This window comes from Amycolatopsis sp. lyj-23, assembly GCF_046549135.1.
Taxonomy (GTDB): domain Bacteria; phylum Actinomycetota; class Actinomycetes; order Mycobacteriales; family Pseudonocardiaceae; genus Amycolatopsis.
Genome location: NZ_JAJPWN010000034.1, coordinates 1 through 54076, shown reverse-complemented (window position 1 = coordinate 54076; position 54076 = coordinate 1). Strand labels below are relative to the sequence as shown.

The following is a 54076-nucleotide window of genomic DNA, read 5'->3' as shown; positions in this document are numbered from 1 at the left end:
CGGTGTTCAGGTTTTTCTTGGTCGACGAACCAAATACCGGAGACCTCACCCATTTCGGCCGACGACACGCCCAGCACCGCCAACTCCAGCTCAACCCGCCGGAGACAACTTCGATACAGGCCCTAGTAGCCCGAGCGCCTTCGCTTCGTCCCGGGGGCTGCCAGGGCCCGGAGGCCGGAGGTGGTAAGCGGCGCCCTCCGCGGCGGCCTCGGCGGTCGTGAGCAGGAAAAAGGTGGGGCGATCCTGGCTGGCTGCAGACTCGGCCCAACCGGTGGCCCAGATCCGCAGGCTCTTCCACAGGTCAGTGGCCTTGTCAGTCATCTTGGTCCCCGGGGCGCGGTGCTTGAGCTGGTAGAGGCCCGGTCCCGCGTCCTCGTGGACCTCGATGTCGTCGCCCGCTTCGATGGCTACGGACCAGTCGGGACCGGCTCCTGTCTGTTCGACGCAGAAGTAGAGCGCCTTGCGAAGCTGATAGAGGTAGCCGACCGCCGAAGCCGATGCCTCGAACAAGTCGATCTGCTCACCCATCTCGAACCTCCCCGCCGCGTCGCCCGCCGATCACATGATCCGGCCGTCCCGCCGTTAACCGTCGCTAGGCACTCGCGTGTTACACGGCGTTATAGCAGCGATGCACGTGAGGATTGTGCGGACAGGAGTCCAGGACGTCCCCGCCCAGGTTCGTGGCCTGCAGGGTCACGGCTGACGAGGCAATCGGAGATCGTTGCCGCTGGCTGCTTGATCGCCGCGACGGCGCGTTCAGCGTCGATGTCGCGGCGCTGGTTCTCGGCCCTGACGCCTGGCCACCACCACTTACCCCGCCGGGGCCGTGCCTGACGACCCCGGCGACCAAGCCGCCCGCCCCCGCGCCCAGGCCCACCAGCACGGCCGTCACCACAGCCCTGGCGACCACGTCCCACCTTGCCCTTGAGCACATGAACATCGTGTGCCACTCGCGCACACATCGATCAACCACCGAACAAGCGAACATCGCTTCTGCCGCGAGTCGGTCGCCGGGCTGAGCCGAACGTCTAGTCATGCCGATGAGCGAACGGCCCGGTCTTGGCGCAGAAACCACGACCGCTCAAGACGGCCCAAAACGCTTTCCGACGGCACTGCGCGTGCGAGGTCGGGGCGGTCGTTAGCGAGCCAGCCCACCTAAGGTTCCTCCGTCGAACAGCTCCGGCAAAAGATTCCCCTGCCCGAGCGCAACTAGTAGCACTGCGATGAGCAGAATACCGAACAGGGCGATCAAACGAAGTGGCGGCGCCTTCCTCGCGATAGCCACAACGCCGGCAACCAGCAGCAGGGCGAACACCCCCACGACTACGATGACCTTGACTAGTTCCATAGAGCCCTTCCTCAGCGCGGCACGCCAAGGGCCGCTTCGGTTCCTTCTCGTTGCCGCAGTCTTCATACGGCGGCGGCATGCACGTCCTGGGAAGGGGGCCCGCCTTCCCTGACGTCCCGCCAGGTTAGGTCAGGAAGGTACCTGCTCTCTTCGACATGTGCACAGAGGGCCTCGCTACTCTCCGTCCACCAGATGACGATCGCAACCGACACGATTTACACGGAAAGCGCAGCGAAGCGACCCATAACTTCTTGAATGTCACGCAATGTTGCCGGTATCGCAGATATGAACCTGAAGGCGTTTCGATTGCGTAGTCCACAATGGTCGACCACTGGAGAAGTTACTTGAGTTCAGTCGTCAATTAACATACTAACGGTCGATTTTGTCAGCATATTTCGCCACCTCGCGACCATCCTGACAGGCCGCCGCTCGAGACAAGACGCACGCTCATGCCGCCGAGCGCGTTCATTTCGATCACGTCTGACGAGCGTGCTGAAGCTCGACGCCCTGCTGCCGTCAGTCGGGAGACATCACCAGCATGAACGTCCCCTGCGCGTGTGCATTCCCGGCTACCGGCACACTGGCAGCGGCGAAGAGCAGTTGTGCATCACGGTCGTTCGGTCAACAGCTGATCCATCACCTAGCACTGACGAGCTCCAGCGTCGAGGAAGGCAAACCCACAGCTGACGACGGGCCCTGCGGCCCCTGGCGCAGCGCTGCCGCGTCGGATTCGGAAGCCATCGCTGCGCGTGGTAGTCGCCGAGGGCGCACGCACCAGCTACTGAGACCGCCAAGCCTCGGCGGACGGTGTCACCCTCGTCGCGAGCATGCAGAGCAAAGGTGCCGATGGTGTCGCGGTAAGCGTGGACGACGACGTTGGCCATGGCCTCGTACACCGCCAGCAGCAGATCCTGCACCCGCCGACCCGGCAAGCCGATGCCGGCCGCCCAGCCGCCAGCTCCTCACGGAGCCCGCCCAGCTGTCCCGGCTCGGCGGGAACGACCCGGCGCAGCAGGTCGGGTACGACGGCGGCGTGGTCGGTGGTGCCGTTCATCGCGGTCAACCCGCCGCCAGCGCAGCATCGAGCGTCGGGTACACATCCAGCAGCTTTAGGCAGTGATGCATCCACCGGCCCAGCAGGATCTGCTCGAGAACGTCGCTGCCACCGGCGACAAAGGACTCGTGGCCACGCTGCTGCGCGGGCGCCGTACCGGCCAAGCGCCCATTCCGTAGGGACATTTAGTCGACGAGGCGAACCCACGCCCGCGCGTGCGTCTCCTTCGAGTCCGCCACCACGGCGCGGAACGTCCCGGCGTCGATACCGGGGTCCTGCCGCACGACTGACGTGTAGATCTGCTCGGACACGACCAGTACCACGGTTGCCGACGAATGAGCCAAGGCGTCCTTAACCGTCGCCGCGTCGAGCAACCGGTAGGTCAGGATCAGGTCCTGGCCGACCCGCCCCGGCCCGTCGTAGTAGACCTCACCCGCGTTGACGGCCATGCGCAGCCGAATCCGCGGCCGGCGCGTGCACCGCGTTGTGCCGCCGCACCGCGGCAGCCAACCGGGTCGGCAGGATGTCCACGAGCGCCACCTTGGGCACCTCCGCGGGGAAGAGCAGCAACAGGCCGTCACCTGAATCGCTCACGTCCGCCGGGTCCCACGGCACCCGCGCCTCCGCGCACGCGGTCGCCATTGCGTCGTAGATGCCGGCCCGCGCGGCCATGCGGTGGTAGGACGTCCTCGCGGGGTTGCCGTAGCTTTCCACATCCACGGCGACGATCGCCCGATGCACCGATGTGCGGGGTACCGCTGCCCGTGGTTCCTGACCGGACAGCGCTCCGTGCACGGCCATGTCCGCCTCATCGGCATCCTCCGGCCGCTCGACCGCCGTGACGCCGTGACGCCGGCTCAAGTGGCGGCGCACGACCTCCCGCACGTACTCCGTCTCACTGCGCCGGCCGAAGCCCAGCAGCTCACCACGCAGCCCGGTAATGGTGAACTGGAAGTTCACCATCCCGGCCGGTGCCGCCTCCCGCGGTTCGATGAGGGGGCTCGCCAGGAGCTCAGCCAACGCCGCCTGACTCGTCCTGGGCAGCAGGCGCTCGCCGACCTGGGTCATCAGCTGGAGCTCCAACGGGACGGCCGCAAGGTACACCGCCAGCCGGAAGGCGTCGGGAGAACTGTTGGTGCGGAAGGCCGACACCAGTTCCGCGGGCGACAGCGCCGGCGGCTCCACCGAGTCCTGCGGCCGGTCGGGGACAAGGATCGCGCCGGTGTCGGTCCAGGCCGACGGACGCCCGGTCAGGTCTCCCCACCGACGCAGGCCGACCAGGTCGAGCTCGCTGAAGCAGACCGGCATCGCGCCCGCCAGATCGTCGTAGGCACCGAGCGGGTCGGCACGCGGCCGCCACTGCAGCACGTGGTTGGCCGTGCCGGGCCTATTCGCCCGCAACCGCAGCCGGTGCACGGCCAGTCCGCCGCGGCCGGCCACGGACCACGGCACGAGGCTGATGAGGACGACCGGGTGCGCCGCGCCCCACCGTCGCAACGGCGACCACATACGCCCGGACTTCCACATCGGGTGGGCACAGTCGGTCAGCACCAGGACGACCCGTTGCCGGTACGCGTCGACGACCGCACCCGCTCCCATGCCCGCACGGCCGGAGTCCCGGATGACCGGACCGTGTCCGTCCACCCCGAGCTTGCGCACCACGACGTTGCGGAACACCCCGCTCGCCCGCAGGGACCTTTCCACTCCCCGGACCACGGACGACCACAACCGCATGGACGGACTGCCGTCCACGACCAGCACGGCGTCCCACGGCTTGCGCGGCACCGCCGGACGAGCCAGCAACGGCTCGACGCAGAACGCCGGCGGCGGCGCGGTGCGGGTCCGGCCGCGCAAGGCACGCAGCACGTCGCGGAACGCCTCCGGGGTCGGCGCGGTGGCCTGGTGGCCGGGGCGGGCACGAGGCAGCGTCGTCGTCATGGAGCACTGCTCGCGGTCATAGCTGCTCTCGGGCGGCAGGTCCGCGCCAGATAAGGCTTAGCACCTCGGCACGCTGTCCGGGGTCGGACATCATCTCCTCGCTCACCGAGAAGAGGTGGATCGCATGCAGGAGCTGCTCCACGTCCGGAGCGCCGTCGTCGGCCCGGTGCTCCACGAACAGGTGGACCAGCTCGTCGACGAACGGGTGTTGCTGCTCGGGGAAGTGGGCGTCCACGATGATCCGGAGCTCCTCCAGGGTGGGCGGGAGCAGGGAGACCTCCACACACCGGCGGCGGAAGGACGAGGGAAGGTCCCGGTCGCCGTTGCTGGTGATGATCACCAGCGGGAACGCGTCGCACGTCACGATGCCGTTCTCCACCGATGCCCGGACCCCGGGATCCGCCGTGAACACGACAGCCTCCGGCTGGCCGTCGCGCACCAGCTCGGGGATCTCGAAGCAACCGTCCTCCACGAGCGTCAGCAAGTGGCAGGTGAAGTCGAAGTCGGTCTGGTCGATCCCGTCGAGCAGCAGCACTCTCGGCCGCCGATAGCCGAGGAAGGCCGTGCCCACCGGACCCAACCGGACGAACTCGCCGACCGAGCCGTTCAGCCCGGTCCGGCTCGCGTTGGCGTGGCCGACCAGGTCGTACTCATAGAGACCGGACCGCAGCGTGTCGGTCGGGGTCAGTGACCAGCGGAGCACCCGGCCCAGCCCCAGCTCGCTGGCGATGGCGTACGCGATGGCTGACTTCCCCGTGCCAGGAGCGCCGGTCACGAGGAGCGGGCGGGCCAGCGCGATGGCAACGTTGATCCCGTTGAGCAACCCGCGATCGCGGTAGCCCGCGAACGTCCGGCAGCCGAACCGCCGCTGGGTCTCGACGTTGTCGAAATCGGGTGCCTCCCGCCGCGTCGTGCCCCGCGTGTGCCGCGCGGGTGGCGCCTCCGGCCACCGCGAGTCCCACTTCCCCGCCGGGGCGGTGTGTCCGGTTCCGCGGTAGATCCACCACTTCGGGAAGGTCGATGAGTAGCCCTCCAGGCTGTCCACCTGGCCGGGTCTCTCGTCTGGCATCGAGGTCACGCTCCCTCCAGATGCCTTGGCGCGTACAGGAATTCCGGCATTCGGTTCGGATCGTCCCACAGGATGGCCAACGTCCGGCCCGCGTAGGGCTGCCGGTCGGCGGCGATGAGTGCGTCGCGCTTCAGCCGCGCCACTCGGTCCGGCAGTTCAGTCGGCTCACCCTCGACGAGGTAGCTGACGGCGTCGCGAAAACCAGGTGCCGCACAGTCCTCACGGTCCCAGATGATGACCGGCAGACCCGCGCGAAACGCCGCAGCGGCCTCCCGCCACGCGGTGCCACCCCGGGCACCCGGCGGTTCGCTCAGCACGAGCGACACAGTGTCGCTGTGCAGGAGTTCGAATGCCAGCCGCTCGGTCTCGTAGCCGTCCGCGACGGCGTGGCTCCAGTAGGGACGTACCGGCGCGTTCCGGTTGACGAGCGCCTGCCAACGCCGTCGCCACGCGTCGTGGTAGCGCGGGGCCGCACGCATCCGGTCCAGGCTGCGGAGCACGACGGGGTAATCGATCCCCAGTGGAACTGCGGTCGAGTCCCGGCGCCAGGACTCGACCGGCGTGTTGAGCATCTCCCAAGGCAGGATGAACTCGAGGACGATCGAACTGTCCTCAGCGTCCGTCTCGCCGACGGCGAGCGTGGTTTCGAGGGCCCCGATGGCGTCGTCGACCTCCGACTCCAGATCGGCCATCAGCACCGGCGTGCCGCCACGACGTTGGCTGTACCCGGACCGGTCGCCCCAGTGGCGCCAGTGCGACAGCATGACCCTGCTGTCGTCGAACGGGTCGGGGTCGAACTCGAACACGAGGCGGACGGTGGTCGGGCGGTCGGCATCGGGTGGCCTCAGCTGTGCGGACGCCTGCCGCAGCGCCTCGGCCGTGCCCGTCCGCTCGGCCCAGCGCTGGTTCCACCCGGTCAATTCCGCGGCAATCTCGCGGTTCGCAAGGAAGTCGGCGATCTGGGCCACGAACACCATGGCCGGCGGCGGGCCGCCTGCCGGGGCGTTGAAGTCGGTCAGATAGAGGAACGTTGTCCGGGCAGAGCGGCAGCGCGGCGGCAGTTCGTCAACCCTGTTGCTGGTCGCCTCTCGGAACAAGCCGCGTAACGCGCGCTGCTCCTCCACCTCCGTATCCGCGAGCTTGACGCGTTGCAGCAGCGCGAGGACATGGCCCAGGTCGGGCACCCGCGCGGCGGCGGTGAGCTCGTCCCGCAGGGCCAGCAGTTCCGTCAACGCTGGAGTGTCCGGCTCCAGCTCGCCGACGACTCGCATGAGGGCGGTGAGCCGGTACGGCTGCTCGAGGCAGAAGCGAGCTAGATCAAGATTTCTGCTACCGTACTCGTTGGGACCTCCGAGCACGTCCATCATCCAAGCCACCAGCGACTGCCTGTCGGATCCGCCTCGAAGCATCTCGATCCGCGCGAGGAGCTCCGCGAGCCGGTCCGCCATCCGGGCCTGCGCATCGTTTCCCTCGAATGTAGCGTCCATCCAGGCGGTACCCCTCGACTCAGCTCGTCCGATCGGCGACCGAGACACATACTCGCACGCGGCGCGCCACCGGCTCAATGGCACTACAGACTTTTCCCATTGGGTCGGTGACCCGCATTCTCCGCGCTAATCATGTGACTGATGCACTGGTAGATTTCTTCCAGCTTGATGGCGCCTTCACCATCCAGGGGCCACGCCTCATCACCTCCGCTGAAAGCGGCCATATTAGGCCTGCCGGAGAGGTACCCAAGTCTCCAGCACGAGACAGCCGTGACGCGGATCCTCAAGACCACCCCAGTCACACCGCCACTGGAGGAGCAAATGATCACGCAACGAGACCCGTCTCCCGGCGACCCCGACGGATCGTTGGGCATGCAAACGATTCTCACAGGAAGGCGGCCGTCGAGGTGACCGGCCGCCGGTGTGGCACGCGCTCATGTCAACGAGCAGCCGTCGACTGCGCCGTGGCCGACGGTCAGAACAGCCTCATGAGGCGTCCAACCTGTTCGGGGTGCTGGCCCAGCTTCTCCAACAGACGTTCGTTGGCTTCCTCGCCCCACAGCTTGGCGACCAGCTGACGATACTCGGAAATTCGTGGTAACTTGCCGTCCAATCTAAACAGGACAGCGAGAGGTCGACGTGCCCACCAGCGTCTCAGCCATTCAGCAGGTTGGGTCAGCAAGGAGGCACCATATGAGGTTACGGCAAGGGGAGCAGCGCCGGCCTTGACACCCGCCTGCGCAAGATTGAGCATTTCGGTGACGCTGATGATCTCGCTGCGAGGCCCACTGACCTCCACGAGCAAAGCCTGGTAGGTTCGGAGCAATTTCCGGCGCCTTGCAAGCGAATCGGCTTCACTGAGCTTGGCACGGAAGTCACGAAAGTGATCGCGGTACGAACGGAACTCCTTCCGTACCAACATAAGACACTCCGGCACGTCTGCCAGACTCTCGGCGCGATGCAGCACCAGCGCACTCGCCGCCGGAACAGCCAATGTGGCATGCAAGGTCCACTCTGAAATCATATCCTCCTGTCCGACCCGTTGCCCAAACGCGTCGGACACCTTCTCATACAGCTGTACAGGCAATGAGCGATACACCTCGCGGAGCCCTGCAGCCGCGAACGGCACCCGGTCGTAATCGGGGAAGTAGTCCAGGCCATTTGCGGCGGCGACGGCCAGATAGGCCTGGGAGCGCCGCATCCGCTGCTCGGTGCTGTTGTGGACACTGGGATATTGGATAATCTGCCGCAACTGGCGCTGAAGGTCGTCCAGTCCGGCCGAGAAGTCGAAGGGCGGTACCGCCCCGGTGTCATCCACTTCACCGTGCCTGCGTAGGTCTCGATCAGCAACGGGGTAGCCCTGACCCGGGAACCATTGCGGCTGCAGCCCCTCGCCGAGCGCATCTGGCAGCCGCATCAGAACTCGACGCAGGTCGGCCCGAGAGAGCACCGGCTCGAACTCCCGGAGCACACCTCCATCCGCCAGACGATCAGTGATCGGCGAGTCTGGCAAGGGATCAATGGAGGAGAAAACCTGCAGCTCATCAAGTATGACGCACGCGTCGATCAGGGAGCAGAGGTCGAAGAACGACGCCAGCGTCAGCTCCTCGCTCCCGGACAACGCTTCAGCGCTTCCGTTCACCAACGTCTTCGTAACCAGTGCTCCGTGTACCATGATATCTTCTTCATCCTCCCAGATTGCCGCGCCTGTACACCACCTTAGCGAGAGGTTGAACGTGTCGCTTAAGCAAACCGAGGTAGTCGTCGGGGGGATAGTAATTCCAGTGGTCGAACTGGACAGCAAGGACGTCGAGACGTTCCTCAGTGACGCGCGCAGAGCACGGGACGCCGACCAAGTGGGGCTGGTCCGACAAATTCCCATAGAGCGGGATTACGACGATGGAAGGATATTTTCTGCCCACCTGGAGAAAGTGGTGGATTCTGTCGGCGATTGCGCCGCGGTTCCTTTCGCTGCCGTCGACGGCACGGTGAAATTCGAAGTACTGCCAATCAACGCGCGGCGGCCTTCTCTGCTTGGCGTACAGGTTTTTCCGGCCCTGCTTGGCAAACCGGAGATCATCCGCTACGTGGCGTCGTACGCCAACGAGATCCCACCCGACGACGCGATCGTCGTCTCCAGGCCGGTTCGCACCGATTACCGCGAATTCGCTGACTTACTTCGGTCAGGGGAGTCCGCGAAACAAGTGATCGCACGCCTGACCGGCCCTGGCAACCGGCGACCAGTGTTCGTTTACGGCATTGGTGTCATACTGGCAACAGGTCATCAGAACGGCTGCATGGCGGGCGACGCACATGAAGGAAACTTCATGCCGGGCCCCGAAGGCCGGACCGTCATGATCGACCATGAGGTGTGGTTCAGGTTCGGACCCGGCACATCCGCCCAATGCGCCACCGACCTGGCCCCGCTTCTCCCCACCTTCTCATCGGCGGACTGGAGCGCATTCCGGCTCGGCTACCTGACTACCTGGCCCGACGGCGGACGAGTCATCGACCTTATCGAGTTCGGCGACACTACGGGCTGGCTGAACGCCCTGCACGCGAAAGACTTCGCGCGAGCGGTGGTCGCACTAGACCGCGCACTGGACCTCTGCCCTACCACCGACGAATCAGCACGGATGGTGCTGCTCGCCAACCGTGCGTACGCCCGTAGCCGGAACAACCAGTCCGCCAGCGAAGACATTGACGCCGCGATGAATATTTCGGTTCGAATAGCACCGGGATTCTTGCCGCTCCTCGTCCTGCATGCGTCCGTTGCCAACTCCCTTGCGAACCAACATTTCGAGGCCACACGACTCGCGATGACTCTGATGACAGAGCAGTGGCCGCCGATCATCGTCGAATCGGCACGGCGGGTAGCCCTCCATGCATTATCCGGCCAGCCTATCACAGACATGGATTTGCCATTTATTGGCCGTCGCGGGAACGATCTCGTGGTCGTGCCAACAACCAACTGGCACCTAGGACGAGACTCTTGAGAGCTACCAGCCCCTCGAACTACTCACATGCCGCAGACCGAGCACCCACCCGCACGCGCTCTCAGGCCAGTGACAGCGGGCCCCTGTCACGAACCTTGACACCGTGAAAGACCCACATACATCCCTACCACTGGACGTGAGGACCAGGTCAGTCGCTCTTACTCGGGCGACCGCCGCCGGCGCCTTGGCCCGGCCGAGCCGCTGCCCACTGCTCGATTTCGCTCCGACGGCCAGGTGACCAACCGGGTGTCCGGCCGATGATCACGTCCGGCTCCGGGAACGGGTGCGATTCCGCGTAGCGGGACCGCCAGTTCGCCACAGCGCGGTGACTGACGTCGAACCAGGTCCCGATCTCCACCATGTCGGCGTAGCGGAAGGTCGCGCCGGCCGGTGCGGCCGGGCCGTCCATGAGTTGCCGCTTGACGTCTCCCACGCCGAGAAGCTAGCAGGAACGAGCAGGTCATCGCGGTATTCGAAATCGTGGCGCGTCGGTCAGAGCCGCCTGAGGAAGTCGAGCGCCTTCAGCCCGCTGCTCAGACCGTCCACCTCTTCCAGGAACCGGGCTCGACGGCTGCATGCCTCCTCAGCCCAGTGCGGGTGGGCGAGGACATCTCCGGCGTAGAAGAAGACCTTCGAGCCGAGACTCCAGATGAGGCTGTTGACGGCGGCCGCCGCGATGGCGAGTTCGTCGACGTCGGCGCCGAACCATGACATGTCGGCCAGGTTTAGGCCACGGCTTCGGACGACGCAGGCGGCAGCACGGAAGAGCCCACCGGTACCCACGGCGACGTCGCAGAACGACTGCCCGGGCTTGAGGTCGTCGAGCGCGACCGCGGTCAGCGCGCACGCGATGTCGCCGGGGGTGTACATCTGCGCGTTGACCTTCGTGGCTGTCCGTGACCGCAATGCGCCGAGAACCGGGCCGAGCACGTCGCAATCGAAGCGACGCTCGGTGGCCGTCAGCTTGAGTTGGCCGATACGCAGCGCAGCGTCGGCGGTCGCCTTGATCCGCCGTTCCTGGTCGTTCGCCGCGAAGAGCCAGCCAAGCAGCGGGTACACCGACTGCGCGAGATCCGGGCGACGGCTGAGGGTCACGGCCCACACGCTGCGGGCAATATCGACGAAACCGTCCGGCGCGGCCGAGAGCATCCCCGCGGCCACGTCGTCTGCCCGACCGACGAGTAGGCCGGCCGCCGCAATGGTCGCCACGATTCCCAGCGGCACCTCCGACTGATCAGCGCCACCACCCCGGTGCCACGCGGAAGCGACCTCGACGGCGAGGGTCAGCGCGTGGGCCTCGGCGTTGATCGGAGTGTTCGCCGATCCCTGATCAGCACGATGCTTGCGGTCGTTCATCTCCAGCCTCCTCAAACATTGTTGACTTAGTACTCGACGTTTGCTTACCGTAAACCAAGAGAACTAAGTACACAAGGTTTGAAAGGGGCTGCAGACCGATGAACGTCCCGGAACCACCCAGCTGGTCACCTCCACCACCGCGGCAGCTGCCCGCCCTGCGCGAGCACCTGGCCGCCCAGCTCCTGACCCCGCCCGCACACCTGTTCACGACAGAGGCGCTGCGCCGCCAGCGCGGGACGCTGCGTCCCGTGGTAAGGCCGGACCTCGGCGCGCGGCTCCTCCTGGACGACGAGCACCAGCGGCTCAGCCAGGCCCAGCTGTTCTACGTGACCCCTGACATCACCCGCCTGATTCGCCAGGCCGCACCGAGTCTCGAAGACCACTGGGACATCCAGCCACAGGACATCCCGGCGCCGACAGGTTTCATGCTGTTCGCCGAGCCGCTGGCCGAGTACGTCCGCGAGGACGGCAAGCGCATCGACATCGTCGCCGTGTCCTGGGGCGGAACCGAGCTGCTCATTTCCGATACCGGCGGGCTCTGGGTGACCTTCTGGAGTGTCACCGACTTCGCCGCGATCAAGCGACTGGCCCGGTCGGTAGGAGCGAGCGCAGCCGAGGCCGAGGTGACGGCCCGCGAGCAGAACGCCGAGCTCACCTGGGACAACGAGATCTACATGCCGTGGCGCGCAACGTCCGCCTCACTGGAGCCAGACCCGACTGGCCGGGAAATTCAGCCTGGCAAGATCGCCGCCTCCGAAACGACGATCGGGTGGTTGCAGACGATCCACGCCGCTTGGATCTTCTGCACGCCGAACACGCTGACGGAAACCGCCGAAGAGCACCTCCCTCGGACTCAGCGCGTCCGTGCCGAACGAGCAGGCTACAGCGCCGCGCCGGTCAGGGTGGTCTCGGTGAGCCGCAAGACCTCGTCGCGATCGGCTCATCGTGATGACCCGTCGGGGCGGACCGTCAGTGTGCGGTTCCCGGTCGCGCCGTTCATCCGTCGCCAGGCCTACGGCCCGGGACGCACGCTGCGCCGGTTGACGCCGGTCGCCGGGCACTGGCGCGGGCCGGTCGACGCGCCGGTCCGCATCACCAAGAAGGTGAACCTCGTCGACACGCCACCGAAACGCACCACCAGATAGCGTCAGCCCGCCGGATGCGGGGGCAGCCAGCTGCCCTCGATGCGCAAGTCCGCACGAGCGGCCTCAACGAACGCCGAGATGGCGTGATCCAGCCGACGGCGGACGACTTCGTCTTCAGGCCGAAGCCGCTCGTCGACGTTGCCGCCGAAACCCGGCCGGCTGGACGCCTGGACCGTCTGGGCGGTATCGGCAACAGCGCGGGCCGCGGTCAGCAGCCGCTCCAGCGACGCATTGATCTCTTCGTCGCAGAAGAAGGCCACCTGCATGACCACGTCTTCCAGGCAGGACAGCACAGGCGAGGGATCGACCGCGTCCCGGCCCCGCCAGACCGGCAGCTGGCAGAGCCGGTGTGCGGCGTAGTAGATCGCGGGAAACAGCTGGCTTTTGCGTTGCAGGACGACGTAGCGGTCAGCGCCGTCGTCGCGGACCAGGTCCACGTACTCAGGGGAGGTCGTAGCCGAGGTTGCTCGCAACGTCGTCGACGAAGTCCTCGCCCGCGACGGCAGGGTCGTTGTCCTGGACGTCCCAGGCGGCATCGGCGATCGCGTCGCCGCCTTCTGTGAACGCGGTCGCGACGATGTCGACCAGTTCGCGGGCGTGCGGGGTGTCCAGGTCGAATCGCTGGGCCGCGGAGGCCGCGGCCTGGTCGAGTTCGTCGTCGGAGTACTCGTACATGGGCTCCTCCGGTGGCAGAGTCGAGTTCGGACGAACGAGTCACGTCCTCATCGCACCGGGTTGATTCACCGCCAGCACGAGCCGGACTTCGGCACCGCGCCAGGCGCCGCGGTCGGTAGCCGCAGCCGGGTGGTAGTGCCACCTCGGATGGTTCGAACACGCCAGCGAGCGCCGGCAGTCACACGCCTCCGTCCGCCACCAGCCGGCGTGCAGGATCCGGAAGCGGACATCCTGGGCTCCCGGGACCGGGCGGACGTCGAGTGCAGCCCGGACGCGGCGGACGACTTCGGCGATCGTCGAACCGTGCACGAGGAAATGGCCGTGGGCTTCCAGGTGGTCGGCGACCCACTCGACGGCCTCGACCTCCGGCGCCTCGTCTTCAAGTCTCATCGCCCACCACCACCGGGTCGCTCTGCTCTTGTCGAAGACACGCGCCGGCCGCAACGGGGCAGATTCAGTCGCTGTCGAGCGCCTCGGCCGCGATTCGTTGTTCGAGCGGCAGGGTGGTCATCCACGTGTCGAAGTCCTGAAGCATGGAGAGCCGGCTACCGCGAGCGGGTTGGACGCGGGCGTGCTGGCCGGTGACCAGCTCGAGGTCGAGCCCGCCCTTGGAAACCTGCGCCGCCACGACATGCAGGGCACGCCGGCGCACGATCGAGAGGTCGAATACCGGGAGACCGCCGTGGGTGCCGGCGGAAGCCACGAGCGGACGAATCCAGATCACCATGGACTCGTCACGGTCCCGGCGAGCGTGCCGGGCGAGCGCGGCCAGGAACACCTCTTGCTCGTCCTCGGTCACGACGAGTTCGGCGCCCGGCAGATCGTTGCCCGTGTCCTGCCGGTGGCCGGTGAGCAGCTCGGTCATGCTAGTCCACAGCTGGTCGGCGGTCAGATCGCTCATGCGGCGACGACCTCCTCGATCGGCTTTCCGGCGATGGTGGTGATGCCTTTGGCCTGCAGCATCGCTTGGATCTCAGCGCGTTGCGTCGTGTTGCTGCAGTGGATGCGGCTCGGCCCCTCCGGACCGAGCAAATCGATGCCGTCCGCGAACATCACCTCGTTGCTCGGGTTGGCGAACATGGCGATCTCGAACGGGTCCTTGGTCGACTTGGCACCGTACTCGTCGAGCTTCGCCGGATTGACCACACCGAAAGTGTCGCCGTCGGCGCCGTAGTAGTCGGCACGAGTGAACAGCCGGTCCGGTTGGTCCCAGATCAGCTTCAGGCCGCAATCCAGGGACGATGTCGCGTGGACACGCAGGAACACCGAGCTTGCACCACCGGTGAGCTTGTCGGCTCCTTCGCTCTTGCCCACACCCACGTGAGTGCCCATCGTTGTTCGGCGCTCGGTGGACGCCAGGACGCCGGTGGCCAGCATCGCCTTCAAGCCGGTGACCGAAGTCGAGTGGACCAATGACCGGCCGGCCACTGCGCTGCTGAGCTTGCCTGCGGCGTTGCCGACGTCGAACCGGGTCCAGGTGAGCCAGCCGGCCGAACGCCGGGGCGCCGGGTCGTAGCCGGCACTGGCTGCGAGTGCGTGCCCGTCGTCGAAACCGGTGACCTTGGCGACGGCGTCGCGCAGGACCCGCACCTTCGCCGGGAGTGCGCGGGTGTGGGCCTCGAGCTGGATGTTTCTGGCGAAATCGGCCAGCTGCGGGCCGGTCATGCCGACCGCTTCGTGGGCACGCTCGTGGAAGATCTCCTGCCGGACCATCTCCTCGAGGTGCTGGCCGGTGGCATGCGCGGCGACGACCTCGGCACGTCCGTCCAGGCTCTGGGCGGTGACGTTGGCTGTGAGGTAGGTGTACTCGCCTTCGTCACGGGTCATCGGCCGGTTGGCCAGGTTGAGCCGCCCGAGCCGCGCGACAAGCTCAGGGCCATGTCCCTCCCCCGCAGGCGCGATGACCTCAAGACGCCCACGTAGCGAGTACTCGGTCGTCGCGGGGTCGTTGACGCTGTAGGGGCGGTAGACGGCCTGGTAGCCGTCGCCGAGGTCGATGGCGTACTCCTTGCCCAGGACGTTGGTCGCGCGGGCGCCGTCCCAGCTGGCCTGTCCGGTGTCGAGGTCCAGCTCCGGCTTGATCCGGGTCGCGTCGCGGAGCACGGCGACCGCCCCGTCGGCCCCGTCGGGTGGTGACGCGGGAACCATGACGGTGACCAGCTCGGTGCCTTGGTGCAGGAACGGCGTGACCTGAGCGACCGGTGTGCCGGTGGCGACGGCGTGCTGCACGGCCTGGAGCTGGGCGGCGTAGTGATCGAGCATGGCTTTCTCGACCGGCGAGGCCGCGTCGCCGTGGCCTTGAATGGCGGCTTCCGCGGCATCAATCTTCTGCACGGTCGTCGCCGGCGGCCCCTGTTCGGCGGTGAGGGTGCCGTTGGCGATGTGGTGGTTGACGCTCTTGGCGGCGGTGATGATCTTCTCGGCCAGGTTGTGTTGCTCGTCGACGGGCAGCCGGCCGGTGACCTGCTGCTCGACCTGCGTCGGCACCATCCCGGGGCTGATGTTGAGTGCGTCGAGCAGCTTTGCTTCGGCGTCTTCGTCGACGCGGGCGTGCAGCACGGTACGGGGACCGTTCGTGCTGTGGTAGCTGACCAGCGTGGCGGTTGAGGCGTTCAGATCGGCGCCCCCGACGAGCACGGGCTCGCCGTAGGCGTGTCCGACATCCGGAGTCAGCGGGATCGGGGTGACCGGCTGTTGCCCCGGTTCAGTGGCGATCGGCTCGTCGACGAATACCGCCGGCTGTTCGTCGACTTCGACGGGGTCGCTCCCGCCGGCCGGGGCGATCGCGTACGGGGTATGGGTGGTTTTGGCGTTGGTGCCCATCACGTCTTGCCGAGGTGCGCCAGCGCGGTGGCGGTAGAAATCTTCAGGTCCTCCGAGAAGAACTTCACGAAGTCGCGCCGCAGAGTCTTCTTGCGCTCGACGGCGTAGTCCAGAAAGGACTCGGCGATCTGGCCGGAGGTTACGGCGGACTCCGCGATGCCGTTCGCCTTCGCGGCGCGAGCACGCATCGGCGCGACCCAGGTCAGCTTCTGCGCGGCGCCGGCGTGGGCGACGGTGTGGAGCATGGCGCGCCATTCGGCGTCGGGCACGGACTCGAGCCGGCGGATGACCGAGTGCGCCGCCGCCGGGTTGACCTGCACGCCTTTACCTAGCTTGCCGGCGAGGTGAGCGTCGTAGACCTGGTGGTAGACGGCCGTGGTGCTGGGACGGTAGCCCAGCTTGAGCTTGTCGCGGCCGAAGTTCTTGAACGACTGGCCCTGGTCGATGGGCACGAGCCCGCCGGCACTCGTGCGCAGGACGTTGCCCTGGTGGGGATCGTGGTTGCCCAGTGCCCAGCTGGTGACGTGCAGCCGGACGATCTCGTCGACGTCGGCTTGCGACCAGCTCGCCGCGGTACCCGCGATCGGTTTGGCCCCGGTGAGCAGGGGCTGCACGCTGACGGGCTTGCCATCGACTTTGGTCGCGTAGACCGGGACGACGGGAAGGCCGGCGCGGGCGGCGAGCCGGGAAGCCGCGGCCTCGGTCTGGGTGATGGCGCGCGCGTGCGGGGTTCCTTCCCGCTTGGCCATCCACGTCGTGCCGTCCGGTCCGGTGTGGAGGGTCTTCGGATGGGTCCCGCCGAGATTCGCCGGTGTGCCCGCCCCGAAGTCCCAGGCCGCAACGACAGCCGGATCCAAGGCCTTGGGTATGACGGCGTGGGCAGCCGAAGCCTGCTGCAGAGCGGCGACGAGCTGAGCATGCTGCATCCCGAACCGGCTGAGACGCTTCGGCGGGTCCTGGGACGCTTTCGGGACCGGAGCCGGCTTCGCGGGAGCTTTGAGCGTGCCCTTGACGGCCCTGACCGTCGCGGTTGAGGCATTCAGGTGGCCCTGCAGCAGCTTCCCGAGCGTCGACTTGGTCGCCGCTGCTGCCTCGGCCGACGTCACGATGCCGGCACCGGCGACGAACTTCCGCAGGTCACCGACCTTCTGGCCGTCGGCCCAGGCAAGCACCTTCGCTTGGCCGGCGTGCAGAACCGCCTCGTTCAGCGGAGCCGGATCGAAGGTGTCCCATGCCGTGGCGGCGGCGTGCACTTCGGCGATCGCCCGCAGCTGCGGCACCAGCGCACCGGCGGTCCCCTGGTCGACCGGGCCGGCATCGAGGGTGGCGGTGGCCTCGGCGGCGCATGTGGCGGAGTGCGCCAGCATCGCCGACCGCTCGGCGACGACGCCGACGATCTCCTGACGCTCGGCCTCCGGTGTGGAGGCGCGCAGCAGCTGCAGGACTTGGTGGGCATCGAGGGTCTGCAGCTGCGGATCGGCGATGTGCCCGTCGTGCTTCCCGGTCGTCACCGCGGCACTGAGCTGCAGCGGGGTGACGGCTCCCAGGAGCTCGTCGACGTGGTGACGGGCCGCCGCGGTCGCGACGCCGAAGTCCTGAGCCGGGTCGACGCTCTGCGCGGTGGCGATCCGGTTTTCCCAGTGCACCAACGCGGCGACCAGCTCGGGTTCAGCGGCGGCGCCTTGCTTGGCGCACGCGGCCGCGGCAGCGTCGAAGTCGCCCTGCACCTCGGCGAGGTCGGCTTCGGTTGCCGCCCACCCCTCGAATCCCTCAGGCAACGCCGAGGCGGTCGCCGGGAGATCCCACTCGGCGAGCGTTTTGCCGTTGATCGTCTGGCCGGCGCAGAGGGCGTCGTGGCGGGCCTGCGCGAGGGCCTGGATCTTCTTCTTGACTTCGGCATCGGCGGGGACGGAGGGATTCAGCCACACGGACAGGGGATGCGGGTCCTGCCCGCCGATCCCGACCAGCTCCGGATGCTCGAAACCCGACGCGGTCGCGATCTCGGCGAGTTGCCCGGGCTCGAGGTTTGCCAGGTACTCGGCGCTGAGTGCCTGGAGCTGCTCCTGGTAGGGCCCGGCGGCGGTGTCGGAGAGCTGGCTCCCGGCGGCGAGCGCCGTGCCGACCGCGGCGGAGAACACGCCATAGCCCTCGACCGGATCGCCGGGCAGGTCGATCGCCGGCGGTCCGAACGCGTCGTCGGGGTCGATGCCGCCCGCGACGATGCCGGCGATGAACTGCAGGCCGGCCTCGGCTGCGTCCGCGGGCTCCTCAGTATTCGCGCAGACGGCGGCGAGGTGCTCGGCGAAGGCACCGGCGGGCGCGACGGTGTAGGCGGCGTGGCTGGCTTTGGCGTTGGTCCCCATCGGCGGTCCCGGCTCAGTTCGCCGACCCGAGGACGTCGTCGACCTGCGCCCTCACCACGTCCCCGAGGGTTCCTTCGGCCGGCTCCACCCGCACGGCCGGAGAGACCGGCGTCTCGGCCCAGAACGCCATCCGGTCGGCCAGCGTCGCCGGGTCGGAGCCGGCAAGTCGTTCACGCCAGATCCGTCCGGCAACGGGTTCCCGCGGGACCCATTCGACGAAGCTTTCCGGCTTCTCCGCATCGAGGCCCACGACGCCGACGACCGCGACCGCGACGCCGTGTTCGGACGACCAGCCCAGCAGAACCCAGACGTGCCGGGACATCAGGTACCTCCCCGGGTGGCGGCGGTGCCGTGGGGAAGCAGAGAGGCCATGAACCGGACGGAGCGGGCGAATGCGTCGGGAATGCGGGCGTGGACGTCCTGGCGACCGTCAGCGGTCATCACGGCGCCGTGCAGGGCGTACTGCGCCGGGTTCTGGCTGATCACGACGAGCCTGTCGCCGAACAGGTCGAGCGCGGTCTCGATGCGATCCCGCCGCGACAGGCCGGTCAGGATCACCGCTACGTCCGGCGGGAGGTTCTCGGCCAGCCAGGACAAGCCGGGCAGCGCCCAGGTCTGCCAGTTGGTGTTCTCCCGCACGGTCTGGACGTTGACCGCGACAGCGGCCGGCTCGGTGTCGACGACCCAGTCGGCCTCGCGGCGCAGGTCTTCGAGGCGGTACCAGTACAGGTTCGGCACGGTCGGGATCCCGGCCGCGGCGAACTCGGCGGCGATGATCAGCGAGCGGCGCATGTTGATCAGGTGCTCGGCGCGCGGCCAGTTGCCGTAGATCGAGTAGTTCGGCGCCAGCACCAGCCCGAAGTGCAGTTCGGCGATCCGGTTGAGCAGGTCATCGCGGTGCCGCGCCGTCCAGAACGCTTCGACGAGCGGGTCCTCGCCGTATCCGCTGAGGACGGTGAGCGCCGTGTCCGGTACCTCGAGTACGTCGGCGGCGGTCCGGCCGTCGCACCAGCGCGGGTAGAGCGCGTGGGTGCGAGGAGAAAACACCCGCCGCAGCCCGACCGCGTACGCCGGCCAGCGGACCACCTCGTCGAGTTCGGCGACGCTGGAGCCGTCGACCTGCGGGATGAACGCCGGCAGCGACCCCGGCAGCGGGCTGGTGACGGTCAGATCGTCGAACTCCAGGGTGCCGCCGACGTCGCGCATCCAGGCGTCGATGTCGGTGCGGGAGCCGCACCGGATCGGGCACGCTCGGCAGTCGGAGCGGGCGCAGCCACAGTAGGCGCAGTCGGAGTTGCAGCCGGAGCACAACGGCGCGATGCCGACTGCAGGCTCGGCGTCGACGTACCACGGGCAGCGCCTGCAGTCGCAGCGCGCGGCCGGCGCTGAGGGCATACCGAGGAAGGTGTTCACGCCGCTTCTCCCTTGTGGAGGACGTCGCCGAGCTGATCGAGCAGCAGCGCCAGGGAGCCGCGGTCGTGTTCCCGCAGCTCGGTGCCTTGGACCAACTCGAGCAGCAGCTGGCGGAGGGCGGCGAGAGCGCGCTCGACGAGCCGGGCGTCGACCGCGGCGACCTGCGCCTCGGGCTTGGCGCGGAGCTTGTCGGCTCGAGCGGCATCGGCTTGCTCCTGGACGCGTTCTGCCTCGACCAGAGCTTGCTCTGCGCTCAGTTCCCCGTTGGCAACGGCGGCGAGCGCGGAAGGCAGCAGCCGGGTCTGGCCGGTGTTCTTCACGGCAGCCCAGATGTCCTGGGCGGCTTGCTCCCGTCCGCGGCGCAGCTCGATGAATCGGATGCGGGTGTGCAGTGACACCTTCGCCTCGTCCATCTCCTCGGCGACCTCTCGAGGCATCTCGGCGAACGCCCGGACCAGCTCGCGGGCCTTGCGCGGGCTCAGCTGCAGGCCGAGCCGGTTCAGGACTTCGGCCCAGGGCGCGGCACACTGCTTGTCGCTGCCGCGGATGCGTTCCATCGCGGTGAAGCGGGCGATCGGGTCATCGATCGCGTAGACCTCGGCCGGGACGGCGTGGCCGCCGGCCAGCAGCTTGCCCAGCAGGACGGCGCAGCGGTCGAGGACCAAGGCGGCGGCGAGCTCGCCCGGCCGCAGGCTTTCCCGCGCGAGGTTCTCGACCAGCTGCCAGATCCGGCGTTCCTCATCCGACAGGGGCCCTGGGCAGACCACGGCGGGCAGCGCGGCGAAGTGCGGATTGTCCGGCCGGTTGACTGCGCCCCACCGGCACGCGCGCAGCCGCCGCTCCCCCGCGGCCAGTTTCATCGCCGGATGCGATCCGTCGCCCGGGTCGATCTCCTCCACCAGCACCGGCTGCAACACTCCGACGCTGGCGATCGAGGAGATCAGATCCGCGAGGTCGGCCGGCGTGGTGGCGTCGCCGGGGAGCCGGCCCTGCAGCTCGGTGAACGGCGTGCCTTCGCCACGCAGCGGGAGCAGCGCGAACCGGCGTTGCCGCAGCCGCGGTGACAGCCCGAACTGCGCCACGACCTCGGTCATGACAGCCTGCCGAACACGGTCACCCACCGCGGGTCGCCGAGCAACGGCATGGCCACGGGCTCCACCGGGCCGTGCGCCACGAGCCGGGGCAAGGTCGTCGCGATCATGTCGACCCTCCCGGCGGCCGTGCTCACGAGGGGCATGGCCTGGACGTGGGCGCGCAGGTCGGCGAGCCGGCGCTCGAGCGCGGGCTGCTCGGCGCCGGAAAGGACGATCAGCACTCGCGGGAACCGGGGGTACCGCTCCCGCCAGACCGGCTTCCGGCCCGATCCGGCTGGGGCGTGGTCGTGGTAGCGGATGTAGCCGACCAGCTTGCGCGCCAGCCGAGCCACTGGCATCGTCGCGCGGTCCAACTCGACGAACAGTGTCCGCTGCGAGCGCCGTCCGGCCTCCTCGAGGACGTAGTGCAGGACTGCGTCGGCGATCACGACCCCGCGCCGGTCTCCCGCGCGGTCACGGAACTGGTGGGCGACCTCCGGCGTCCAGGACAAGGGACCGCACTCGTCCCCGCCCTCCCGAGCCTTCTCGACGAAGGCGAGGCCGGTCTCGACGACGTCGAGGGTGTGCTCCTGCAGCAGATGCGCGACCACGGAGCCCGGCAGCCGGTAAGCGCGGGCGTCCACTGTCCCGGCCGCCTCGACGACCTCGGCGCCGGCCGGGGTCACATGCCAGGTACGGGGCCGGTGCTCCCGGGCGATCCGGTCAGCCAGCCCGGCGCTGCGCAGACCAGCTAGCTTCGCGCGCACGGTGACCGGGGACAGCTCCGGGGCCACCAGGCGCCGTACCTGCTCGGTGGACACCAGCCGGTGCCAGTAGAGAACGGTCAGGGCCTCACGCTGGAAGACGTCCACGGTCACTCCACGCTCGAGGTCAGATCGATCGCCGCGCCGCTGCCCCGGGTTGGCGGACGTCCACGGCGCGGCTGAAGGGTCGGCCGTGCGGCCTGCACGGCGGTGAGGATCCGGTCGTCCAAGTCCTCGAGCTCGTCGAGGACCTCGCCGATCGGGCGGCGGGCGAGGTTGGCGTCGAGGGCCTGGTCGACGTCGGCGTTCCACTCGGGGTGGAAGTGCTCGGCGAACTCGTCGTCGACGTGCAGCCCGCGGATCTTGAACGGGGTCGTGCGCTGCCCGCCGAGGGTAACGGTGACGACGTGGTGGAACTGCTCCAGCTCGGTGACCGTCGCCGGTTGAACCAAGCCGCCGAACTCCCGGGCGACCGTGCGGGCGCCGTCGATCGCTGCGGCTGAGGTCATCAGCAGCGACTGGTTCTGCAGCAGCGCCCTGCGGGTCTCCGCGGCGAGCCGGTCGGGCATCTGGTTCATCGCGTGCAGCGCGACCCGGTACTTGCGCAGTTGCTCGAGGATCGCCGCGAGGTAGCCGCGGGAGGCGCCGTCGACCGCGGCGAGCTCGTCGACGAAGGCGTCGCACCTGCGTCGCTGCTCGACCGGGGTGTCGGCGCGGGAGCGGCCGGCGCGGAACAGGTCGTAGATCATGAACGAGGTGATCAGCTTGTTCGTCTCGCCGGTGCCGGTGGTGCAGACGAACACGATCCGACCGGTGTCCATGGCCCGCCGCACGTCGTAGGTCGTCACCGACGAGCCGAGGAACGCGGAAAGCGTCGGGCTGGTCCGGAGGCGGTTGATGATGTTGGTGATGACCGTGGTCGCGTCCGGGGCCAGCTTCGGGAACGAGTCGGTCCAGTACCGGCGCACGGACGGCTTCAGCGCTGGCAGGATCGACTCCCGCCAGGTCTCGTCGTCCAGCAGGGTGGGGATCTGGAAGATCGTCGGCGCACAGTCTGCTGGGAGCCGCATCGCGAGGTAGCAGAGCGCCTCGCAAGCCTTGGTGAGGATCGACTTCGCCCGCGGCGCCGCGTCACCCCAGCCCAGCGCCGCGGCAAACGACGTCACAACCGCGTCGACGCGGTCCTCGATGTCGGACTCGGTGAAGCCCTGCATGCTCAGCGGATTCCAGCCGGGCAAGCGCTTGCCCCGGCCGCGCACGTCGAGATTGACCTCCCACAGCCGCGCCCGAAGCTCCGGGTCCGAGAGGTAGGGTTTGGCGCGCTTCCAGCCGTCGGCGTGCGGGTCGAGGAACCAGACCCCGCCGCCGAGCCGGGCGATTTCGATGGCTTGGGCCAGTGCTTCTTCAGTCTTCCCGAAGCCGGCCTTGCCAAAGCGCGCGGAGAACAGGAGCTCGCGTAGGGGCACGCCAACCAGTCGCTCGTCGCCGTTGACGTCGGTGACGTAGCCGAGCCGCACCAGACCTGTCCCCGGCCGGTAGGTCGGGACTTCCCGTAGCGCCGGAAGCACCCAGCCTCGGCTGCGAGCGATCGCCGGCGACTGGCAACGGCCTGACGGCGGCTTCAGCAGGCCGGCGATTTCGCTGGTCGTCACCAGCGAGCCCGGCCGTGGCTTCGTGAGGCCGGTCCGGAAGCGGCGGTCGAACAACCGGCGCACCCCCGTGGTGTCCGCGCCGAAGTGCCAGCCGACGACCCGCGGGCCGCGGACCCTCCAGTAGTTCTCACCTCGGAAGATGTCGAACGCCCCGATGACGCTGCGCAGGTGCGCCTGCGCCCGGCCCGGGATTTCCGAAACACAGCGAACCAGTACCTGGATGGCGAAAACCGGCTCATCGGCCACGAACTTGTTCTTCACTCGTTGAGGCGAAGCTGTCACTTTCCGGGAACGCCCGCCGGCCTGCGAACGAGCGATGGGCAAGAACTCACCGAGCAGTTCCGCAGCCACGTCGGCGACTACGCCGAACGGCCTCATACCGTTTCCCCCGGAATGCGGCATCGATCGACGGGCGAGGTGCCGGATTCGCGCTGGCGTCAAAGGGATGAGATCAAGGCAGACCTGCACCGATTCACCGAGGTCGACGCGAACGTCACCGAGCGCGTTCGCCAGTGTCTGGAGTGGATCGTCCGGCCGGATCGGCAAGGCGGACAACGGAAGGTGCGCAGGCCGCGCGAGGACGAGCTCGGCTCGGGCCACGTGAACGCCCGGCGAGAGCGGCTGGAGATGCACGGCGGGTTCTCCTCCCACGAACGGTTTGCATCATCAGTCATGGGAGACATCAGCGGGTTTTGATGCAGCCGAGCACGGGGGCTACTTTTCCTTTCCGAGCGGCATGTGGATACACTCGCTGACAGAACATCGGCAAAATCTGCAAGTTGCAGATGTTCCTGGACGCACATCCATCCCGAGGAGCATTCAGTGGCCCAGAAAGTCCTCGTCGAGATCCTCGACGACATCGACGGCAGCGCCGCCACTCAGACCGTGCAGTTCGGTCTCGACGGCGTGACCTACGAGATCGACCTCTCGGACGACAACGCCGCCGCCCTGCGCGACGAACTCGCCCGCTACATCGGCGCCGGCCGCCGCATCGGCGGCCGCAAGGTCCGCGTCGCCACCGGCCAGTCGACCACCACCAACGCGTCCGACCGCGAGCGCAACCAGCAGATCCGCGCTTGGGCCAACGCGAACGGCTACGAGGTCTCCGAGCGGGGACGGCTCTCCTCCGAGGTGGTCTCCGCCTTCGAGCAGGCTCAGGTCGCCGAGACGGAAGCCCCGGCGCCGCGGAAGCGTTCTTCGCGCAAGAAGTCCGCCGCCTGACCTGATCACGATGGGCTGGAGATCACTGGGGAGAGATCACCGCTGTCGTCCCGTCGGCGGCGAGGAGACATCACCCTCGCCGCCGACAGAGGACACTTCGCCCTTGAACGCCCCCCGGCGGATCTCGACGTCGGGCTAAACAAGCTTGCTATGCACGCCGGTCACCGACTCACGACTGCGTCGACGCGTTCTCGACGTCCGTCTCGGTGAAGCCCTGCATGCTCAGCGAATTCCAGGCGAAGAAGGCCGTCCCCTGACCTGACCACTATGGCCAAGAGCTCACGGGGGAGATAACAGCTGTGATCCCGTCGGCAGAGCACAGCCCAATGCCGACTCGCTGAGCGTTGAACGAGTCTGCCGAATCGGCGCCCATCACACTCATACCTGCGTATCAAGTTGTTGAATCGGTTCAGCGCCATGACCGGACAACGCATGGGTGACCCATGACACTTGCGGAGTGTAATCGATCAGCTATGGTGAGTTGATATGACCTGAACGAGGGTGGGGAGGCCCCGTGGGGAATGGCTTCAAGGTCGCGCTCGACGAGCTGCAGCGCGTCGGTGACAGCGCTCTTCCTGCGTTGCGGGACATCATGGCAGCTCAACTTCCGGTGTTGAACGCGCATGAAGGTCTTGCCGGGCCTGGCTCCTTCGGTGCCGTCAACGATTTTCAGTTGAGCTACGCACGTTTCACCGACGAAATCGCCGCCAGGCAGAAGCACGGCGTCCAAGTAGTTGATGCCACCGCGGACGCTGCCAAAGCCATCGTCGCGCTCTACCGCCGCGCCGACGGGCAGGGGTAGCCGTGGGCGACTGGAAAACCGACGACGAAGTGCGCTCCGCCGCCGACCGGGCCGCCCGGCGGCTCATCGATCTCTTCGATCACGAGCAGCCCGACGGAAAGTGGCTGGGCTCACCGGAGACCTACCCCGGAGGGGGCGGCGCGGTCCTGCTCCGCGGGCTGCTCGACGACGCTGACAAGGTCATCAGCCTCGATCCACAGAAGATCATCGACGAGTTCGAGCGGATGAAGAAGGTCGGCCGCGCCCTGGACCAGGAAACCTCGGCCGATATCATCGACGCCTTCCGCACGATCGACTATTCGGTCCAGGACTGGGAGGGTGGCGGCGCTGACGCCTTCCGGCGCCAGGTCTCGATGATCCAGGCCTTCCTGGGCCAGCAAGCTGGCTACCTCGTCAAGACCGTCGAGTCGCTCGCGATCCTGCTGGCCGCCTCCGTACAAGCGCGGCGGGACTACATCGCGGCAGCGGACGCCACCAGCGCCGCGGTCGCCAAGGCACTGCAGCAGCACGCCGACGCCGACACGAAGATCGCGATCTCCGTCGGTGCGAGCGTCGTCTCGGCGGTCCTGGGCGTCGCCACCGGTGGTGCCTGGTTCACCGCCAGCGCCGGCGTCGTCATCGGTGCATCGTCCGCAGGGCTGCAGCTGGCGGTCGACGGCGACAAGTTCGCCGACGTCGCCTCCGGCTACAAGGCAGCCAAAAATCAAGTGCTGACCACCTATCAGGACATCATCGCTACTGCGCTGGGCAAGGCGCAGGAAGCCGAACGAGACCTGCTCGGCGAGAAGAACGAGCTGTTCGCGCCGATGCCGCCGAGCATCAACGTGACCTCACCGAGCTTCCACTACGCAGACTTCTCCTCCACCGACCGGCCGGTCGCGGAATTCGATTCCAAGGTGGACCAGGAACACCGAAAACTGATCGACCAGCACGGCCCGGCAAGTGTCACTGCGCCAGCCACTCCGATTCAGAGGCGCCTTGATGGCTGACACGATCCGCCGAGCCGCGGTCTGCGGCGTAGCGATCGCCATGACCGCTACCGCCTGTACCGGCCCCGACGCGTCACCTCCGACGACGTCGGCGACGGCACCTCCGATAACGGCCGCTCCGCTGGACGTCACTGCTTACCTCACGAAACCCTGCGCAGCGGTGCCCACTGACCTCGCCAAACAGCTCGGCCTCCCCCATCGCAACGATGCCCACGAGACCGTCCTGGTCGGCGCTGGCGACCAATCAGAATGCCGGCTGTCCAGCGGACCACCGCTGTCCGCAGCCGCGGAAGTCCGCTTTTACCCCAAGGCGCGCCCGCTACCGCTCATCACCGGCCCCGGCAGTCAAGTCAAACCCACGACTGTGGTCGGCTACCCGGCCGGAGAATGGGTGCTCAGCAAGGGAGAGGGCGGTAGCTTCACGTCCTGTCAGGTGATCGTCGACGTCGCGTCCAGCCAAGGCCTCGCGACGCTGTACAACGGCCCGAGCGGCGAACCGGTCACCGCTACCTGCGCCAAAGCGACGCAGCTCGTCGAGGGCGTGCTCACGACCTTGCTCCGCTGACGGCGTCATAAGCCTGCGAACGTCTTGTTCAGCGTCGAGACGAATTCTTTGGCGCCCGCCGGAATCAGAACCACGTTGCCTTCGGAGTCAGGGTAGACGAGTACTCGGCCCGACTCCTCGAGATCGATCGCGGTGATCGGCATGCTCCGGTGCCGTTCGCCGGCCGAGTCACGGCGGGCGACATAAATCTGGTGGACTGCGTGCCGCGGCCGCCGCATCACGTCGTCGAGGTAGCCGGCTTCCTCGCCGTTCGCGTCGTCCGGCAACCCGCCATCGCCGTCCTGCGCGACCTTCGTCACGACTGTGGGCAAGACCTTCGCGGCGGGCACATCGGGCAACGTGTCCAGCAGTGCGGTCGCGAGCCACTTGTCTCGCACAGGATCGAGGGATACGACGTTGTCATCGATGATCGCCCGGACGGCGTCGCCGTTGCGCGACGCCAGGAGGACCGCGCAGGAGCGTCCGTCGGCGAAGTTGCTGAACGCGTAGTACTCGCGACCGGCACCGGCGAGAACGGCCGCCGTCGACCGCCACAGCCCGCTCAGCCGCTTGTTGCGGGCCAAGCCGAGATCAGTCAAGGCCGCAATCGCCCTGATCTCGAGCTCCCGGCGACCGTCCGTGGTGATCCAGTTGTGCAGGCTGGTACCGAACGCGGGCGGTAGCTCGCTCGTCTCGACCATGCTCCACGCGGTCAAGAAAGCGAGCTTGGGCAGGACAATGGGTCGGTCGATGACGGCCACGACACACTCCGTGATGCAGGACGACAGGCGGGGAAGGCCAATGCCGGTTACACCCGAAGCGCGTCAGGTTCCGATGGTCGGGGGGACCGGCATGAAGCCGGTGCGCGGATCGACAAGCCCGTCCTCGACGTCGGCGAATACGCTGCCGTCGTCTCGTACGTACTTGCGCTCGTGTTCCCCATCTTCCTCAGCCGGACGTGAGTAACCCGCAGGGCCGATGCCGGCAGATCCCGTCCCCGCCCGTCCGGCGCCGGGACCGGTGCTGGTAACCCGGCCGCCCGCGCTCGGCAGCCGGTGAGGCGGCGCGCTGCCCACCTCCCCTGTACCGGCTCGCGGCGGCGTACCCGCATTCGGCGCCGAGGAGAGCGGCGAGTACGAGAACCCGGCGAGTCTCCGACCGTCCGAGTCGGAAAGGGGACTGCCCACGGCCTGTCCGAACTGCGACATCGACGGCAGGCCGCTGAGCGTCTGCCCATCCCGCACCCCGGTCGTCGTGGTCACGCCTGCGGGTTCTGAACGGTCAGTCTCCGCTCCGGGCCCCGACGTGCCGACGGGTACGCGGGCATCGCTTCCAGGATGTTCTTCGGTAGTTCTCGGAGTGCCATCGAGAGGCAGTTGCCGGTCCGACGAGGTGGTATCGCCATCGTCCCGCCGTAGCTCGATCGAGCGTTCGTCCTGGGCAGCAGTCACGCGGTGCGCGTCGGCCGGTTTCATGTCCTCCGAGACGGAGGCCGCGGCAAGGCTGAGTGGGCCGTAATCGCCGGACAGGCCTTGTCCTTGCCCTTCCAGGTGCGCGACATAGGCGTTGTAAATCTCGAGGTTCTTCCGCGCCTTCGCGTTGTAGGCCGCGATGGCGTCCTCGGTGTCGGTGTTCCAGGGGGTCGCGACGTCGAAGAACGACTTGTCCGGGCGTTCGCCCATCGGTTCCATGGAGCGTTTCGCCAGCTCGAAGCCATACGCGGCGTCGGTGACGTTGCTGCCGTTCGATCCCAGCGTCTTCGCAGCGCGCTCGATCAGATCGCTGAAAGCTTTGGTGCGTTGCTTCGCGGTTTCGGCTCCCCTGCCGGTCCAGGTCGGCTCGAGGTTGTTCAGCATCGTGGTCAGGTCCGCGGCGATTTCGTGGTGTGCCGCGGCGACGTCGCCGGACCCGATTCCGCTCGTGGTCCAGCTGGAGCTGTTGCCGGCCATGACGTGGCTGACGACAGCGGGAACCGGCATCGCCTGAACGCCGACGTTGCCGGCGAAGAGGTCGTCGGCCCATTCGACGGCATCCTGCACAGTGTGCACGAGCGCGGAGCCTGCTTCCTCGGCATTTCGGAGGGTGTTGTGCGCGGCCGGCCCCAGTTGGTCGAAGGGAAACATCAGGAACCTGCCTTCGCTCTCAGTGTCGTGACTGTCATGTCAGCGATCTGAGGGATCAGGCTGCATGCGTCTTCGGTGTTGCGCTTGCTCGCGCCCAAGGTAAGGCTCACGTCGATCGACATGCTGTCGGCGAGACCGATGCTCGCCTGGCAGAAGCCGACGGGTATTTCGCCGCCTTTGGTTCCTGCGTGCGCGACCGCTGGGAAGCCTTGGATGTCCGGGAGCACGCGCCACACAGCCGATTGGGGCTGCGTGTTGGCGTAAACCCCGCTGAGTCCGACGTGGGTGTTGACGGTATAGGAAATCCCGACGGCGCCCCCGGTACTGTGATTGGACCACGCACAGGCCGGACCGGTCAGAGCCAGATCTTCGCGTTTGCCGGTGACGCTGGCCCCGACGGCCGCGATGACTTGCTCCGGGGTGAGAGCGTCGGCGCACGGATCGCCGGAAAGCACCGACACCGGCAAAGGATCACTGACTTTGGGGGCACCGGCAAAAGGTAAACCGGGCGCCGACGCGTTCTTACCAGCCGGCGCCGGAAGTGCGTTCCCTGCGACTTCGGTGCTGTCCGGCACTGAACAACTGCATGCCAGACCAGCGACGCCCAACGCGACGACAACATGCTGCCAGCGATTCATCCCGCCACGCCCCCGTTCGGCGAGCCGAGTTCACGAGCGGCTTCGCCGTCGCGGTCACCGAGCTGACGCAAGGCAACCTGGATCTTCGCGATCAGTTCGTGCAGGTAATCGGCCTCGGCGTTGACGTGATCGCCGGCCGCGTCGAAAACGCCGTGCCCGCTGGCCAGCCGAGCGTTGTAGGCGATGCTGGCCGGGTCGTGCGCGGCGGGTTTGACCTGCTTCAGAATTTCGGTTTGCCGTTGAACCTGCTGAAGCTTGTCGAGCGCGTTGAGCGCCTGCGCGAGAACCGTCTTCGCCTCTCCCGGCGACAAGCTGAACCCCGCGGCCGACGCAGTCGCATCATGGGCGGCGGTGTTGTCCTGCACCTGTACGTCGACACCCGCCAGCCACGGATCGACGTCTGTGTGTGGTTGTGCCACGGCCGCGTGAACCCCTCCCGCTCAGCGCTGCGTGTCCTCGATCCCCTGCTCCCGACGGCTGGCGATCGGCTTGGCTGACTCGTCGGGCCGGTCAAAAGTGATCGGCCCGACCGATCAGCCGCACTGGTCACCGTAACTGATCAATTACAACCTGCGCACGAGAACTAGGCGATTTCCGGATTGCAAGATGCTTTCGTGATCACCCGACAGGAGGGTGGACAGATTGATCGGAGGACAGATTGCCCAGGTCGGCGCAGCATTCTTCGACTGTTGACGACCCGCCTACAAGTACTGGACAAAACGTTGACAGCTTGCCAGCCCAGCAGCAGAACTCGCGCACTGTCAACAGGCTCGGACACGCGCGGGCAAATGCATGTGCATTTCCGTCAGGTTCAGGGGCGCCGTAACAGGCCTACGGATGCTCGGCGAAAGCCGAGGAGGGGTCACCCTCGTCGCCAATAGAGGACACTTCACCCCCGCACTTCGTTCGCCGAATCTCGACGTCGGGATAGACGAGCTTGTTGAGCACGCCGGTCACAGACTCACGCCCCTCCACGCTCATCACCATCTTCCCGAACTCGGAATCCGTGCTGAACCGGATCCGCACCCCCACGACCGACTTCGGCACCCACCCCCGCACCGGCCGCACGCGCCCCAGCTGATGCGCGAAGGCGAGCACGGCTTGCGGCGACGGATCGAAGGTCGCCGTCGGCAGCAACTCGAACCGGACACGGGAGCGGAGGTGGCGGGAACGAAGGTGTCGGTGGAGGACGAAGACCGCGATCAGGATCGCGACCGCAGCGGTGGTCACCCACCAGAACGCGCCGCTCGTGAGTACGTCGCCCAGACGGAGCGCCTTCGGCGCACTGTTCCCCAGCATGACCTGGCGGCCATGCGTGCCGGGGAACATGTCGGCATTCGGAGCCAGGCCGAAAAAGAGCGTCCGATCAGCGTGTAGGCGCTCTTGGCCGGAACGCGCGTACGCGCCGCCAACGCAAGCTCCAACGCTTGCCCTGTCCCAGTCAGTCGACACCACGGCTGCCCGCCTTCCCACTCGCTCCCCGACATGCCACAAGACAGGTTGTTCATCCACGAACTTCCATGCGCGACCTGAGGCGCCGCCGGCCGTTGCGTCGAGCCAAGCCGAGCATCCGGCAAGATGCGGTCATGAGACTTCCTCGGCTGGCTCGCGGCGTTCGAACTCAGCTGCGACGTCCCTGGCTGATCGCAGCGGCGTCACTCGTCGGTGCAATCGGCTTCGTGCTCCTCGTTCTTGGCCCGATGTCTTGGTGGCTGACTACTGACGCAGCGCGAGGCTTGCGAGGTAAGGATCAAGCTGATGCGATCAACACCGTCAGGCAAACGGTCTTACTGGCTTTCGCTGGAGCAGCGACATTGAGCGGCGCGGCTTTCACGGCCCGCTCGTATGCGCTGACCCGCCGCGGACAGGTCACCGAGCGCTTCCACAAGGCCACCGCCCAGCTCGGCGCGCCGACGTTGGAGGAGCGTTTGGGCGGCATCTATGCACTCGAACAAGTGATGAGGGAGTCACCCAAGGACCACGCAGCGGTCCTCGAACTTCTGTGTACCTTTGTCCGAGCGCACTCGTCAGGACGAACCTTCTATGGCGACGGCGAACCCGCCCCGCCGTGGCAATGGTCCGATCAGACGCCATATCCGCCTGACGCCAAGGCCCTGGCCGAAGACATCCAGGCCATCATCATCGTCATCGCACGACGTCCCGACCGGCCAGAACACCACCGGCCGATGCTGCTCGGCGCTTCACTCCTCCGCCTCTCGGCACGCCACCACGAATTCGACACCCATCTCGGCTTTCCTGGGTGTATCTGACCGAAGCCGATCTACGGGGAGCCGATCTCACCATGAGCATGCTCAACTTCGCAGATCTAGGGGGTCGACTGCGTAGAGATGTAAAGCTCCGTCAGGTGCGCGGCCGACGCCCGCATTTCCTTCGTCTCGCGGGGCACAAGAGCCTTCGAGCCCTCCGCCTCGCCGAGCTCAACCATCGCTCATCGCCGTCGCGCCCGGATCGGGCCCCGGCGTCGCCGAACATGCCCTTGAGCTTGTGCTCGTGCGCCTGGCCGGCCCTGACGTAGGCGCCGGCCGCGTCGAACAGGCGACGGGAGAGCTGCCGGTCGTCCTTCATCAAGTTCTCGACGCCGAGCGCCCAGCGGGTCGTGAACGACTCGCACGAGTCGGCCAGCTTGGTACCCGATGAACTTTCGGTCGCAGTCGATGTTCTCGATCTGCAGCTTGTCGAGGTCGCCGGGCAGATCGGACAGCCCGAGCCCGGTGTTGTTCAGCGCCTCGACATCGACAGCGAAGCCGTCTGGCATCGCACCCTTCCCGTTGATGACCAAGATCGGCGCCCACCCTACGGATCAGGTCAGGCATCGCCTGCGACACCCGGCAAACACCACCCGTTCGGTGTAGCGATTGTTATCTGTATGGTCAATGTTTTCGGCGCTAACCAGCGTCGCACCGCGTCGTCATAGGCGGACAGCACAGCGTGCATTGATCTGATGGGAGGGCAAGCAGCAGATAATCGAGTGATCGACAACCTGGGTTGGTGGATCAAGATCGCTCGACTGAGGCGCGATGACGGAGACCACTTCGGCGACCTGTAGACTTCCTACACCTACCGCATTAATTGACCAACTTCGCTTATCGCTCCGAAGGCAGTCTTTCATGATCACTACGCAGTAGTCATCGTCGCCACCGAAAGTGCCCCTGAATAAAAAGGTCACGTCTTGGCTCGGCCTCATCGCTGACCTTATTGCCATCGTCGTGTTTTTCTTCGACAGTTTTCAAAAGTTGGCGCTTGTCATCGGTGTTATTGCACTCGCGTTGGGCATCTTCGCTATATGGAACCGCTGGGGCGCCCTGTTATCTGGTCCTTCCATGGTCGGGGCCATTGTGGTGATTGTTCTCAGTCCTGCTGTAATTGCCCTTTCGGCCGTGGCGCTGACATCCTCAACAGCCGATACCAACCGTGCAACCAATGTGTCATCTAACCCAATTCCCGAAAAGACTGCGCCAATATCGCCTGCTTCGACTTCAAGTGATATTCCGTCGTCTACTTCTGAAACTTCATCGCCGTCCTCGCAAACGACCGAGCCCAGAGAAACATCTCTTACTCAGTTCGCTCCTGTTGGCGGCAACAAAATCAAACAAGGCATCGTAAACCTTGGCGGCAAAGAGTACGAAGACGCGATCCAGCAAAACCCAAGATTATGCGGGAGCACGGTAGTTGACTACGACCTAGGGGGTGACTGGAGCACATTTGACGCAATGGTTGGACTGTGGGATAACTACAAAGAGACCGGCATGAAGTGGACCTTTGCCGCGTACTCCGTTGAAGCCGATAGGTCGCGTCCATTGTTCAAGAAAATAATTGGATTCAATCAAGTCGAAGAACTCAAGAATCTTCCCGTTAAGAACGTTCTGAGGCTCCGGCTCAGTGTTGAGTGGGTCACTACAAACAACGAACCGTTATGGTGCCATAATCTCGACTCTTTCGATGCAGTATGGGCTAATCCTATACTGCGAAAATAAGTGTGGCATGGCCACAGCCTAGTCACGTCCATACTTTGCACTCGCGCAAATCGACGAGGTCAGCGCCGCGGCGTAGTCTGACAGCGAAGTCAGGAGCAATCATCCTCGCCGCATTCACGAACATTCATGAAAGACAAAGCGCCGCTAGTGTAAACCCAGGTTGCGACAGCCCTGCCGGTCGGGCAGCACTCTGCATCGTCAGGTCGAAAAACAAGCTCATCAGACGTTATAGTTGATGGACTTATTTGCAGTTTATCGACAATGCCGACCCTGTTATAGCTGGTTTGCTGTTGAAAGCGCGCATTGACAGCGCCCATAAAAGTCGGTGTGCCAGTATGGCCAGTGAAGACCAAGAATGCTTGATCAAGTAGTACTTTTCCTTCTGTGGGGTAGCATGCGATCTTAACGGCGATCTCGTCGGCTCCGTCGCCGTCCAGATCGCCTTTAATAGTCTCTAAATCTACTCGGATTTCCGCGAGCACACCCTCGGACTTGAAATCCTTCATGTGGCCTAGATCGATTGGCGTTGAAGCACCACACGTTCCAGTTGGGGCGACTAAGCCACTCAATCCAGTGAGAGACCTTGGTGCATGGATGGGCATTGGAACCTCGCCGCTACCAGTCTGTGTCCGCGCAGGCCGGAGTAGGAAGAGTATGCCGCCTAGCGTCGCGCACAAGCCTAATACCGCTATCACAATCGAGATCCGACGCTTTCTTCCGGATTGCGATCGCCATACTGTAAGGACCATGGCAAGTAGGATAAGACCGACGGTACTCAATGCCGCGAGCAGCCACCACGGCGTACTGGTGGTACTCATTGCTGGCTGATTGCCAACTGGATCAGCACTCGTAGAGGCGGCCGGTGACTGTTCGGCCGAAAACGCCGTGATGATGGGGATTTCGTAGCTCCAACTCGCGCCCGAGAGGTGGAGTATATGTAACCCTGGCGAAGTGCCCGTTGCCACGTCAAATGACGGCGGCTGGGTCGCATCACCTGCATAGATGTCGGTTAGTAGTCGATTATCTAGTCTGACTTGCCACTGCTTCGGGAGACAATTTATGGTTCCGCAAGGAAAGCTAATAGGCGATGTGACGATAGGGTTGAACCACTCAATCCTGCTGCCATCAGGGTTGTCTTGGTTATCGGTCAAGGTTTTGTACCGAAGATGACCAACTTCGCTCCAATTCCCGTTATCGGAGCGACACTCGACACTTGCGACCGTTTCTTGCGCGGTGGCAGATTGTCCCGGGAGGCTAATCACAAGGTCGTCAGGGGACGCGTAGGCGACATGAGGCTGCCGCATTGAACCTCCGTGAGAGATTCGTCCGGTCTCGTATATGGCGAAGTTGTTTATCTTCACGCGTACACCGCGAGAGCGTGAATCGTCGGGACCAGATACGCCACTCGGTAACTTGCAGGGTAAGGCGTCTCGCACCACGAGGTAGGAGTACGCGTAAAGTGCGCGGTGTTCTGGATAAATCTCGATTGTTGTGCCAGCTGGGCCGGCAGCTATCGCCATGGCGATGAATGTAGCGGTGAGCATCTAATACCCTACGGCGTGCATTTTGGCGTGGAGCGCGGCCAAGCGAGGCGACTGCTTTGTTGCGCGAGCAGAGACGGCGGCGTCGACCAAGCCGCGAGCGGCCTTCAGGCATGTGGGAGAGCCACCGAGGCCATTATTTGTACCAGACAAGGCGCCTATCAACCGGTCGTCGTCTTCTTTAGTTCCTGGCGTCATCAACATGATGTCATTCGCGCGAAGTGTTTCACCAGACTGCATGCGGATAAGTAGGTCAATGTGAAAAATATTGGCGAGCGCATTTTCGGGCATACTGACAGGACCGACTGAAACGGCAAACTCGTCTTTACGATTTCCTTCGACCTCGAAAAACTTAGACTGACCGAAGGACTGGCCATGCACGTTCCTATCGGTTGGGATCTTAATGTCGAACTTAGCAGTGGCCTTAAGTTCGCCAGCGCCGCAGGCGCGTAGAGTATAGACCGTGCGAACCTCTGCGTCGACTCGCGTGATCAAGGCCGACTGACCATGTAGATTTTCTACCACGACATCTACGGCGGCCGCAGGAATTAGCGAATTGGTGGTATGCTCACCTTGGTGCTCGGTTAACTCCATAGGAATTTTGTCGAGAGTCGTCGCTTCGTATGATACTACGTTTACCGCAGGAGTTAATGACGTATCGAGAGCAGTGGCGTCTTGTTTGTAGCCGGCCGTCGAGACGATGATTGAAACTAGCGCCAGCACTAAACCCGCTATGGTTGTCAGGGCGATAAAAATCTGTGAATTATACCACTTGAGTGGAGGTGGAGGAGCGCTGCGAGGCGCCTTACGCTTACGTCTCCTTGACATCGTCCCGCGTCCCCTCCTGCGTCGACTCTACCTCCGCGTAGGAGTCGGAAACCTCGGTGATGTCGTTACATGATGTGCACGAACGGCGACCCTTGGCTTCCCGTAGGTCGTCCCGCTCCATTGACTGGCTGGCTCACTGCTGCCGGACTCCGGCGGATTGAGGGACGACCTAGAGCGCCAGCTCAGGGTCTACCAGCCGCACGCGTAAGCCTCCCGGCCATCCACTCGTTTGGCCTCGGCTGTCGCGTGCGGGTGGCCGAGGAATGCCTTGAAGCTCTTACAACCGTATCGATCCTTGGGTCGCAGCTCGTCTTCGTGCATGTTCGGTGCAGCAGGGAGACCAAGACGGGTTGATACGCCCTGCGCCGACACCGAAGCCCTCTGGTCAGATCGGCTGACCCGCGAGGAGCAGGACTGTCTGACACAACGACTGCCAGCCTGCGGTCCCTCAGAGTGTCGGCCGAGAAGCGCCGAAGGCCTTCCCGATTTTGTCAACTCGAACTGGCTTGCCGAAGTCCGGCGCGTTGATCATCGAATCGTTCGAGAGTACGAGCCCGACGTGGACGATCCGGCTCGAGCTGATTCCGAAGAAAACCAGGTCACCTGGCAGGAGGCGGTCGGTCGCAACCCGTGGTCCAGCGATGTACTGGGTCTGTGCTGTACGCGGTAGTTCGATTCCAGCGGCGGCGTAAGCGGCCTTGGTTAGGCCTGAGCAGTCGAAGCCCCGATCGCCGTTGGCAGGGCCGTCGCCACCCCACACGTAAGGTAGGCCCAGTTGATCGCAGGCAAACGTGATCGCAGTTTGGGCAGCGCCGTTCGGGGCTTGCACCGCGCCGCAGCTGTACTTCTGTGCCTGCGCGAGGACCTTCTTCACGTACCACTCGGCGTGGTTGTAGGCGAAAATCGCGGCGTGCAGGTCGTGGCCGTCGCGGGCGCCGGAGTCGCAGAGGTAGGTCGTGGCAGCGTAGATCGCGTCGTGTGGGTTGTACCGGGACGGCGGGTGCACGCCGCCGGGCGGAGGTGGGTGGCGGGCGACAACGCTGTCGAACGTCGGCTGGAGGAACTGCATGGGGCCGCCGGCTTTGGCGCTGTTCTCCCCGTTGTGGACGCCAGGCAGCGGGGAGCGACCGTGGTCGGTCTCGATCTTGCCGATGGCGGCGAGGATCGTCCAATCGAGCCCGGGGCAGGTTTGGGCGGCTTGGCGGTAGAGGACGAGGTAGTCGGCTGGGATGTCTCCCACCGGCCCACCGCTCGGTGCGGACGCCGAGCTCGTGTCGCTTGCCCCGGCGAGCGTCGCAAGCAGGACCACCACGATCAACACACAGATCACAGGCGGCCCGAACAGCAGCAGCGCTGCAACACAGCCCCAACGGCCGGGGTGCTCCCGGAGCTGGTCTCGTGCGGTCTCAGCGACTCGCAGGGCAAGCAGCGGGTTCATCGTCAGCCGACGTCGCCGAGCCGCTCGCGCAGCCGCTGCGCCCACGGGACGGGCGGTGGGAGCATCGCGGGCGCCAAGGAGGTCTCAGCCAATGGCTTCCCCCGGGCAGCGGCCCCAAGGTCCTTGCCGGTGAACGCCGGTTTCCGCCCAGCGGCCGGCGGAGTCACACCGGCGATCTCGGCACCGAGGTACGTCGACGCTGCCGGCTTATGCTCGCCTGAACGGTTGCCGAGTGCGGTGAGCACTGTGGTGGCGGCGTGCCACGCGGGCAGCGCGCCGGTTGCGGTGCCGAGATTCCCGGCGTAGGCCGTAGCGTAAGTCTTCGCCACTTCGGCCCGGCGGGCCAGCGCGGCCTTGGCCATACCGGCCTTGGCGGTGAGCGCCGTCTGCGCACGCTGAGCCGCTTGCGGCCACGAGACCGGCGCCCCCACGGTGTACTTGAGCACCTGTCCCCCGGCTTGCCCACCGGCGCGGCCCGCGGTGACCAGGCGCTCCTTCAGTCGCCCGACCGGCGCGAAGGTCTCCGCGAACGCCGACGTCCCGGCTTTGACCGTCCGGGCAAGCCGATCCGGACCTGCGGGGACGACCGGCGCCGGCAACGCCTTCGGGGCGTGGCGCGGTCGGCCGAGCTGCTGCAGCCGGGAGCTGATCTGGCCGCGGACCCGTTGCAAGTTCGCCGCGAGGCGTTTGCGGAACAGGAAGCCCGAGAAGACGACGAGGTCGATGACGGCGAACCGGACCAGCTGCGGGCCGAGGTCGGCCAGCATGAGCGTGCGCAGCAGCACGGTCATGACCGCGAGGAAGACCATGCCGGCCAGCAGCCGGGCGATCGTGGCGGCGATCGAGCTGACCCGGTACGCGAGCTGGTGTTGCATCGATGGCACCAGAGCCGCGACCAACGCGAGCGCGAGCAGCAGCCCTTCGAACAGCAGCAGGTACGGGGCCAGAACCTGCACGGTGTTCAGGCAGATCACCAGGATCGCGAACAAGATCATCGCGACCGCGTACAGCCAGGCTCCGAGTGAACGGTCACCGTCGGCGACCTCGTTGTACTTGCCGTAGTCGCCAGGGCAACCGTCGAGTTCGCGGGCCCTGGTGCTGTCGTCCTTGCCCGACCAGGGCCCATCGTCGAGGACCTTCTTGACGGAGTACTGGCAGGCGCCGGCGATGCCTTTGACGCGACTGATGGGTGCGCCGTAGTTGAGCGTCTCCCACGGTGTGACCAGCAGGTTGTCGATGAACGCCTGGCCGATCGGCGCGGCCGGGTTCCCGGTGCCGCCGGGCTCCTGGCCCATGATGACGCTGGAGACGTCGGCGGCGAGGTCGCGGGAGAGGGACAGCACGCCGTCGTCGCCGATGAGGACGTCGACGGGATGGGTGAGGATCGCGACGGCGAGGACGTTGACCGCGATGGTGGACGCGGTCTCCCGCCACGCTCGGGTGGTGAGGCCGCGGGCGAACAGCAGGCCGAGGTAGCAGGTGGCGATGAGCATCGCGATCTGGCGCAGCTTCAGGTCGCCGAGGACCGAGGTCTGCCAGATGCCTTCGAGGTCGTGGGCCGGTGCTTTGATCCAGTCGAAGACCTGGGTGGAGGCGGCCCATTCGGTGAACCAGACGGAGAAGCCGACTGCGTACTTGCCGACGGCGAAACCGATGTTGCCCAGCCACAGCCAGATCGTCGGCATCGGGTTGTCGAGCAGGCCGGGCAGGTTGGCGAAGAGGTCGTAGTTGTGCAGGTCACGGCCGTAGCCGTCGTCGATGCTGAAGATGCCGCCAAGGTGGACGTGGTGGCCGGGGTCGTCCTGCAGCGGGAGTGGCGGCGCGTCCGGATCCGGCTTCGGTGGCGGCTGTTCGCCAGGAACCCAGAGGCACGTCGGATACGGCTCGCACGGGTTCTGTGGCGTCTGGCCACTCGCTGCCTGTGGCGCAAGAAGTCCGATGAGGACAATCGCAGCAGCGACAGCGAGTGCACGAGTTACGCCCCAGCTCAGCCTCATCACGCCCTCCTGCACGTCTCTGTGAGACAGGGCTCAGGGGGCCGGGTTCAATGCGCCCGATGACCTCGGGATACGTCCGGCGTGGTCAGAACGGCCTCCGGCAGGGTGCGGTACGGCTGAGTCATGACCTTGACCTTGCCGATCCGCCCACTGTGGTCCCGCACGAGAAACTCCCCCGCGCGAGCCTGCCGTTCCTCCTCGCCACCGGCCGGGTTGAGCGGCGAGAGGTCCTTGGTGACGAGTTCGTGGTAGCGACCGTCCGTCGGATCGACGCCGAGCCAGGCCAGGCTGGCGCGGGCGAGGCCGTCGTCGCGGTGGCGGCCGAGGAACCGCACCGCGATCAGGCCGCGCAGGACGTCGTCGCCGAGATCTTTCGGGGCGTGCGAGCCGAACGCGGCGTCGGCACCGTGCTTGCGGCCGTCGCGGACGAACTCGAGGGCGATCTGCTGGCCTTCGGGGGTGCCGGTGACGTTGTAGGCCTCGTCGCAGATGAACTCGCCCCACCGGCCCGGGGTGAAGCAGATCTCCTTGGCGATCGCGGCGATGAGCAGGTGGAAGGCGCGGCCGAAGAGCTTGCGTGGCGGGACCCGGGCCGCCATCCGCTCGTTGCTCATCTCCAGCGCGCTGGGTAGCGGAATCTCGTTGGTGCAGAACACGACCATGTCCGCGCCGAACAGATCGACCGGTGCAAGGTCGGGATCGAAGATGGGGCGGGTGATCGGGTCGCGCCGCAGCCGATCGAGCCGGTCGGCCAGCGCACGGGCCGCCGGGTCGCGGGCGCCATGTTTTCGCAGTGTGTCGACAAGTCGGTTGCTGGATGCCTCAGGGTGGCCGCTGACGGCGTCGAGACCGTGGCCGAGCGCGTCTCGCTCGGCCGAGTTGGATTCCAGGTCGAGCCAGGAGGCGAAGAAGGTCTCGGCGATGCCGGTGCTCGAGCGGCTGGTGCTGTGGAAGACGCGCAGCGGGTCGCACGAGTGCCGCAGCTCGGCCGAGACGGGCCGGTCGTCGAGGCTGGGATCGATGATGTCGACGATCTGCGCGTCACCGGGCAGCGCGGCCGCGACGGGTACCCATTCACGGCTGCGGGTCCGGTCGATGACGATCACCCGCCCGTCGAGCATCAGCCGCACAACCGCGGCGACGTTCTTCAGGATCACCGACTTGCCGGCCCCGAGCTCGCCGATGACCGCGATCCCGCCGGAGGAGTCGTGGGTGGGCCCATAGGTCGGGTCGAGCAGGAACGGGGTGATGGCGCCACCGTCCACCGTCAGCCCGAACAGCGCCCCGGCGGGGTCGCCGAAGTCGGTCGCCGACACCGGCAGCAGCATCGCAGCGTCGGTGGCGAGAAGGTTCTGGCTACACTCGCGCACCACCATCGGCGTCCGACTCCCCGGCAGCAGCGACTGGTAGAGCTGGCGTTGTCCCCCAAGCGGCCGTTCCCACCGGTACTCCCCGCCCAGGAACGCCTGCCGGAGCGCCTTCGCGCGTGCGTCGGCGTCACGGGCGGTCTCGCCCCAGACGCAGGCGACGACGCCTACCTCGAGATCGATCTCTGTCGAACTGGCGCCGAGGCGGGCGTTCTTGTGCTGGATCTCCTCCTGCGCCGAGATCACATCGGCCGGGACTCCGGCGGTGTCGCCGGCGTGCTCCTCGTCCTGGCTCATCAGGTCCCGAGTCCGGCGGCGGTTGGCGGCGCGGGCGTCCTCGTTCGAGCCGGCGGTGATCCGCAACGCGTAGTCGACACCGAACCCGATGTCAGCCAGCCGGGCCAGGATCTCGTGCCCGGGGAACGTGAACGCCCGCGGCATCTCCGCCAGCACGAGGAAGGCCTGGTAGCTAGCAACCAAGCCGTCGTCGCCCGGAGTCACGCACTTGAGGAATCGGCGGTTCAGGAGCCCAAGTGGCCCCCAGCCCTGCCGGTCCTCGGCCGGGTCCGTGCGGCCGCCTTCGTCGAACACGCAGCCGCGCTGCATCGCCAGCCGGGCGCGTCCGCTCCCCCGGCGCACGACCAGACCGGTGTTATGGACGGTGTCGATCCCGTCGAGCTGCGGTTCGTTCACCCCGCGGACCGGGGCTCGACAGAGCCACCACAGCAGCTCCGCCTCCGTCGCCGGCCGGAACGGAACTGCCCCGCCGAGCTCCTGGGCCGCAACCCGCGCCCGCTCCCGACCAGCCGCCACCGCCGCAGCCGACGCGGGCCGGGCAGGTACGCCGAGCAGTTCGCCGACCGCGGTGGCCGTCGCGCGCGCCGTCGCCTGCACGGCGTCTTTCCAGCCGTGCCCGGCCAGGGGTTTGGCGAGCCAGAAGCTGCGGCCGAGCACGTCGAGGGTGTCGAGCTGGTCCCAGGCGTTGTGGACGGTCTCCGCCCAGTGCGGGTTCGCGTCCAGATCGATCCCGTCGAGGCAGCGCCGGACGATCGCGTGGGCCTGGACCTGCTCGCACAGCGACGCGATCATCACCTCACCGCGAAGCGACTTCATCAGCGTCACCGTGCGGTCGTACAGCTCCCGCAGCTGCCGGCCAGTCGAACGGGCACTCTCGTACGGAAGCACCCGCCACACCGCCCAGACCGAGCCGTCGACGCAGAACAGCAGATTGCCCGCCACATCGGTCACCGGAAAGTCCATCACCGCTCCCGAGCCTGGGCCAGCACCTGCTGCAGCGACGAGGCTGGTAGCGCGGACTCCGGAACGTCGCCCCGCACGTGCACATACAGCGAGCCGCGGTTGCGCTCTGGCCGCGCGGGCCGATACGGACGGCGGCCGAGCATGCCGGCCGAGGGCGCAAGCAGGTGCGAGCCGAGGCCAGCGAGCCACCCGAGCGGAGTCCGGGACTCGATCCGGGCACGCCGGAGGAACACCGCCGACAGCGGCAACCCCCAGCGGACCGGGCCCAGCCAGTTCAGAAGCGGCAGCTTCCACACCACCACCAGCAGGATCAGGAAGAGCGTGCCCTGAGTCAGGGTGTACGGACCGCCGGGCAGGTAGCCGCCGTCGCGCCCGGGCATTCGGCCGAACATCCGCGGGAACCGGCGCGAGCGGGTGTAGGACCGGCCGACCAGGACGTCACCGCGGCCCTTCGGCGTGGTCAATGGGTGAACCAGGCGCCGAACATGCCGGCGACCGCGTCGAGGTTGAGCAGGATGCCAAGGAAGATCGCCGCAATCACGCCGTACTTGATCGCCCGGGTGAAATTCCCCCGCGTACCGATGAGCAGCCCGATGCCGCCGACGAGCGCCGCCAGCAGGATCAGGCGGCGGACGGACTGGTCACCCCAGGCCAGGTTGTTGTCGATCCAGGACTTCACGTCCGCGGCCAGCACGATCATCGGACTTCTCCCCTGCTTACCGGCCCGCCAGTAGCGGCGCCGGATCGATGCGGTTGATCTCCCATCGGCCGGCCCGTGCGGCCAAGGTCAGCGCGTAGTCGACCGGCGTGCCCTGCCCGGTGGCGTCCCATCCCCAGGCATGGGTAAAGCTGTGGATGACCGTCCCGTCGACTGGCCGGGCCGCTTGGCCAGGCTCGAACCTCTCGTGCGTGCGCACCTCGGTGACCTGCACCGCCGTGTACGGCGCCGGCCGCGGCAAAGCCAGGCTTGTCCCGGGGCTGACGAAGCGGTCGAGCTGGCCTTGCCCCGCCAGGTAGGCGGTCAAAAACCCGGTGACCGACTGCCCGACCGGCCCGCCAGGATCAGCGACCTCGTCGTAAGCCAGTTCGACGGCGGAACTGGTGCCAGGGCAAGCCACGAGCGTGGGCAGGGCCGCGGCGACATAGGCGACGCCCGTGCCAGTTATCGCCACCTGAGCACACAGCAGCGTCGCCGTGCGCTTGCCGTCGGGCTGCAGCACGAGCACGTCGGCGACCACCACGACCGACCACATCCCCTCCACCGGTGAGACCGCCGATATCACGGCGGTGTCGACCGGAACCTGCGTCCCGACGGCCCGCTGCGACTTCATCCCGGACGGGTAGAAGGTCTCGAGACCAGCCGGGTCGTCTCGGGTTTCCGAGAGCCAGGAGCGCACGTACATCTCCGCCCAACCCTCCGGCGAGGTAGAGGACGCGGGTGCGCCGCCGTCCCGCATCGACGGCGCACCCGCTGGCTGGAGAACGATCAACCCGGCGATAGTCAGCAGTGGGCTGGCCAGCACGGCCATCCACGCCACCCACCGGCCGACGCGGCGGGTCGCACCCCGCAGCGCAGGTTCGACGTCCGCGTCGGGCAGCAGCTTCACCAGCGGGCTGCAGCCCGCACCACTGCGGTCGTGACGACGGAACACGACTCGACCTCCCTGTGCGTGACCTCCGGGGTGTTGCTCAGAGGCACGCAGGTCGGCCCACTGGTGTGATTCAGCCGGCCCAGGGCAGGTCATGGCCGCGAAACTCCGTCGCGGCCTCGGCCAGCTGCTCGAACGCCCGTCGGCGGTGCCGGGTGATCGTGGGCTGGCTCAGCCCGATCAGCGCGCCGATCTGCCGATCCGTGGCGACGCCGTCCCGACCGAGCGGGCCATCGAAGTAACGGGTGGTTAAGATGGTGGCGGAGTGCTCGTCGAGCCGCTCCTCCTCCACCGCCCACGCCAGCAGCTCGAGCAGTTCCTCCGACGCATCGGGCTCGGCCGGGACGGCCGCCAAAGGCCGGTAGACCTCGTCGTCCATGCTGACCACGTCCGCGGCGGCCTGGCCGTGGTCGACGCCGAAGTCCCGCTGCGCGGCTCGCTGTGTCTCGCGCACCAGGTTTGCCGCGACGTGATGCCGCCGCCGAAGCGGGTAGCACCGGGTCTGCTCCCAGAGGTGTCCGATCACCGACGCCTGGATGTCACGGCTGTCTTCCGAGGCCGAGACGCCACCGCCGGTCACGCCACGCCGGACGCCGACCGCGCCGGCGGCTGCGCGAGCTGCCCGGACGACCCGGCCGACGATGCCCGGAACAGCCGGCAGCAGCGAGTTCACGACGATCTCGGTGGCGACGACACCCGAGCTTGCCGGTTCCGCCGCCCGGACCAGGAGTGCGTGAAGCACTTCATCGTGGCGGCCGTAGTCTCGGGTGGTCAGGATGGCAACGAGGTCTTCGTGGGATGCAGTGTCCGAAAGCGCGGTCTCCTCGGCGGCCCAGCCACGGAGAGCCTGATCGAATCGCGCTACACTCCGGGGGTCGCTGAACTCCTTCTGCAACATGGTCAACGGGCTGTTCTTAGTGGACCGGCCGCTCATAGCGCCAGCTCCTTCGCTCGGATGACAGGATCCGAGCCAGCGTCTGAACCGGTGTTCGCGCCATTCCTGGCCCGCGGACTTGCCCTGCCGCGGGGCAAGTCAAGATCACCCGAATGGGTAACTGCACCTCGCTTCGGATTCAGCTCGCGTAGCAGTGACCCGTGATCAGCGAAAACTCCGCGACGTTCGAGGAAGGCCCCGGTACCGTGTCGGAGGTGTCCGGTACTGCACAAGAAGGCCTGCAATTCGACCTCTCCCCGAAGCGGATCGGCGAACTCATCACGCTGGCGGACAACGCCGCTGCCGCGGCCAGCACCGGGTGGCACGAGGTGTCGACCTCATTGCAGTCCGGCCGGGACGCCGCTGACATCGACGCCATCGCGGTCGCCTTCGACTATCGGATGACGGAGGCCGGGGAAGCCGGCGAGTCGGTGTTCGCTTCGGCGTGGACGCTGGGCGGGAAGACCTATCCGGCGCCGCTCGGCACGCTGCCGACGTCGGTCGCCGACCTCTGGGCGGCGGTCGCAGGTTCCTCCTCGACGTCCCCGGTACGCGCGCGCCTGAACGATCTCCTCTTCTCCCTCGGTCGGCAACCCCGGCACATCCACGCGGAACGAGCCTGCCTCGCATATTTGGAACTGAGCGCCGGAAACTGGATCCCGCTCTACCGAGCCCTCGCCTTGGTCCGTGCGCTCGACATCGCCCGCCAAATGAAGCGCGACGACTTGGCCCAGCGCACGATGACACAGATGATCACCGACGCCCGCGAGTACATCGAGGACGCCGAGTGGCATCCGGGAGTCCCGTTCCGGCTGATCGAGCGGCTGGTCGCCGAGAAGAACCCGCCCGAAGCTGTCGACGACCTCCTCGCCGCAGCGCGCACCCGCTACGCCGACGATCCGCACATCGAGGCGGACGTGGCCGCTCTGCAACGGCGTCGCGCGAAGGGCAACAAGGACGAACTCGATCGGATCGACCGCGAAATCGCCACGATCTGGACTGCGGCCGCCGAGACGACGTCGGGCCTGCGGAAGATGGATCACCTCACCAAGGCCATCGAATACTCCCGCAACCACGGGCATAACGACCTCGTCGCCCAGGCCACCAAGGCCCTGCAGGACATCGACAGTGACGAACTGGGGCTGCAAAGTCTCAGACGATCCGTCGAGATCCCCGGCGAGCAGATTCGCCGATGGGTGGACCACATCGCCGCCGAGGACGACTGGCGTGTTTGCCTGCAGCGGTTCTCTCACGGAGGCATCGGCGTCCCACCCAGCGGGCTCACGGACGAAAACCGTGCGCAGGTGGAGGTCCTCAAGCAGCAAGCGCCGCTATTTTCGATGATTCCCCGGGTGATGCTCGGCGGCGACGGGCTCCCCCGCTGGCGGCCGCAGAACGACGACGAGCGGGAGCTGCAGAAGCTCGCCTTTGTCGAGTCCTCCACCATGAATTTCACTGCCCCGATCTTCGCCCAGGCACTCGTCGAGATCGGGACCAATCACAGCCCCAGCCGTGAAGAGCTCCAGGACTTCTTCGTCGCCGAGAATCCCTCCATCTCCACAGAGATCGCGCGTGTGCTGGCCGACTGCTTGTTGCGCTACTGGTCGGGGGACGACGAAGCCTGCGTCTACCTGCTGGCGCCGAAGATCGAGACGATGTTGCGCAACCTCGCCCGGCGCTTGGACGAGCCGGTCTACCAGACCCAGCGCAACACCACGCCCGGAAAGTACGTCGGCGTCGGCGTTCTCTTGCAGATCCTCGGGAAGCGTGGACTTGACGAGTCCTGGGGACGGTACCTCGCGATGCTGCTATCCAGCCCGATGGGGTGGAACGCCCGGAACGAGTTGGCCCACGGCTTCTTCGAAGGCGTACCCCGCCCCCTGGCCGCCCTGCTCGTCCAGGCTGCCCTGTATGTCGCGACGCTTCAGCCGGGTGCAGAGGAACCCGCTCCGGACGAGGGCCGGGCGCTATGACCAATGGAGACAGGCTCGAGAGATCCTCTTTCAGAATCGGTTGGCACAGCGCGTTTGACAGGCCTGCTAGTTGTATGAGGTCATGACGTTAGCGGCGCTGGCGCGGAGCCGAGACCATCGACACATTTAACCAGTCCAGATCACTCCATACAGGTGGTCAGGGTTGTGTTGCGGAGCCGTCGGGCGCCTTGGCCACGACTTCAATCGAACTCCCGACCATCGCAGCAAACTCACAGTCAGACACACAGTCTACAGCTGCGGCGACAGTCATTTCCCCGGGATAAGCTGCATAATGCTGAGGACCGACTCCGCCGATCCGCGGACTTCCCGAGATGAGACCAACCAATTGAAGTACTTCGTGCGCCGCGACTGACAAACTGAAGGCGAACACATTGCGCCGGTTGTAGCGTTCGCGGTCAGACTCGCTGAGGCCCTTCAGGTAGTCTGGATCATCGAGAAGCCCGTCACGGTCGAGGCCTGCGTCACTCCGTCGCAGCGCGTCCAAGCACACCAGGCAGGCACGGCCGGGTCCGACCGTGTGCACTCGCCAGTCGACGTGCAGCGGCCGACCCGCAGATGTGACTCTGGCCTGGATGCCGCCGTCGATCATGGGCACGAGATGGCTGTAGGACACGGTGTTGAGCAGCCATCGCGGCCAAGGACGGTCGACGCAGGAGATGATGACGTCGCAGTCCAGGACTGCTTCGATTCCTTCTCGCGTGGCCACGCTGATGGGCAAGGGGGTAACGGTCGCGATCTTGGCCGTGTGACTGTCTTTTGCCGCCGCGGCGGCAAGATCGACCTTCATCATCTGGGTTTCGGCATGGTGCCGCGTGGCGTGCAAGGTCCGGTCTAGGTTGCGGTTCTTGAGTACGTCATGGTCGATCAGAACGGCGTCGCTGATGCCGGTGCGCATGAGTGCTTCGGTCACGATGCTGCCGACGCTGCCGAGGCCGACGATGCCGACCCGGATCCGGGCAAGGTCGGCCTGAGTCTCATTGCCCCAGACGCTGGCGGTGGCCTGCTGGGACGGCACTGGAGCCGGGGGTGGAGCGAGACCTGGATGGAAACTCAGGGCGACATGCTGCGGACCGACCACGCGTACGCACTTTGCATCATGACGAGCGTAGGTGAAGGGCGCTCGACGGCCCCATAGCCGTGCACTCCATGTGCCATCCGTGCCCCAGGTCAGTCCTACCAGAGGCAGTCCGGTCGCGCCGGCGATGGCGGAAGCGAGCCGGTCGCGTTCGGCGATGACGTCGTCGACGCTCATGTCCTGCCATCCAGGCCCAAGGTGGGAGTGCAGCAGGGCGATACCGCTGCCTTTGGGCGTCTTCATCAAGACCCGGGTGAGGTAGTCGGCCGTGAAGGCAACATTCCCGTCGAGCAAGCGCTCCTGAGCATCCGGCAGTACCAGGTCCGTCAGCACGGCGGTGAACCGCCGCGTTCCCGTACTGGGCTTCCAATAGGCGAATGTAAGGTCTTCCTGCCTCCCTGGACGGTCAAAGTGCGCACGCAGGCCTGCGTCGAGCCGCCAGGTCATTGCAACCACCAGCTCCCGTGTTGCGAGGTAGTGCTCCTGGTGAAACTCCGGCATCTCACACCTCCGACAGGACGGTCAACACATGTGCCCAGACGCGCTGAGGGCTGGGCGACCGGTCGAACCGGCGTGACCAGTACTGCCAGTCCGGCCCCAGGCCGCTCGCCTGGGTCTTGAGCGGACCGCTCGTGTCCATCGGCACTAACGCGGGGCGGGTATGTATAGCGGGCGGGCACATGTATGGCATGGTTCGGCACTTCGCGAGTGCGACGTCGCATGTCCGGCCGGCGAGCGAGCCCGCCGGAATAGTCAGTCTCCGTACGACGATGTAGGGCGCACCAGCGGTGTCCTGTGCGGTCTCGACTGAGTAGCCGAGACCGCACAGGTACTCCTCGAGCAGTTCGTCGGTCATCACGGTCAGGAGGTAGGGGTGGGGCCAAGGAAGGTCGCAGTGAACCGCTCTCCGTCGTGGATGGGCACTTCGGTCTCGTAGTCATCGAAGACGTGGTGTCCGTTGTCGCGAGTCAGGCGGTACTCCTCGGCCGGGGTGAATCCGGCATTCTCGAGGATCGCGCGCACCGTCAGCTTGGGCTCATCGGTCACGAACTGCTCACCGTTGACGAAGTACCCCCGCTCCTTGCGCCTTTTGCCAGCAGGCTCCTGCTGCGCCGAGTTTGCGTCGACCATGATCGCCTTCCCTCCGCTGTCGGGTAGGCAGCTACGCTCCGTACCCGAACACTTAAGTTGATCTCACACACTAAAGTAGATGCATGATCGACGAGTGTCAACTGTGGTGAATGACGTAGTACTATCGTGTACATGGGAGACGGGGAGCTCAGCCTTGGACAGACACTGAAGTCGATGCGGGAACTACGCGGAGGATCACTGAAGACGGTCGCCGACCACGCCGAGATCTCCGCGGCCTACCTGCAGAAACTGGAGCGGGACGAGGTCGTCACCCCGTCTCCTCACGTCCTCCATCGCCTGGCGGGCGTACTCGGGGCGGAGTACCTCGAACTGATGCGGCTAGCCGGCTACGTCGTCCCCGAGGCGCCTGGCACCGGCGGCACCCTCGCACAAGCGTTGAGTGCTCAGGACTTAACAGAGGATGAGGCCCGCGCACTGGCGACGTTTCTGAAGATGTATCGCAGCGGAGAGATCGGGTAACGACCATGGAGAGCCTGGAGTCGGCAGCAGACATCAACAAGCGGGTAGACCGCCTGCTCCGCGCCGCCGACGCCTACGGCCGCTTCCCCACTCCAGTCGAAGACATCGTCGCGGCGGCAAAGCTGGTGCAGGCCGACGGGTACGTCCTGGACGAGTCGATGATCAGTCAGGCACCCGCATACCTGCGTACTTTGCTGCGCAGCGCGAAGCAGAAGATTCAGGGGTTGGTCGACCGGCGAGAACGTGTCATCCACATCTCACCCGACATCGACCACGCGGGCAAACGCCGGTTTGTGGCCTTGCACGAGACGACCCACGACATCCTGCCGCATCAGCAGGACTTGCTGTACGCCGACGACACCGAGACCCTGGCCGCCGGCACTCGCCGTCTGTTCGAACGGGAAGCGAATCAAGGTGCAGCCGAACTGCTCTTTCAGCGGACCCGGTTCGAAAACGACGCCGCAGATATGGAGATCTCGAGCGGGGCGATCCGAGCACTGGCCGAACGCTACGGCTCGTCGTTGCACGCCGCAGTCCGCCGCTATGCCGAGACGCACCCCGGCCAGGTCGCCGCGATCGTGTTGAGTCGGACACCGACGACCAGCAATCCCCCGACTTGGGCGCGGCAGGAATGCATGGCTACACCTGGGTGGACAGCACAGTTCGGTCCGGCTCGATGGCCACGCCTCATGACCGCAACTGACTATCCTTTCCTGACAGCTCTGACTTTGCCCAGCCTAGGGCACGTGCAGCTTCCTGACATGAACGGCAACGCGATCATGGTGCAGGTTGACGCTTTTCAGACTCCCTACACCAGCTTTGTACTGTTGTGGAGTCCACAACGCCGACGCCTACTGCCTCGCCGCAAGATCTACGTTGCCGCGTGACCAAGTCACCGCTCAATGAGCCTGCTAGACGACGCGTACTCGACTCGGTCCCGCTGCGCAGAGACACACCACTCCGCGCGGACCAGTTTACCGAGAGTTCGAGATTGCTCTGCCCACTCGTGTCGTCATCGAATCTACGCGAGGCAGGAACTGTAGCTTCGGCTGAATCAAAACTCGCCGCGTTAGCCATCTCGCCGTCGAGGTGTCGCTTTGGCCACAGCTGCCAGATCGTGTCCACTCGTTCGCCCCGCGCGCTTGTCCGCCCCGGTTGGACGCTTCTCCCAGGCCGTCACCTTGCTAGCGGCCGCAGCGATACCTCGCAGCACACTAGTTGGCTCAGCGCGAACAGGCTGTCGCGGACGAGGGTTGCTTACGGCCGCAAGCTTGGCCGGTCGTCCGGCCTTGCGTTCCCAGACGGAATCGAACCACTCGATCGAGCTCCGTGCCCACAGCGGGCCAGTTGCCACTCGCGCAATGTGCTGAGGAAATCGAGGGTTCGAGGTCGCCAGCTGATGCACCCGCTGACGGCTTACACCGAGGATTTCCGCAACGTCTGCAGCACTCGCAAGTTCAGGCACACTTGGCCTGAGAGCTTCAGCCTCGTACGCGTCCAGAGTCATGTAGCGCACGTCAGCCGGCACGGCATCTTCACAACCACCAACATCACGAACCAGCTTCAGAGACCAATCGATCGCAGCGCTGATCTCATGACCTCCACCATCACTGACGTCCACATCCATCGTGACGACGACACCTGACTCAAGCTCTCGACGCGCAACCGTCGCGTCACGCTCGTCAGCAGCATCGGCCATCTTCTCGAGAGCAGTGTCAGACACCGTCTCTTCGGTGGCGAGCACCACTCGAATGACCCACTCGTTCGTCATCATTGGCCCTCCTTTCGACGCTGTGCACGCAACTCAGACCGCGACGGCGCCGGCCAAGGCAGACCGTGCTTGCGCACGGCCGTCACGACGTCCAGATATCTCCGACGAGACCGACCGGGTGTCTTCGGGTAGCGAACGACATAGGTTCCGTCCGGCGCATAGAAGCGACGGTAGCCGCTGGCGTCTACCTCTATAGCCCAACCCTGCGACTCCGCCCACTTGATGAGCTTGTCGATGTCGTCAGCCATCATGCCTCTTTCTCTTGCTCGGTGTCAAGAGTTACCAAAACTCTAGACGATGTCAAGAGTTTTGTTGGTCTCCACCACACGGCAGCGACGATCTCACCGTCCTGCGTGACACCGTTCAGCTCGCAGCTCCAAGCCACCATTTCATCTCACCGCACGTAGTCGCGTCCGCGACAATCACTGTTACTCAGCGTGCCAACCCGGCTAGCACGGTGGTCACCATCAGAGTACCGAGAGTGACCGACGATCAGGGTGGTCTCGGAACCTTCTTTGCCCCGAGAGCCCATCCGTATGCCTCACTAGCAGCGCCGCCGGTCTCTCGAAAGCCGGTCTCGCGAGACCGATGCTTCAACGGGCCGTTCGTCAGCTCGACCGCGAGCAGCAGGATCAGTGTTCGACACACTGCAACTGTGAAGCCCGCGGTGCCCGCCGGACAAGATCGGCCGCGAGGCCATCGAGCTGCTCGTCGCGACCGGAGTACCCCTTCCTGATGGCACCCGATATCGGCTGGCCGAGCAGTCGGCCTCTGCGGCCGAACGCTTCCGCCCTTCCTACTGGCTACCACCCGAGCAAGCCGCGACCCCTCCCTACTACTGCTGGGTCGCCGCGGATCTCACTCCCATCGGAGCGTGGGGTCACCCCGCGCGATCAGCGACCTCGCCGAAGAACTGCTCATCCCTACCCATGACGTCCCGGACTGCTTGCCTACGCCACGACCCGGGTACGTCGAACCGGTCGATGGTGGGATCGTGGCGCGACCACGTTCCCCACTTCGCTCATCGCCGGTACCTGTGGCCGTCCCGCCGCGGACGGTCCGGGCGGCGAACCCAACCACGTTCCCGGCGCACTCCACGAGCCGGGGTCATCTTGGCGGAAAACGGCGAAGTCTCAGCGAGAGATCACCCGATCCTCCGTCAGCCGGCTGCCCGCTCCCTGGCTGGCGACGTCGATCCGGACGCCAACCGAGAGTCACCCCCAACACCGTCACCAACCTCCAAGTAGAGAGCGCTGCAGTGGCTCGTCCTAGGTCACTCGAGAGGCGTGTTCTTCGCAGCGACCTCCGTGTGGCTTCAAAGCAAGAGGTAGGCAGCTTTCGGCTGGGCGCAGGCGCCGCCCGCCGGAAGCTTCACCCGATTGGGTGTTCTGCTTTCGGAGATTCGGGAGTTACGTTCGGTAGTCATGATCGGCGAGGAGGGCCGATGACCCAGATGTCGATATTCGGGCAGCCGGACGAACTCCCGAAGAAACCCGACGGCGACCTGGCCGTCACCTTGAATGTCCTGATCACCGTCAAGGCGGCACCGAATCCGTCCGAGAAGTACGGAGAGACCGTCTGCGTCGCCGGACTAAGCATCGATCCCTGTCGTCCGGGGTGGGTGCGCCTGTACCCGATCAACTTCCGCGAACTCGGGGGCAACGAAACCTTCAAGAAGTACGACATCGTCTCGGTCAAGGCCGTTCCGGCGCGACAAGACAGCCGACGGGAAAGCTGGCGTCCGCAGATGCATACGCTGAAAGTCACCGGACACCTCACCCCCTGGACGCCTCGGCGCCGATGGCTGGACCCGGCGATCAGCACCGACACGACGATGTGCAGCCTGCACCGCGGAGCGACCATGGCCAGCCAGTCGCTCGCCTTGATCCGACCACGACGGATCACCGACCTGCGCGTAACCCGCCATGCCGGGTGGACCAAAGAACAGCAAGCTAAGATCAACGACTACGTCAGCCAGTTCAGTCTCTTCGACAACGAAGACCGCACCCCGCTGCGCGCGCCGCGATTCGCCGGCACCTACCACTACCAGTGCGCTGAACCTGACTGCGGAGGCCACAAGCAGGGCTTCATCGACTGGGAGTTCGTCGCCTTCCAACTCCTGCGCCTACGTGGCATGGACGACGACAGCGCGGCCAAGCACCTGCGCCGACGCTTCCTGGACGAAATCTGCGGGCCCGGCCACGACGTCGCCTTCTACGTCGGCAACATCGCCGCCCACCCTCGTACCTTCAGCGTCCTCGGCGTCTACTACCCGCCCCGTGCGAAGTCAGCTCCGCGGTAGCCGACCAGCGATCTCCTCGAGGACCACATCTCGATGGCATCGCCGCTGGTCAGCCTCGAAGCACAGAACGGCGAGACACTCCTTCACCGCGAGCTGGGCCAAGTCGTCGAGGCTTTGCTGAGCCTCGTCGGTATCGAGCGTCGCGATATACCGCGCCTTGGCTTCGGCCATCTCCGATTCCGAACCAGCAAATCCGGCGCGGTTGGTCTTCGGGTTGCCGAGTTCCCGACGGTGATCGTATTGGATTCCGGCCTCGAACAGGGCGTCCCGCAGGGCTGTCTTGCTGAACCCGCGCTTGCGCGAGATCGGCGTCAGCCGTACGTCTACGAGCCTGGTGACACCCCGGTGGACCAGCGCCGCAACAAAGTCCCGGATCTCCTGCCCTTCGTAGCCGACACCGATCGCGCCGTCACGAACACCCGCCGCATCCACCCTCCTCATGCCGACACCCTTTCATGGCGGCTCTCCCGCCGCCCCTTCGCCCTCTCCTCGTCTCCGTGCGAAGCACTGGTGGCAGCACTCGAAGCTGGCGGGCCAGAGGAGGATTCATCGAAGCAGCAGCCCCGCCAGGCCCGTGACCTGCAATGCGCCATCGTCGCAGCACCCGACGGCCGTAGTTGTTCGTTCCAGCGACGCGATCAAGGTCTGCTCCGGTCGGAGTACGTCCCGCAGCTTGCTCCTCGAGATAGAAAGCCCGCATTCGCTGCTCGGCAGGGGTCTATCCCGTGATCGGTGTTTCCGGCGTTGTTGATCAGTAGGTTTCGGCTCCCGGCCAGCGGTCACCGAAGGTGATGGCGAACGCGTTGATCACTGGCTTCCAGCGCATCGTCCATCGGGCGCG

55 protein-coding genes and 1 pseudogene are annotated in these 54076 nt (G+C 66.1%); 15 read left to right on the top strand and 41 right to left on the bottom strand.

The genetic code is table 11. From position 1 onward, the window contains the following. Nucleotides 1-90: 90 nt before the first annotated feature. The 9 genes and pseudogenes from ACLJPY_RS49185 to ACLJPY_RS49145 form a co-directional block, all read right to left on the bottom strand. Nucleotides 91-528, bottom strand: coding sequence for a hypothetical protein (locus ACLJPY_RS49185; protein ID WP_410597920.1), 438 nt, complete (start codon nt 526-528; stop codon nt 91-93). A gap of 610 nt (nt 529-1138) precedes the next feature. Continuing rightward, nucleotides 1139-1348: a hypothetical protein gene (locus tag ACLJPY_RS49180; protein WP_410597919.1), complete on the bottom strand. Its 210-nt coding sequence runs from the start codon at nt 1346-1348 to the stop codon at nt 1139-1141. Between the two features lie 569 nt (nt 1349-1917). Then, nucleotides 1918-2289, bottom strand: a pseudogene (locus tag ACLJPY_RS49175) (ATP-binding protein); the annotation flags it as partial. A gap of 118 nt (nt 2290-2407) precedes the next feature. Beyond that, complete coding sequence (locus tag ACLJPY_RS49170; protein WP_410597918.1) at nt 2408-2566, bottom strand: hypothetical protein; 159 nt, start codon at nt 2564-2566, stop codon at nt 2408-2410. A gap of 21 nt (nt 2567-2587) precedes the next feature. Next, complete coding sequence (locus tag ACLJPY_RS49165) at nt 2588-2851, bottom strand: hypothetical protein (RefSeq protein ID WP_410597917.1); 264 nt, start codon at nt 2849-2851, stop codon at nt 2588-2590. Beyond that, nucleotides 2832-4340 (bottom strand): SAV_2336 N-terminal domain-related protein, encoded by a 1509-nt coding sequence (locus ACLJPY_RS49160; RefSeq protein WP_410597916.1) that lies wholly within the window; start codon nt 4338-4340, stop codon nt 2832-2834. The genes ACLJPY_RS49165 and ACLJPY_RS49160 overlap by 20 nt, the downstream gene beginning before the upstream one ends. Nucleotides 4341-4356: 16 nt before the next feature. Continuing rightward, the gene (locus ACLJPY_RS49155) at nt 4357-5409 is read right to left on the bottom strand and encodes an AAA family ATPase (protein ID WP_410597915.1); all 1053 of its coding nucleotides are present in this window, start codon (nt 5407-5409) and stop codon (nt 4357-4359) included. A gap of 5 nt (nt 5410-5414) precedes the next feature. Next, nucleotides 5415-6896: an effector-associated domain 2-containing protein gene (locus ACLJPY_RS49150; protein ID WP_410597914.1), complete on the bottom strand. Its 1482-nt coding sequence runs from the start codon at nt 6894-6896 to the stop codon at nt 5415-5417. Nucleotides 6897-7371: 475 nt separating this feature from the next. After that, nucleotides 7372-8538: a hypothetical protein gene (locus ACLJPY_RS49145; RefSeq protein WP_410597913.1), complete on the bottom strand. Its 1167-nt coding sequence runs from the start codon at nt 8536-8538 to the stop codon at nt 7372-7374. A 142-nt stretch (nt 8539-8680) separates the two neighbouring features. Here ACLJPY_RS49145 and ACLJPY_RS49140 point away from each other — a divergent pair, with 142 nt between their 5' ends. Continuing rightward, the gene (locus tag ACLJPY_RS49140) at nt 8681-9892 is read left to right on the top strand and encodes a hypothetical protein (protein WP_410597912.1); all 1212 of its coding nucleotides are present in this window, start codon (nt 8681-8683) and stop codon (nt 9890-9892) included. A gap of 148 nt (nt 9893-10040) precedes the next feature. On the opposite strand, the gene ACLJPY_RS49135 is transcribed toward ACLJPY_RS49140, so the two are convergent. Further along, nucleotides 10041-10325 (bottom strand): hypothetical protein, encoded by a 285-nt coding sequence (locus tag ACLJPY_RS49135; protein WP_410597911.1) that lies wholly within the window; start codon nt 10323-10325, stop codon nt 10041-10043. A gap of 59 nt (nt 10326-10384) precedes the next feature. After that, complete coding sequence (locus ACLJPY_RS49130) at nt 10385-11248, bottom strand: N-6 DNA methylase (protein WP_410597910.1); 864 nt, start codon at nt 11246-11248, stop codon at nt 10385-10387. Nucleotides 11249-11346: 98 nt separating this feature from the next. Here ACLJPY_RS49130 and ACLJPY_RS49125 point away from each other — a divergent pair, with 98 nt between their 5' ends. Further along, nucleotides 11347-12393: a hypothetical protein gene (locus ACLJPY_RS49125; protein WP_410597909.1), complete on the top strand. Its 1047-nt coding sequence runs from the start codon at nt 11347-11349 to the stop codon at nt 12391-12393. 2 nt (nt 12394-12395) lie between these two features. On the opposite strand, the gene ACLJPY_RS49120 is transcribed toward ACLJPY_RS49125, so the two are convergent. The 11 genes from ACLJPY_RS49120 to ACLJPY_RS49070 form a co-directional block, all read right to left on the bottom strand. Further along, nucleotides 12396-12830 (bottom strand): hypothetical protein, encoded by a 435-nt coding sequence (locus ACLJPY_RS49120; RefSeq protein WP_410597908.1) that lies wholly within the window; start codon nt 12828-12830, stop codon nt 12396-12398. Between the two features lie 4 nt (nt 12831-12834). Further along, nucleotides 12835-13068, bottom strand: a complete 234-nt coding sequence (locus ACLJPY_RS49115) for a hypothetical protein (protein WP_410597907.1) — start codon at nt 13066-13068, stop codon at nt 12835-12837. Between the two features lie 39 nt (nt 13069-13107). Continuing rightward, nucleotides 13108-13458 carry a hypothetical protein gene (locus ACLJPY_RS49110; protein ID WP_410597906.1) on the bottom strand — a complete coding sequence of 117 codons (351 nt, stop codon included), beginning with the start codon at nt 13456-13458 and terminating at the stop codon, nt 13108-13110. A gap of 64 nt (nt 13459-13522) precedes the next feature. Beyond that, nucleotides 13523-13969 carry a hypothetical protein gene (locus ACLJPY_RS49105; RefSeq protein ID WP_410597905.1) on the bottom strand — a complete coding sequence of 149 codons (447 nt, stop codon included), beginning with the start codon at nt 13967-13969 and terminating at the stop codon, nt 13523-13525. Then, nucleotides 13966-15891 (bottom strand): hypothetical protein, encoded by a 1926-nt coding sequence (locus ACLJPY_RS49100; protein ID WP_410597904.1) that lies wholly within the window; start codon nt 15889-15891, stop codon nt 13966-13968. Before ACLJPY_RS49100 ends, ACLJPY_RS49105 begins: the two co-directional genes overlap by 4 nt. Next, nucleotides 15891-18254 carry a hypothetical protein gene (locus ACLJPY_RS49095; RefSeq protein WP_410597903.1) on the bottom strand — a complete coding sequence of 788 codons (2364 nt, stop codon included), beginning with the start codon at nt 18252-18254 and terminating at the stop codon, nt 15891-15893. Before ACLJPY_RS49095 ends, ACLJPY_RS49100 begins: the two co-directional genes overlap by 1 nt. A 13-nt stretch (nt 18255-18267) precedes the next feature. Further along, entirely contained in the window at nt 18268-18576 is a 309-nt protein-coding gene (locus ACLJPY_RS49090) for a hypothetical protein (protein WP_410597902.1), read from the bottom strand. Beyond that, entirely contained in the window at nt 18576-19667 is a 1092-nt protein-coding gene (locus ACLJPY_RS49085) for a hypothetical protein (RefSeq protein ID WP_410597901.1), read from the bottom strand. Before ACLJPY_RS49085 ends, ACLJPY_RS49090 begins: the two co-directional genes overlap by 1 nt. After that, on the bottom strand, nt 19664-20761 hold the full coding sequence (locus tag ACLJPY_RS49080; RefSeq protein WP_410597900.1) for a ParB/RepB/Spo0J family partition protein: 1098 nt from the start codon (nt 20759-20761) through the stop codon (nt 19664-19666). The genes ACLJPY_RS49085 and ACLJPY_RS49080 overlap by 4 nt, the downstream gene beginning before the upstream one ends. Continuing rightward, nucleotides 20758-21612, bottom strand: a complete 855-nt coding sequence (locus ACLJPY_RS49075) for a replication-relaxation family protein (RefSeq protein WP_410597899.1) — start codon at nt 21610-21612, stop codon at nt 20758-20760. Before ACLJPY_RS49075 ends, ACLJPY_RS49080 begins: the two co-directional genes overlap by 4 nt. A 2-nt stretch (nt 21613-21614) precedes the next feature. Further along, entirely contained in the window at nt 21615-23417 is a 1803-nt protein-coding gene (locus ACLJPY_RS49070; protein ID WP_410597898.1) for an ATP-binding protein, read from the bottom strand. 132 nt (nt 23418-23549) lie between these two features. Between ACLJPY_RS49070 and ACLJPY_RS49065 the strand changes: the two genes are divergently transcribed. The 5 genes from ACLJPY_RS49065 (at nt 23550) to ACLJPY_RS49045 (ending at nt 26733) form a co-directional block, all read left to right on the top strand. Then, entirely contained in the window at nt 23550-23852 is a 303-nt protein-coding gene (locus ACLJPY_RS49065; RefSeq protein ID WP_410597897.1) for a hypothetical protein, read from the top strand. A 126-nt stretch (nt 23853-23978) separates the two neighbouring features. Beyond that, nucleotides 23979-24377: a histone-like nucleoid-structuring protein Lsr2 gene (locus ACLJPY_RS49060; RefSeq protein WP_410597896.1), complete on the top strand. Its 399-nt coding sequence runs from the start codon at nt 23979-23981 to the stop codon at nt 24375-24377. A 514-nt stretch (nt 24378-24891) separates the two neighbouring features. Next, nucleotides 24892-25179 carry a hypothetical protein gene (locus ACLJPY_RS49055; RefSeq protein WP_410597895.1) on the top strand — a complete coding sequence of 96 codons (288 nt, stop codon included), beginning with the start codon at nt 24892-24894 and terminating at the stop codon, nt 25177-25179. A gap of 2 nt (nt 25180-25181) precedes the next feature. Then, nucleotides 25182-26168: a hypothetical protein gene (locus ACLJPY_RS49050; protein ID WP_410597894.1), complete on the top strand. Its 987-nt coding sequence runs from the start codon at nt 25182-25184 to the stop codon at nt 26166-26168. Continuing rightward, nucleotides 26161-26733, top strand: coding sequence for a DUF3558 family protein (locus ACLJPY_RS49045; protein WP_410597893.1), 573 nt, complete (start codon nt 26161-26163; stop codon nt 26731-26733). Before ACLJPY_RS49050 ends, ACLJPY_RS49045 begins: the two co-directional genes overlap by 8 nt. A gap of 5 nt (nt 26734-26738) precedes the next feature. On the opposite strand, the gene ACLJPY_RS49040 is transcribed toward ACLJPY_RS49045, so the two are convergent. The 5 genes from ACLJPY_RS49040 to ACLJPY_RS49020 all read right to left on the bottom strand — a co-directional run bounded on the left by ACLJPY_RS49040 (nt 26739) and on the right by ACLJPY_RS49020 (nt 30802). After that, nucleotides 26739-27473, bottom strand: coding sequence for an ESX secretion-associated protein EspG (locus ACLJPY_RS49040; protein WP_410597892.1), 735 nt, complete (start codon nt 27471-27473; stop codon nt 26739-26741). 63 nt (nt 27474-27536) lie between these two features. Continuing rightward, nucleotides 27537-28835 carry a hypothetical protein gene (locus ACLJPY_RS49035; protein WP_410597891.1) on the bottom strand — a complete coding sequence of 433 codons (1299 nt, stop codon included), beginning with the start codon at nt 28833-28835 and terminating at the stop codon, nt 27537-27539. Next, on the bottom strand, nt 28835-29410 hold the full coding sequence (locus tag ACLJPY_RS49030; protein ID WP_410597890.1) for a DUF3558 domain-containing protein: 576 nt from the start codon (nt 29408-29410) through the stop codon (nt 28835-28837). Before ACLJPY_RS49030 ends, ACLJPY_RS49035 begins: the two co-directional genes overlap by 1 nt. Nucleotides 29411-29469: 59 nt before the next feature. Beyond that, nucleotides 29470-29892, bottom strand: a complete 423-nt coding sequence (locus tag ACLJPY_RS49025) for a hypothetical protein (protein WP_410597889.1) — start codon at nt 29890-29892, stop codon at nt 29470-29472. Between the two features lie 412 nt (nt 29893-30304). After that, nucleotides 30305-30802, bottom strand: a complete 498-nt coding sequence (locus ACLJPY_RS49020; protein WP_410597888.1) for a hypothetical protein — start codon at nt 30800-30802, stop codon at nt 30305-30307. A gap of 257 nt (nt 30803-31059) precedes the next feature. Between ACLJPY_RS49020 and ACLJPY_RS49015 the strand changes: the two genes are divergently transcribed. From ACLJPY_RS49015 to ACLJPY_RS49000, 4 genes are all read left to right on the top strand, one after another. Beyond that, nucleotides 31060-31743, top strand: a complete 684-nt coding sequence (locus ACLJPY_RS49015; protein WP_410597887.1) for a hypothetical protein — start codon at nt 31060-31062, stop codon at nt 31741-31743. Beyond that, the gene (locus tag ACLJPY_RS49010) at nt 31734-32009 is read left to right on the top strand and encodes a hypothetical protein (RefSeq protein WP_410597886.1); all 276 of its coding nucleotides are present in this window, start codon (nt 31734-31736) and stop codon (nt 32007-32009) included. The genes ACLJPY_RS49015 and ACLJPY_RS49010 overlap by 10 nt, the downstream gene beginning before the upstream one ends. An 81-nt stretch (nt 32010-32090) precedes the next feature. Continuing rightward, nucleotides 32091-32408: a hypothetical protein gene (locus tag ACLJPY_RS49005; protein WP_410597885.1), complete on the top strand. Its 318-nt coding sequence runs from the start codon at nt 32091-32093 to the stop codon at nt 32406-32408. Between the two features lie 229 nt (nt 32409-32637). Continuing rightward, nucleotides 32638-33468 carry an NPCBM/NEW2 domain-containing protein gene (locus ACLJPY_RS49000; RefSeq protein WP_410597884.1) on the top strand — a complete coding sequence of 277 codons (831 nt, stop codon included), beginning with the start codon at nt 32638-32640 and terminating at the stop codon, nt 33466-33468. An 89-nt stretch (nt 33469-33557) separates the two neighbouring features. Here ACLJPY_RS49000 and ACLJPY_RS48995 read toward each other — a convergent pair whose 3' ends face one another. The 9 genes from ACLJPY_RS48995 to ACLJPY_RS48955 all read right to left on the bottom strand — a co-directional run bounded on the left by ACLJPY_RS48995 (nt 33558) and on the right by ACLJPY_RS48955 (nt 44482). Then, nucleotides 33558-33974: a hypothetical protein gene (locus ACLJPY_RS48995; protein ID WP_410597883.1), complete on the bottom strand. Its 417-nt coding sequence runs from the start codon at nt 33972-33974 to the stop codon at nt 33558-33560. A gap of 1038 nt (nt 33975-35012) precedes the next feature. Next, nucleotides 35013-35732 (bottom strand): hypothetical protein, encoded by a 720-nt coding sequence (locus ACLJPY_RS48990; RefSeq protein WP_410597882.1) that lies wholly within the window; start codon nt 35730-35732, stop codon nt 35013-35015. Nucleotides 35733-36285: 553 nt separating this feature from the next. Then, entirely contained in the window at nt 36286-37275 is a 990-nt protein-coding gene (locus ACLJPY_RS48985; protein ID WP_410597881.1) for a C40 family peptidase, read from the bottom strand. A 2-nt stretch (nt 37276-37277) separates the two neighbouring features. Beyond that, nucleotides 37278-39272 (bottom strand): hypothetical protein, encoded by a 1995-nt coding sequence (locus ACLJPY_RS48980; RefSeq protein WP_410597880.1) that lies wholly within the window; start codon nt 39270-39272, stop codon nt 37278-37280. Between the two features lie 47 nt (nt 39273-39319). Then, nucleotides 39320-41899 carry an ATP-binding protein gene (locus tag ACLJPY_RS48975; protein WP_410597879.1) on the bottom strand — a complete coding sequence of 860 codons (2580 nt, stop codon included), beginning with the start codon at nt 41897-41899 and terminating at the stop codon, nt 39320-39322. After that, nucleotides 41899-42363 carry a hypothetical protein gene (locus tag ACLJPY_RS48970; protein WP_410597878.1) on the bottom strand — a complete coding sequence of 155 codons (465 nt, stop codon included), beginning with the start codon at nt 42361-42363 and terminating at the stop codon, nt 41899-41901. The genes ACLJPY_RS48975 and ACLJPY_RS48970 overlap by 1 nt, the downstream gene beginning before the upstream one ends. After that, nucleotides 42360-42599: a hypothetical protein gene (locus tag ACLJPY_RS48965; protein WP_410597877.1), complete on the bottom strand. Its 240-nt coding sequence runs from the start codon at nt 42597-42599 to the stop codon at nt 42360-42362. Before ACLJPY_RS48965 ends, ACLJPY_RS48970 begins: the two co-directional genes overlap by 4 nt. A 16-nt stretch (nt 42600-42615) precedes the next feature. Further along, nucleotides 42616-43506 (bottom strand): conjugal transfer protein, encoded by an 891-nt coding sequence (locus ACLJPY_RS48960; RefSeq protein ID WP_410597876.1) that lies wholly within the window; start codon nt 43504-43506, stop codon nt 42616-42618. 115 nt (nt 43507-43621) lie between these two features. Continuing rightward, nucleotides 43622-44482 carry a hypothetical protein gene (locus tag ACLJPY_RS48955; RefSeq protein ID WP_410597875.1) on the bottom strand — a complete coding sequence of 287 codons (861 nt, stop codon included), beginning with the start codon at nt 44480-44482 and terminating at the stop codon, nt 43622-43624. 161 nt (nt 44483-44643) lie between these two features. Between ACLJPY_RS48955 and ACLJPY_RS48950 the strand changes: the two genes are divergently transcribed. Then, entirely contained in the window at nt 44644-46455 is a 1812-nt protein-coding gene (locus ACLJPY_RS48950; RefSeq protein WP_410597874.1) for a DUF4209 domain-containing protein, read from the top strand. A 157-nt stretch (nt 46456-46612) separates the two neighbouring features. On the opposite strand, the gene ACLJPY_RS48945 is transcribed toward ACLJPY_RS48950, so the two are convergent. From ACLJPY_RS48945 to ACLJPY_RS48935, 3 genes are read right to left on the bottom strand one after another with little or no spacing between them, the layout of a single operon-like run. After that, on the bottom strand, nt 46613-48052 hold the full coding sequence (locus tag ACLJPY_RS48945) for a ThiF family adenylyltransferase (protein WP_410597873.1): 1440 nt from the start codon (nt 48050-48052) through the stop codon (nt 46613-46615). 1 nt (nt 48053) lies between these two features. Continuing rightward, nucleotides 48054-48407: a hypothetical protein gene (locus tag ACLJPY_RS48940; RefSeq protein WP_410597872.1), complete on the bottom strand. Its 354-nt coding sequence runs from the start codon at nt 48405-48407 to the stop codon at nt 48054-48056. A gap of 5 nt (nt 48408-48412) precedes the next feature. Continuing rightward, nucleotides 48413-48682, bottom strand: coding sequence for a hypothetical protein (locus ACLJPY_RS48935; RefSeq protein WP_410597871.1), 270 nt, complete (start codon nt 48680-48682; stop codon nt 48413-48415). Nucleotides 48683-48814: 132 nt separating this feature from the next. On the opposite strand from ACLJPY_RS48935, the gene ACLJPY_RS48930 reads away from it, so the two are divergent. Beyond that, complete coding sequence (locus ACLJPY_RS48930) at nt 48815-49162, top strand: helix-turn-helix domain-containing protein (protein ID WP_410597870.1); 348 nt, start codon at nt 48815-48817, stop codon at nt 49160-49162. A gap of 5 nt (nt 49163-49167) precedes the next feature. Further along, nucleotides 49168-50049: an ImmA/IrrE family metallo-endopeptidase gene (locus ACLJPY_RS48925; protein WP_410597869.1), complete on the top strand. Its 882-nt coding sequence runs from the start codon at nt 49168-49170 to the stop codon at nt 50047-50049. 182 nt (nt 50050-50231) lie between these two features. On the opposite strand, the gene ACLJPY_RS48920 is transcribed toward ACLJPY_RS48925, so the two are convergent. Then, nucleotides 50232-50936 (bottom strand): hypothetical protein, encoded by a 705-nt coding sequence (locus tag ACLJPY_RS48920; RefSeq protein ID WP_410597868.1) that lies wholly within the window; start codon nt 50934-50936, stop codon nt 50232-50234. 1441 nt (nt 50937-52377) lie between these two features. Here ACLJPY_RS48920 and ACLJPY_RS48915 point away from each other — a divergent pair. Next, nucleotides 52378-53235: a hypothetical protein gene (locus tag ACLJPY_RS48915; protein WP_410597867.1), complete on the top strand. Its 858-nt coding sequence runs from the start codon at nt 52378-52380 to the stop codon at nt 53233-53235. Here the strand turns inward: ACLJPY_RS48915 and ACLJPY_RS48910 are convergent. After that, complete coding sequence (locus tag ACLJPY_RS48910) at nt 53221-53676, bottom strand: DUF488 family protein (protein WP_410597866.1); 456 nt, start codon at nt 53674-53676, stop codon at nt 53221-53223. The two genes, ACLJPY_RS48915 and ACLJPY_RS48910, sit on opposite strands and share 15 nt — an antisense overlap. Nucleotides 53677-54076: the final 400 nt, after the last annotated feature.

Excerpts from the sequence above, each read along its gene's own strand:
- ACLJPY_RS49185 (WP_410597920.1), bottom strand. The coding sequence starts at position 528 with ATGGGTGAGCAGATCGACTTGTTCGAGGCATCGGCTTCGGCGGTCGGC.
- ACLJPY_RS49180 (WP_410597919.1), bottom strand. The coding sequence starts at position 1,348 with ATGGAACTAGTCAAGGTCATCGTAGTCGTGGGGGTGTTCGCCCTGCTG.
- ACLJPY_RS49165 (WP_410597917.1), bottom strand. The coding sequence starts at position 2,851 with ATGGCCGTCAACGCGGGTGAGGTCTACTACGACGGGCCGGGGCGGGTC.
- ACLJPY_RS49160 (WP_410597916.1), bottom strand. The coding sequence starts at position 4,340 with ATGACGACGACGCTGCCTCGTGCCCGCCCCGGCCACCAGGCCACCGCG.
- ACLJPY_RS49155 (WP_410597915.1), bottom strand. The coding sequence starts at position 5,409 with ATGCCAGACGAGAGACCCGGCCAGGTGGACAGCCTGGAGGGCTACTCA.
- ACLJPY_RS49150 (WP_410597914.1), bottom strand. The coding sequence starts at position 6,896 with ATGGACGCTACATTCGAGGGAAACGATGCGCAGGCCCGGATGGCGGAC.
- ACLJPY_RS49130 (WP_410597910.1), bottom strand. The coding sequence starts at position 11,248 with ATGAACGACCGCAAGCATCGTGCTGATCAGGGATCGGCGAACACTCCG.
- ACLJPY_RS49125 (WP_410597909.1), top strand. The coding sequence starts at position 11,347 with ATGAACGTCCCGGAACCACCCAGCTGGTCACCTCCACCACCGCGGCAG.
- ACLJPY_RS49115 (WP_410597907.1), bottom strand. The coding sequence starts at position 13,068 with ATGTACGAGTACTCCGACGACGAACTCGACCAGGCCGCGGCCTCCGCG.
- ACLJPY_RS49110 (WP_410597906.1), bottom strand. The coding sequence starts at position 13,458 with ATGAGACTTGAAGACGAGGCGCCGGAGGTCGAGGCCGTCGAGTGGGTC.
- ACLJPY_RS49105 (WP_410597905.1), bottom strand. The coding sequence starts at position 13,969 with ATGAGCGATCTGACCGCCGACCAGCTGTGGACTAGCATGACCGAGCTG.
- ACLJPY_RS49100 (WP_410597904.1), bottom strand. The coding sequence starts at position 15,891 with ATGGGCACCAACGCCAAAACCACCCATACCCCGTACGCGATCGCCCCG.
- ACLJPY_RS49095 (WP_410597903.1), bottom strand. The coding sequence starts at position 18,254 with ATGGGGACCAACGCCAAAGCCAGCCACGCCGCCTACACCGTCGCGCCC.
- ACLJPY_RS49090 (WP_410597902.1), bottom strand. The coding sequence starts at position 18,576 with ATGTCCCGGCACGTCTGGGTTCTGCTGGGCTGGTCGTCCGAACACGGC.
- ACLJPY_RS49080 (WP_410597900.1), bottom strand. The coding sequence starts at position 20,761 with ATGACCGAGGTCGTGGCGCAGTTCGGGCTGTCACCGCGGCTGCGGCAA.
- ACLJPY_RS49065 (WP_410597897.1), top strand. The coding sequence starts at position 23,550 with ATGCGGCATCGATCGACGGGCGAGGTGCCGGATTCGCGCTGGCGTCAA.
- ACLJPY_RS49045 (WP_410597893.1), top strand. The coding sequence starts at position 26,161 with ATGGCTGACACGATCCGCCGAGCCGCGGTCTGCGGCGTAGCGATCGCC.
- ACLJPY_RS49035 (WP_410597891.1), bottom strand. The coding sequence starts at position 28,835 with ATGTTTCCCTTCGACCAACTGGGGCCGGCCGCGCACAACACCCTCCGA.
- ACLJPY_RS49020 (WP_410597888.1), bottom strand. The coding sequence starts at position 30,802 with ATGTTCCCCGGCACGCATGGCCGCCAGGTCATGCTGGGGAACAGTGCG.
- ACLJPY_RS49015 (WP_410597887.1), top strand. The coding sequence starts at position 31,060 with ATGAGACTTCCTCGGCTGGCTCGCGGCGTTCGAACTCAGCTGCGACGT.
- ACLJPY_RS48995 (WP_410597883.1), bottom strand. The coding sequence starts at position 33,974 with ATGAAGGATTTCAAGTCCGAGGGTGTGCTCGCGGAAATCCGAGTAGAT.
- ACLJPY_RS48985 (WP_410597881.1), bottom strand. The coding sequence starts at position 37,275 with ATGAACCCGCTGCTTGCCCTGCGAGTCGCTGAGACCGCACGAGACCAG.
- ACLJPY_RS48980 (WP_410597880.1), bottom strand. The coding sequence starts at position 39,272 with ATGAGGCTGAGCTGGGGCGTAACTCGTGCACTCGCTGTCGCTGCTGCG.
- ACLJPY_RS48975 (WP_410597879.1), bottom strand. The coding sequence starts at position 41,899 with ATGGACTTTCCGGTGACCGATGTGGCGGGCAATCTGCTGTTCTGCGTC.
- ACLJPY_RS48965 (WP_410597877.1), bottom strand. The coding sequence starts at position 42,599 with ATGATCGTGCTGGCCGCGGACGTGAAGTCCTGGATCGACAACAACCTG.
- ACLJPY_RS48955 (WP_410597875.1), bottom strand. The coding sequence starts at position 44,482 with ATGAGCGGCCGGTCCACTAAGAACAGCCCGTTGACCATGTTGCAGAAG.
- ACLJPY_RS48945 (WP_410597873.1), bottom strand. The coding sequence starts at position 48,052 with ATGCCGGAGTTTCACCAGGAGCACTACCTCGCAACACGGGAGCTGGTG.
- ACLJPY_RS48940 (WP_410597872.1), bottom strand. The coding sequence starts at position 48,407 with ATGACCGACGAACTGCTCGAGGAGTACCTGTGCGGTCTCGGCTACTCA.
- ACLJPY_RS48935 (WP_410597871.1), bottom strand. The coding sequence starts at position 48,682 with ATGGTCGACGCAAACTCGGCGCAGCAGGAGCCTGCTGGCAAAAGGCGC.
- ACLJPY_RS48930 (WP_410597870.1), top strand. The coding sequence starts at position 48,815 with ATGGGAGACGGGGAGCTCAGCCTTGGACAGACACTGAAGTCGATGCGG.
- ACLJPY_RS48925 (WP_410597869.1), top strand. The coding sequence starts at position 49,168 with ATGGAGAGCCTGGAGTCGGCAGCAGACATCAACAAGCGGGTAGACCGC.
- ACLJPY_RS48920 (WP_410597868.1), bottom strand. The coding sequence starts at position 50,936 with ATGATGACGAACGAGTGGGTCATTCGAGTGGTGCTCGCCACCGAAGAG.
- ACLJPY_RS48915 (WP_410597867.1), top strand. The coding sequence starts at position 52,378 with ATGACCCAGATGTCGATATTCGGGCAGCCGGACGAACTCCCGAAGAAA.
- ACLJPY_RS48910 (WP_410597866.1), bottom strand. The coding sequence starts at position 53,676 with ATGAGGAGGGTGGATGCGGCGGGTGTTCGTGACGGCGCGATCGGTGTC.